This window comes from Nocardia aurantiaca (assembly GCF_009708175.1).
Classification (GTDB): domain Bacteria; phylum Actinomycetota; class Actinomycetes; order Mycobacteriales; family Mycobacteriaceae; genus Nocardia; species Nocardia aurantiaca.
In genome coordinates, this window is record NZ_WMBB01000012.1 from 171,642 (window position 1) to 229,312 (window position 57,671).

Sequence of the window (57,671 nt, forward strand, 5' to 3'; positions counted from 1 at the left end):
TGGCCCGGCCGGGGGTGGTCGAGCCGACCGAATGGGTAGCGATCAATGCCTGTCTGCTGCCCGCCGTGGCACTGGACGGGCAGGAAATCGTCACCGCCGAGGGTTTGGGCACGCCCTCGCGACTGCATCCCGTGCAGCGCGAGATGGCCGAGCGCGGGGGATCGCAATGCGGTTACTGCACACCGGGATTCGTGTGCAGCATGGCCGCGGAGTACTACCGGCCGGATCGGCGGGCGCCGGAGAAGATCGCAGGCGACCGCGCGCACGCCGAGACCGGGCCCAATGGTTTCGATCTGCACGCGCTGAGCGGAAATCTCTGCCGATGCACCGGTTACCGGCCCATCCGCGACGCCGCCTTCGCGGTGGGCGACCCGACGGCCGAGGACGAGCTGGCCCGGCGGCGAGCGTCCGACCCGCCGGAACCGGTAGCGACCGACTTCAGTTCCGATGGGAGACGTTTCGTGCGGCCCGCGACGCTCGCGCAGGCGCTGCGGCTGCTGCGCGAGCGCCCGGACGCCACGGTGGTGGCGGGCAGCACCGACGTGGGTGTCGAGGTGAATATCCATGGGCGGCGGGCGGATTACACACTGGTCATCGATCGGCTGCCCGAACTGCGTGGGCTGACCATCGATTCGGACCGGATCGACCTGGGCGCCGCACTCACCCTGACCGAGATCGAACGCCGCCTCGGCGGGCGGGTGCCGCTGCTGTCGGAGTTGTTCCCGCGGTTCGCCTCTCGGCTCATTCGCAATGTCGCCACCCTGGGCGGCAATCTGGGCACCGCCTCGCCGATCGGCGACGGTCCGCCGGTGCTGCTGGCGCTGGAAGCGTCGGTCGTGCTGGCCGATGCCGACGCCGAGCGCGAGGTCGCGCTGACCGACTACTTCACCGGCTACCGGCGCTCGGTGCGGCGGCCGGACGAACTCATCCGGGCCGTGCGCATCCCGCTGCCGTTGCCCCCGGTGACCGCCTTCCACAAGATCGCCAAACGGCGCTTCGACGACATCTCCAGTGTCGCCGTGGCTTTCGCCCTCGACATCGAGGACGGCGTCGTACGCAAGGCACGGATCGGGTTGGGTGGCGTGGCCGCCACTCCGGTGCGCGCATATCGAACCGAGGCGGCTCTCGCGGGCCGGTCCTGGAACGAATCGACCGTGGTCGAAGCCGCACAGGTGCTGCGCCATGAGGGCACGCCGCTCGACGATCATCGCGCCAGCGCGCGGTATCGCAGTGCCATGCTCGGCGAGAGCCTGCGCAAACTGTTCGCCGAGACCACCGAGCCCGCGGGGGTGCTGTCATGAGCGACCTGTCGCGACGACCCGAGCACCCCGTGGTGGGCGTGGCGCTGCCGCACGAGAGCGCCGCCCTGCACGTCACCGGGGCCGCGCTGTACACCGATGACCTGGTATACCGCACCAAGGATGTGCTGCACGCGTATCCGGTGCAGGTGTCGCACGCGCACGCGCGCATCACCGCCCTGCACACCGCGCCCGCGCTGCGGGTGCCCGGCGTGGTGCGGGTGCTCACCGCCGCGGACGTGCCCGGCGTCAATGACGCGGGCGTCAAGCACGACGAACCGCTGTTCCCGGACGAGGTGTGCTTCCACGGCCATGCTGTCTGCTGGGTGCTCGCCGAGACGCTGGAGGCCGCCCGGCTGGGCGCGGCCGCGGTGGCGGTGGAGCTGGAGCCGTTGCCGTCGCTCATCACCATCGAGGAAGCGATGGCGGCCGGCAGTTTCCAGGGTGCACGGCCCCAAGTGCGCTGTGGTGACCTGGAATCCGGCTTCGCCGCCTCCGCGCACATCTTCACCGGCGCAATCCACTTCTCCGACCAGGAGCACTTCTACCTCGAAACCCACGCCGCCCTGGCGCACATCGACGAGGGCGGGCAGGTGTTCGTGCAGTCCAGCACCCAGCACCCGTCGGAGACCCAGGAGATCGTCGCCCACGTGCTGGGACTGCGCGATCACGAGGTCACCGTGCAATGCCTGCGCATGGGCGGTGGTTTCGGCGGCAAGGAGATGCAGCCGCACGGCTTCGCGGCCGTCGCGGCGCTCGGCGCGACCCTCACCGGGCGGCCGGTCCGGGTGCGGCTCAACCGGACTCAGGATCTGACCATGTCCGGCAAGCGTCACGGATTCCACGCGCAGTGGCGGGTCGGATTCGACGCGGGCGGGCGCCTCCAGGCCCTGGACGTCACCCTGACCGCGGACGGCGGCTGGAGCCTGGACCTGTCGGAGCCGGTGCTGGCCCGCGCGCTCTGTCACATCGACAACATCTACTGGATTCCCAACGCGCGCTTCAACGGCCGCATCGCCAGGACCAATAAGCCGTCCAATACCGCGTTCCGCGGTTTCGGCGGGCCGCAGGGCATGCTGGTCATGGAGGACTTGCTGGGCCGCTGCGCGCCCCTGCTCGGCCTGGATCCGATGGAGCTGCGCCGCCGCAATGTCTATCGCCCCGGGCAGTCCACGCCCTACGGGCAGCAGGTGCGGCACCCCGAACGCATCACCGACACCTGGGACCAGGTTCTCGCGCTTGGCGAGATAGGCACGCGCACAGAGGAAATCGCGGCATTCAATGCCTCGCACCCGCACGTCAAGCGTGGGCTGGCGGTCACCGGGGTCAAGTTCGGAATCTCGTTCAACATGACGGCCTTCAACCAGGCCGGTGCGCTGGTGCTGATCTACAAGGACGGGTCGGTGCTCATCAACCACGGCGGCACCGAGATGGGCCAGGGCCTGCACACCAAGATGCTGCAGGTGGCGGCCACCACGCTGGGCATTCCGCTGCACCGGGTGCGGCTCGCGCCGACCCGAACGGACAAGGTGCCCAACACCTCCGCGACAGCGGCCAGTTCCGGCGCGGACCTCAATGGCGCCGCGGTGAAGAACGCCTGCGAGCAGCTGCGGGAACGCCTGTCGCGGGTGGCGGCGACCCGCCTGGGTGTGAACGCCTCCGATGTCCGCATCGCCGACGGCGTCGCGCGTGCACTCGGTCCCGGTGACGCGACCGTCGAATGGGACGACCTGGTGCGGACGGCCTACCTCCAGCGAGTTCAGTTGTCGGCGGCCGGTTTCTACCGTACCGAGGGTCTGCACTGGGACGCCGGGACCATGCACGGTGCCCCGTTCAAGTACTTCGCCTACGGCACCGCGGCCAGCGAGGTGGAGGTGGACGGCTTCACCGGCGCTTACCGTATCCGCCGCGTCGACATCGTCCACGATGTCGGCGACAGCCTGTCCCCGCTCATCGACATCGGCCAGATCGAGGGAGGTTTCGTGCAGGGCGCGGGCTGGCTGACGCTGGAGGACATCCGCTGGGACACCGGCGACGGCCCGGGCCGCGGGCGGCTGCTGACCCAGGCGGCCGGCACCTACAAGCTGCCCAGCTTCTCGGAGATGCCCGAGGCGTTCACTGTGACGCTGCTGCAGCACGCCCACGAGGAGGGCGTGGTGTACGGGTCGAAGGCTGTGGGGGAGCCACCGCTCATGCTGGCGTTCTCCGTCCGCGAGGCGCTGCGTCAGGCGGCCGCCGCCTTCGGTCCGGAGGGCGTGAGCGTCGAACTGGGCGCGCCCGCAACGCCGGAGGCGGTGTACTGGGCCCTCGTCTCGGCGCGGCACGCGGGCGAACTCGTCACCGAGGAAAGCGTTTCCGCCGGTGCCTGACATGACCTGGGTGACCGCGGTCGCGCGGCTGCGCGCCCGCCGGGAACCCGGCGTGCTGCTCACGGTGGCGAGCGTGCGCGGCCACGCGCCGCGCCGGGCCGGGGCGAAAATGGTGGTGGGACAGGCAGATACCTGGGGCTCGATCGGCGGCGGCAATGTCGAGGCCGTCGCCGTGGAGCGCGCCCGCGAGATGATCGCGCGCCCGCACGCCGAACCCGAGCTGAGGGAATTCGCCCTCAACGACAAGGTCGTCGATCAGCACGGCGTCCAATGCTGCGGCGGCACGGTCACCGTCCTGCTCGAACCACTGCCGGTGCGCCCGGCGGTGGCCATCTTCGGCATCGGGCATGTCGGCCTGGAACTGGCTCGCATCCTGGCCCGCCAGGATCTCGATCTGCACCTGATCGACTCCCGGCCCGAGATGCTCACCGACGAACGCCTCACGCCCCTCGCGGACGCCCTCGCGCAAGTCCACACCCACCACACGCCCCTGCTGCCGGAGCAGATGCTCGATCAGCTTCCACCCGGCACCCACATCGTGATCATGACCCACGATCACGCCGAGGACGCGGCCCTCTGCGACGCCGCCCTGCGCGCTGACAATCTGGGCACCATCGGCCTGATCGGGTCCCCGGCCAAGTGGGCGCGTTTCCAGAAGCGCCTCACCACCGAGGGCGGCCATGCGCCGGAAGCCTTGGGCCGCATCAAAACTCCCATCGGGCTGACCGATATCACCGGCAAGGAGCCCGCCGTCATCGCCGTCAGCGTCGCGGCGGATCTGCTGCGCACCTTCGAACTCGGGGTGCGCGCCACCGACTGAACTGCTCGCCGATCAGCGCGGGACTCGGATTTCGGGCATGTGGTCGGGACTGAAGAGCCGCGCCGGCCATGTCGGCCGGGTCCGGGCGGGCAGGGACACCGATTCGCCCATCGCCAATGCCTCTGCTCGCGCGTCCCGGCGGCGGCGATGGAAGTTCGCGGACCGCCTGTCGGTGGGGTTTATCAGTGCGCGGCCGCCAACTCCACGCTGTGGGTGCCCGCGCGGCGGCCGGAGAAGACGCAGTCGGCCAGGGACAGGCCGCTCACATACGAATTCGAGCAGACGCCCACGGCCGCCCGACCCGCCGCGAAAAGGCCGGGAATGGCCGCGCCGGAGTCGGTCCGGACCGCGCCGGTCTCCTCGTCCACCAGCAGGCCGCCCAGAGTCAGCATCGGCATCGGGTAGGTCAGCCGTGATTTGAACGAGATGTCCAGCAGGGTGAAGGGTCCCGTGTGCAGCGGGCGGCGGAGATCGTCCGGCTTGCCGAGGGGGTCGGGCAGGTTGTGCTCGATGGCGCGATTGTGCGCGTCCACGGTCGTGCGCAGGGCCGCCGGGTCGATGCCGGCCCGGGCCGCGACCTCCTCGACGGTCCGGCCGGTCACGCTGCCGAACCGCAGCAGCCGCTCGGCCTGCATGCGCTGGAACCACACCGACTGCCGGCCGATCTGACGGCGTGCCTCGGCGGCCAGCCGGGCATCGACCAGCAGCCAGGCCCGATTGCCGGGGCTGGTGGCAATGGCCGCGCCCAGCGCCGCGCCGTAGCGGGATTCGTCGATCATGCGCTGCCCGTTGGCATCCACGGCGATCGAGCCGAAATACGCGCTCGGCGGTGCGATGAACCGCCACGTCGACAGCATGTCCATCCGCCCGGTGGCCGCGCCGACCGCCTGCGCCATGGCGATTCCGCTGCCGTCGCATCCGGCGGTCCCCAGCGGCAGGCCCTCGGCCCACGGGTAGTCCGGGGCGTGCTCCGCGACCATCTCGCCATTGGCGATGAAACCCCCGGTGGTGAGAATGACGCCCGATCGCGCCCGAATCCGCACCGGCATGCCGTAGCGCTGCTCGATACGAGCCAGGAGTGCCTGCACGGCCTTGCGCAAGCCCTGGTGGTACACACCGGGTTTCGCCGAGATGCGGGCCAGCGCGGCGAACCGCCGCCTTACCGCGGCGGGCGCGTTGCCCAGGGTGGTCGCCTCGACGCCCACGACGCGGCCGTCCTCGATCACGAGGCGCGTTGCCCTGGTGCCGATTTGCACTCGCACACCGTGTTTCGCGGCGGACTCGGCGAGCGGCCCGAACAGCTTCTTGCCCGACACCCCGCGTCCGTGCGCCCGATGCCCGCGCTGCCGCGGCACCGCCAATTCCCGGAAGCCGCCGGAGTTTTCACTTCCCGAGTAGTACAGGTAGTAGTCGTCGGTGGGGTACGAGGTCTTGAACGGGCACAGCGAGGCCTGGAACGGAACCCCGTGCCGGGTCAGCCAATCGATCAGCGCGGGTGACTCCTCGCAGAACTTCCGCAGTGTCCGCTCGCTCACGGTGTCGCCGACCTCGGCCCGCAGATACGTGAGCATGTTCTCGACATCGTCCTCGACCCCGGCGGCCTTTTGCACCCACGTGCCGCCGCCCGCATAGACGATGCCGCCGGACAGTGCCGTCGCCCCGCCGCCCAGATACCGGTCCAGTGCGAGCACATCGGCTCCGGATTCTCGTGCGGCCAGCGCCGCCGCGACACCCGCGCCGCCGTATCCGACCACCACCACGTCGGCCGAAGAATCCCAGGTCCGCACTGTCGCGACCACCTTCCGAAGCGAAGAAATCCGAGCGGAGAGAACTATAACGCGTTCTAGTTCGATGTGCGGCTCGCGGCGAGTCGGTCGCGGCCGGTCGAAATGCCGGTTACCGTCGGACGGATGGCCGGCAAGTCAGCTGTGCCGGCGGTCGAGGTGCCGGTCGGCGAGTACAGGGTGCGCGTCTCGAATCCGGATCGGGTGTACTTTCCGGAGACCGGGGCGACCAAGCTCGACCTGGTGCAGTACTACCTGAGCGTGGGCGACGGGATCGTCAACGCACTGCGGGACCGGCCGTGCATGCTGCACCGCTTCCCGAAGGGCCTGCCCGGCGGCAAGGTGCATCAGAAGCGACTGCCCGGCGGTGCGCCGGACTGGATTCCGACCGTGCAGCTGTACTTCCCGCGCTACGGCCGCACCGCCGACGAACTCTGCGTCGAGAAGCTCGCCGACGTGATCTGGGCCGTGCAGATGTCGACCATAGAATTCCACCCCTGGAATTCACGACGCTTCGACACCGAGATGCCCGACGAATGGCGCATCGACCTGGACCCCATGCCGGACTGCCCGTGGTCGCGGGTGCAGCGGGTGGCCGGGGTCGTGCGGGAGGTACTCGACGAGCTGGGGGCGGTCGGATGGCCGAAAACCTCCGGCGGCAAGGGATTGCACGTGTACGTGCGGATCGCACCGCGCTTCGGGTTCCAGGAGGTGCGCCGGGCCGCCCTCGCCTTCGCCCGCGAGGTGGAGCGGCGCGCACCCGCGGACGTCACCACCGCGTGGCGGCGGAAGGATCGCGATCCGACGCAGCTGTTCGTGGACTACAACCAGAACGCGCGCGACCACACCATCGCGGCGGCGTACTCGGTGCGCGGGGTGCCCGAGGCGACGGTGTCGACTCCGGTGCGCTGGACCGAGATTCCCGAGGTGCACCCGGGCGAGTTCACCATGAAGACCGTGCCCGCGCGGTACGCCGAACTCGGCGACCTGCACGCGGGCATCGACGAGGCGGTGTTCGACATCGAACCGCTGCTCGAATGGGCCGACCGCGACAAGATCGAGGTCGACCTGGACGAGGACTCCGGAGACTAGAGATCGTCGGTGGTGATCAGGCCGTCGCGGATGGCCCGAGCCACCAGCGCGGCCTTGGTGGGCGCCGAGCGCCCGACCGCCGCGTACTTGGCGCGGATGCGCTCCAGATAGGTGTTGACCGTGCCGATGGTGATGTAGAGCTGCTGGGCGACAAGGGCTTTGGACTCGGTCTGGAACCAGGCCAGCAACACCTCCCGCTCCCGCCTGGACAGTCGCGGCCGGTCGTCGCCGTCGGTGCTCATGGCGCGGGCCATGGTCGGGCTCAGGTACGGCCGCACCTCGGCGGCGGCGTGCAGAGCGGTGATGAGGTGTTCGCGCCCTTCGGTTTTCGACAGGTAAGTGACCGCGCCCAGATCCAGGCAGTCCCGCACCAGGCGGGGTTCGGTGTACTGGGAATAGACCACGACGCGGTGGCCGCGCGTGCAGATCGTGCCCAGGGCGCTCAGATCCGGTGCGCGCTGGTCGAATTGGAGATCCAGGACGATGGCGTCCAGGTCGCCGCGGTCCGGTCCGGTGGCGGACAGGAAAGCGGCCGGATCGGGATGGTCGGCGATCACCTCGATGCGCGGCTCGGCGGCGGCGCACCAGCCGCGCACGCCGTCACGGATCAGCGGATGGTCATCGACGATGGCGATGCGGATCATCGGGCTCCCTCGGCCTCGAAGCGGTGATGCATTCGTGCCCAAAGTAATTCGCCCGCCGTGATGACCTCGGTGTGCACCGCGCCGCCGGTGTCGAGGGCGGCGCCCGACAACAGCGACAGGCGATCCAGCGTCTCGACCGGGCAGTCGCCGAGCGCGCTGACCGTACAACCGGAGGGGTCCGCGGTCACCACCACCCGGGCGCGGGAAAGGCTGGCGTCCAGCATGATCCGAGTCGCGGCCACCAGATGGCCGCGGACCGCGTCGGGCAGGTCGCGGTCGGTGGACGGGTCCGTAGGACGGAATTCGACATCTGCCTCGACGGTGACCGCCACCCCGCGCCGTTCGGCGGCGTCGATGCCGGTGCGCAGGTCGGCCAGCAGCGGGTGGCCGAGGCCGTCCTGCTGGGTGAACAGGCGGCGCAGGCGCGCGTACTCGGTGCGCGAGGCGGCCTGCACGGCAGGATCTCGCGGATTCAGCGTGCCGTCGGCCAAACCCCTGAGCAGCGGCGTGAATGCGGTGAGCAGTTCGCGATACCGGCGCAGGCATTCCTGTTCGGTCATGCGCCCGACCGCGTCGGCGGTGCGCAGCCGCAGGCGCTCCCGGTGCAGGGCAGCAGCCTGGCGGGCCGCGCGGTCGAGGGTGGCGGCGAACCAGGCGGTGAGCACCTGGAGGAAGTAGATCGCCGCCGTGTGATACCCGAGCACCATGAGGGTGTCCGTCCCCGGCACCCGGACCAGCACCAGCCCGCACACCAGCACCCACCAGGCAGTCAGTGCCGACAGCGACAGGCGTGGCGCCAGCGGGAACCCGAGCGCCACCACCGTCCAGCCGGACGCGCCGATGGACCAATTCGCACCCGCCAGTACGAAATCCGGCGGCAGCAGGGCAATGAGCAGGAGCGAGGCGGCGATCGCCGTGCCCATGAGCATGAGCGTGACGGACTCGCGGCGGCGCGGTATCAGCGCCGCCAGCGCACAGACCACGTTCACCGTGACCAGCAGCGCGTTGACCGCCGCCGGGGGTGTCGCCGCCGCCTCGGTGAGCGTCGACTGCAACAGGGTGTCGGCGACCGCGATGCCGACGATGCCGTATCCGAAACTGCGTCCGAGCAGGTCGATTCCGGCGGCCGCCGCCGGCGCGTCGAACGAATGATCCTCGGCGGTATCGGATTCGGCGACCGGCCAGCGCAGTCGGACCTCGGTGCCACGTCCGCGGGCGCTGATGACGTCGGCGTCGCCGCCCACGGCCCGCAGCCGCTCGATGATGGAGTGCCGGATGCCGTAGCGGCCCTCGCCCGGCGTTCCCTCGAATCCGACACCGTCATCGGTGATCATCAGCGTCCCCGGCCCGGCGCTGACCACGACCTCCGACGCGTGAGCGTGGCGGTCGACATTGGTGAGCGCCTCCCGCGCGGCGGCGGTCACCGTCCACGCCAGGGTCCGGCGGATCGGCAGCGGGCCGGGTGTCCGCAGGGAGACCGGGACCGAGCAGTCGGCGCTCAACTCCCGCAGCAATTCCGACAAATCGGCGTGCGAGTCGTCGCCCGGCAGCGGGATGCCCGATTCCAGCACCGTGAGGTCGCGCGCGGCCTGCCGGGCGATACGCTCCGGATCCCGGGCCGCGCCCTGGCCGACCATGAGCAGGGTGGCCGCGGCGGTATCGTGCATGACCGCCCACTGCTCATGCTCGTAGCGTCGCCGGGCGGCGGCGACATCGCTCGCGATGCGGGAGTCGGCGGCGGCGGTCACGGTCTGGTCGTGCACGGTGGCCGCGCGCAGCACCACGCGGCGCACACCGATCGCCAGCAGCCACTCCACCAGGAGATACGCGACGGCCAGATCGGAGAGGTAGCGCCACGGCGTGAGACCGGGGGTATGACGATTAGCGTAGTAGAGCAGCATGAGGACCAGCGCGGTCACCGCCGCGGAAACCCTCACCCGCTCCGCGATACCCACCGAGATCACTGTTGCCGCTACGACCTTCACATCGATGAGGTCCTGGGTGCCGATCCCCGACGCGGCCACGCTGACCGTGCCGAGCAGGTAGATCGCCACCACCGCGACATCGGCCGCCGTCCACCACGGTCCCCGTCGCCCACCCCACAACCGGCTTGCCGACCACACGGCCAGCAGCACGGTGATTGCACGTTCCAGGCCCGGATCGGCCGCCCCGTTCGCCAGGTGCACCACGGTGAGCACCAGGCACGCGGCGTGCCGGAATCGGATGGCCAGCCACGTCGCCTCCTGCGCGACCGCGGCGTGGGTCGGGTCGGCTTCGCGCAGCACCCGGCCACGGTACCGAACCGGATTCGGGCCAGCATGGCATCCCGGTATCCGTCGCGCTGTCGGTCGAACGTCTGACAGACAGACCCGTCCGACTGCGGAATCGTGGAAGGTGCAGAAGGGTGTACGGGTTCGGCCCGCGCCGCTGCTGCGCCCGCGGCCGTTGGCGGGCGGGGAGTCAACGGCCGCCCGGGTCAGCGTCCGGGAAGCGTGGTCGACACCGCCCTGCGAGCTCGTACCGCACCATCGAACCCGCCACGGCCACAGTAGGACTGGCGCCCGCGCCGACCAGGGGATCCCTACCGCCGGATCCAGCCGGCCGGGGCCCTCGGACGGAATGCCGGAGCCCGCGTTGCCACCTGGGCTCGCGCCAACCCGGTGAGTAGGCTCCGAAGTGGACGGTATGTGAGCTGAGCTGACACGGCCGGCGCAGGAGGCGCGGGATGGAGTGGTTCATCGCACCGGAATACTGGTTCGCGCGGCAGGTGCTCGAGCGCGGAATCGCGGCCGTTTATGTATTCGCGTTCGTGGGGGCGGCTCGGCAGTTCCGGGCGCTGATCGGGGAGCACGGCATGCTGCCGGTGCCGCGCTTCGTGGCGCGGCGGCCGTTCCGGGTGGCGCCGAGCCTGTTCCAGCTGCACTACTCCGACCGGTACTTCGCCGCGGTGGCGTGGAGCGGGGCGGCGGTGTCGGCGGCGCTGGTGGGCGGGGTGGCCGATCTGTTGCCGCTGTGGGCGGCCATGGCCATGTGGCTGCTGGTGTGGGTGCTGTACCTGTCGATCGTCAATGTGGGGCAGGTCTGGTACTCATTCGGCTGGGAATCGCTGCTGCTCGAGGCCGGGTTCCTGGTGATCTTCCTGGGCAACGACCGGGTCGCGCCGCCGGTGTTGGTGGTGTGGCTGGCCCGGTGGCTGGTGTACCGGGTGGAATTCGGGGCCGGACTGATCAAGCTTCGGGGCGACCGGTGCTGGCGCGACCTGACCTGCCTGTACTACCACCACCAGACCCAGCCCATGCCGGGGCCGCTGAGCTGGTTCTTCCACCGGTTGCCCAAGCCGCTGCACCGGATCGAGGCGGGAGCCAACCACGTCGCCCAATTGGTGGTGCCCTTCGGCCTTTTCGCGCCGCAACCGGTCGCGAGCGTGGCCGCCGCGGTCATCATCGTCACCCAGTTGTGGCTGGTGTTGTCCGGGAACTTCGCGTGGCTGAACTGGCTGACCATCATCCTGGCCTGGTCGGCGGTCTCGAATTCCGCTGCGACGACGGTTTTTCCGATTCCCGCGGCGCCGCATCCGGCGAACTCCCCGCTGTGGTTCACGGTGCCGGTGTTCGTCTTCGTGGCCTGCACCGTGGTGCTGAGCTATCTGCCGGTCCGCAATATGCTGTCGAGCAGGCAGCGAATGAACCAGTCTTACAATCCTTTTCACCTGGTCAACACCTTCGGGGCGTTCGGTGTCGTGGACCGTGTCCGCTACGAGGTGGTCATCGAGGGCGCCGACGACTCGCGGCTCACCTCCCGCACCCACTGGCGCGAATACGAGTTCAAGGGCAAACCCGGCGACCTCCACCGGCTCCCGCGCCAGTGGGCCCCGTATCACCTGCGCCTGGACTGGCTGCTGTGGTTCGCGGCCCACTCGACCGCGTATGCCAGGCCATGGTTCGGCGGGCTCCTGCAACGCCTGCTGCGCAATGACCCCGCCACGCTGCGCCTGCTGCGCAGCAACCCGTTCCCGGACGCTCCGCCACGTTTCGTCCGGGCCCGCCTCTACGAGTACCGCTTCACGACTCCCCGCGAGCTGCTCGCCACCCACGCCTGGTGGACCCGCACCCTGGTGAGCGAGTACGCGCCCCCGATGTTCCTCTCGAATCCCCCGGAACAGCGCCGCCGCGCATCCCGGGCCTGACCCGGACATAATGCGGCATGGGATTCTTCAGGCCGCGGTGTCCGGTGAGGGAGGTGGAACGGCTCTGGGTGGAGGAGATGCTGGGCTGGTGCGCGACGCAATTCGGCGCCAGGACCCTGCGTACGCCCGTGATCGTGCCGACCTCCGACTTCTTCCCGGATGCCTACCCGCGTACCGCCCAGCAGGTGCTCTCGGTGGTGGAGCGTGTCGGCGGATATATGGGCGTGGGCCTGGATCGCCTTGTGGTGGAGCTCGATTCGGCCTGGGCCGTCCCACCCGAGCAGGCCATGTTTCTCGAGGGCGCCGCGCGCGGGGAGGCGGGGCATTACCGCCTGGAGCACGGGCGGGCGGTGGTGTCGCTCGAATTGGCGCGCCTGCGCTCGCCGATCACCCTGGTGGCGACCGTCGCCCATGAGCTGGCGCACGAACGCCTGCTCGGTGAGCGTCGCATCGCACCGGATCGCCACGACGGCGAACAGCTCACCGACCTGACGACGGTCTACCTCGGCCTCGGCGTGTTCAATGCCAACGCCGCCTTCCAGTTCTCGCAGAACAGCCGCGGCTGGCGCTCCCAGCGCCTGGGCTATCTCTCCCAGCCCATGTACGGATACGCGCTGGCCTGCTGGACCGTCATGCGCGGCGACCCCGAACCCGCATGGGCTCACCACCTCGACACGAATCCCCGCGTCTACATGAAACAGTCCCTCAGATACCTACGCGCCAACCCCGACGCCCTGCCCGAGTGGCGTTTCGCGGCCTTCGAATCCTGAGTTCGGCCCTCTTACGCGGTACTGCTCGCGCCGCCGTTCTCCAGATGACCCGCGAAATGCCTGCGCCAGTCGGAGTTTCCGGACAGTGTGAGGGTCAGGTCGTACCAGCCTTCGTCGAGCGGTGCGGTGATCTGGTGATCGGCGCCGCCGTTGATGGTGGTGCGGGAGCCGCCCACCTCGATCGTCATGGCGGAGGTTCCGGAATTGGTCACGGTCACGACGAAGGCGGGCTTGTCGGCACTGCCGCCGATGGCCGCCGCGGCGGTGAGCGTCGCGGTGTCCGCCGTACCCGAGGCCTCGACGAGGAATCCGTTGGGCGCGTGGATCGCGAAATCGTAGGTGCCGCCGAGCTGGAATCGCTCCTGCGCGGCACCGCCGGGCGCCACGACCGTCTGGCGGATCGAATTGTCGTGGTAGGCAAAGGTTTGGAACGGCATGGCGACCGTGCCCTGATTGCCGAATCGGACCGTCGCGGCCGCCGCGGTCACCTCGAGCCAGGCCACCGGCTGATACGGCAGCGGGCGCGCCTTCGCACGGCCGGGATCCTGGGCGGGCAGCCGCTGTCCGGCCGGGGCGGGCGGGGCGGGCTTGGGCAGGTTCTTCTGACCGGCCGCCCGGGCGCGCTCGGCATTCGCGTCGGGCAGGGCGGGAATGCTGGTGTCACGCTTGCCGAAATCGAAGCAGCTGGTGAGGTCGCCGCAGACGGCGCGCCGCCAGGCCGAGATATTCGGTTCGGCGACGCCGGTCCACTGCTCCAGGAACCGCAGCACCGAAGTATGGTCGAACACTTGGGAATTCACCCAGCCGCCCCGGCTCCACGGCGAGACGACCAGCATCGGCACTCGCGGTCCCAGGCCGATAGGCGACTGGCCGCCCAGCAGCGCCCCGGCTCTGCCGATGAGCGTGTCCAGGCTCGCCGAGCCCGAGGCCAGCCCGAGGGTGGCCGAGCCGGAATTGAGGTCGGTGCCGGTGATCTCCAGCGAGGGCAGGATCTCGTCGGGGGTGCCGGGCGGCGCGGTCGGCGGTACCAGGTGGTCGAAGAAGCCGTCATTCTCGTCATAGTTGATCAGCAAGACCGTCGACTCCCACAGTTTCGGGTTGTCCCACAGGGCCTTCAGGACGCGCTGGATGTAGGCGGCGCCGTCGGCGGGACGGTAGGCCGGATGCTCGGAGTATCCGGCGGGCGCGACCACCCAGGAGACCTGCGGCAGCGTGCCCGCGGCGCAGTCGGAAATGAACTGCTGCAGAACGTAATCGACATTGGTGCCGTCGATCCCGGCCGGTGCGGGTGTCATTCCGGTGGCGGTCACCCGGGCCCGGTCGGCCAGCTGGCGCACGGCGGGATCGGCTGAGGCCGCCGCGTCGTGGTAGGCGTGGAACAGCCACAGCGGGTTGTCGCCGAAGTCCGCGAGGAAGTCGCCGCCGCTGTGATTGTCGGCGTACACCTGCCACGAGATTCCGGCCTGCTGCAAGCGTTCCGGATAGGTGGTCCAGCTGTACGCCGGCCGGTAGTCCGGGGGATTGGACACCGCCGGTCCGCCGGCGCGGCCGGCCGCGTCGATGGTGCCGGTCCAGTGGAACAGTCGATTCGGCGTGGTGGGGCCCTGAATCGAGCAGAAGTAGTGGTCGCAGATGGTGAACGCCGAGGCCAGCGCGCGATGGAACGGAATGTCAGCGTCGGTGAAGTACCCCATCGTCATCTTGGACTTGGCCGCGATCCACGAGTGATAGGCGCCGTCGGCCCACGCCAGATGCGTGGTGTTCCAGTCGTGGGCCAGATCGCCGAGATCCTGTCCGTCCACGCGTGTGGTGTCGATATGCCAGGGCAGCAGGAATCCGGTGCTGCTGAACGCATCCGGCTGATGGAACGCATCCCGGTCACCGTCCGCCGAACCGCTGCTGCTGCCGCCGGCCGATCCGCTGGCGCTGCCCGTACCCGCCGACCCGCTGGCCAGATCGACCCCGAGCCCACCGCCGACGGCGGCGTCCATGGCCGCCTGGAGCACCGGGTCGTATCCGCCGGCGGGCAGCCGCACGGCGCGCTTGTCACCGAAACCCCGCACGCCGCTCATGGTTCCGAAGTAGTGGTCGAACGAGCGGTTCTCCTGCATGAGGATGACCACGTGCTCGACCTGATCGAGGGTGCCCGCGCGGCGCGGTTCGGCCAGCGCCTCCGCCATGCCCTCCGGCAGGCCGGTCACTCCGGCCGCGCCCGCGGCCAGCATCGAGCCCAGCACCGTCCGCCGATTCGTCGTGGCGAATCCACGCCCCATCGAGAATCTCCGATCGTCAGTCTGTTCCCATGCCATCGCGGCCCGGGAGACGCTACCGGCACACCCGCCGCTTCGCAGTGTTGAAAACGTGTCCTGGCCAGCGTTTTTCGCTATAAGCGCGGATCCCGGATCCGGTGCGGCGGGAAAATTCGTGCCGCCGTGCGCGCCGTGGAGTTGGCCCGGTGATCACCTGGGGGTCATGTGGCGGTGCCACCGTGGTCGGGTGGCGATGGAGACGGTTGCGCGACCGGCACGGGCGGTTCGCTGGTTTCACCGGGTGTGCGACGGGGTGGTCGCGCGGCTGCCGTTCGGGTTCGGCCGGTTCGTGGCGCCGACGTTCGTCGGTTATCTGCTGGTGAGCGGATTCACGTTCTCGGTCGATCTGGTGGCGCTCACCGCACTGCACGGGGCGCTGAAGGTGGCGCTGCCGATCGCGGTGACCGTGGCCTACTGCACGGCGTTCGGATTGAGCTACCTGCTGAATCGGATACTCAACTTCGAATCCCACGCGGCCGTCGGCCCACAGGTCTCCATCTACGTCGTGGTGGTCGCGGTCAACTATCTCGTGTTCATCCTCGGCGTCACCAGTGCTGTCGCCACCGTGGGCCTCGACTACCGCATCGCCCGCATCCTCGGCGGTCTGGGCGAGGGCCTGTTCATGTACGCGTCCATGCGCCTGCTCGTCTTTCGCGCCTGGACGCTGCCCGGCCGGCGACCGCGCCGCTAGGACCCGAATCGTGCCGCCCGCCGCCTCGCCCCGGCCATGCGGTGTCCCCCGAAGACGAGCCCGACCGCGAGGGCGGCGCCGCAGCCGCCCGAGATGAGCAGCGGGACACGGCCGTCGCCCTGCCAGACCAGGCCGGCCCAGAGCCCGGCGACGAGGACCGCGGCACCGCCCAGACCCTGGTAGAGGCCCTGGGCCGTGGATTGCCGCGCGGTCGGGGCCAGGTCGGCGATCCACGCCTTGCCGACGCCGTCGGTCGCGGCGGCGAATCCGCCGTAGAGCGGCAGCACGACGAACACCCAGCCCGGTCCGGACGCCAGCCCGAGACCGAGGTAGCCGATGGCGAAACACGCCAGACCGGCGGCGAAGACCAGATGCCGGGGCAGCCGGTCCGATACGGCGCCCGCCGGATACGCGAGCAGGGCGTAGGCCAGGTTGTAGACGACGTACGCGGCGATCACCCCCGCCACCGACAGACCGAGCTGATGGGCGCGCAGCAGCAACAGCGAATCCGGGAAGTTCACCAGCGAGAAGGCCGTGAGCAGCGCGATGACGGCCTTCAAACGGGCCGGAAGCGGCTCGGCGCCGGTGTCCACCGGTGCGGGCCGGGGCGCGGAAGTGACCGGCGCGGAGGGCTTTTCGCGGACTGCCGCGATCAGCGCCACCGCCGCGAGCGCGGGTATCACCGCGATGAACAGCAACGGCCGGATGCGGTGGTCGAGCAGCTCGTACAGCACCAGACCCAGGGCGGGTCCGAGCACAGCGCCGGCGGTGTCCGCGGCGCGATGCACTCCGAAGATCCTGCCCCGGTGGGCGGGGTCGGCGTCGACCATGAGCAGGGCGTCGCGGGGCGCGCTGCGCACACCCTTGCCGAACCGGTCGACGCACCGGCCGGCGAGCACGATCGGCCAGGCGCCGGCCACCGCCACCAGGACTTTGCCGACGGCCGCGAGCCCATAGCCGAGCGCGATGAGCGGACGTTTGCGAGAACGGTCACCCAATCGCCCGGCGATGATCTTGGTGGCCGCCGCGGCGGCTTCGGCCAGTCCCTCCACCGCTCCGACCACCGCGGCCGGAGCACCCAGGACAGCGGTCAGGAAGATCGGCAGGATCGGGTAGACCAGCTCGCTCGCGGTGTCGGCGAGAAAGCTGACCCCGCACAGCACCCGCAGGTTCGGTGTCAGCCACGCGGGCCAAGGCGTGGCGGCGCGGGATTCGGTGGTCATGGCGGCACGGTACCGGTCCGCGCCGATCCGGTGGAGGGCATCGAGATGCGGTCGGGAACTTCGGCCACACCGTAGTGCCTTCGGACCCTGATGGCGACGCGCCGTCCCGTGTGATCGTCGAAACCGACACGGCCGGCGGTCGGCCGGTCCGCGTTCGAGGAGACGAGTTCGATGGACATGAATGGCATGGACATGCAATCGCCGCTGATGCAGATGTGCCACGCGATCATGATGTGGCTGCACCAGCAGGGCCTGATGCCCCCGATGGCCATGTGAGCGACCGCCGCTGACCGTACCCCGATGGACGCGGATGTAGGTATGGCTTACCTTTGGTAAGCGTGAGCGTTGCCGAGGCTGTGCCGAATCTGCTGATCTGCCTGCGGGAGGGCCTCGAGGCGGGGCTCGTGGTGACCATCCTGCTGGCCGCCGTTCGCAGGCTGTCCACCCCCGAACGGCCGGTGCCGACCACGCCGGTGTGGTTGGGCGTGCTCGGCGCGGTCTCGGTAGCGGGGAGTTTCGCGGCCGTACTGACCTATTCGACCGCCGTGTTGACCAGTTCGGCGCGGGCAGTGGTCGCAGGTGTGCTGAGCGTGCTGGCCGTGGCCCTGGTCACCGCGATGATCTTCTGGATGCGGCGCACCGGGGCCGCGCTGTCGGGGCAGCTGCGCGGCGAGGTCGCGCGAGCCGCCGGACTGGGCGCGGGCGTGCTCGCGGTGACGGCGTTCCTGGCGGTCGGGCGCGAGGGGCTCGAGACCACGCTGTTCGTGTGGACGGCCGTCAAGGCGGCCGGGTCGACCGTCGCGCCGCTGGTGGGCGCGGCGCTCGGGCTGGGCATCGCGATCGCATTGTGCTGGTTGCTGTTCCGGCGGGCGGTGCGGCTGAACCTCGGCGTGTTCTTCAACCGGACCGCCGTGCTGCTCATCGTGATCGCCGCGGGCGTGCTCGCCTACGGCCTCGGTGACCTGCAGGAGGCGGGCTGGCTGCCGGGTGCGCGGTGGATCGCGTTCGATCTGACCGCGCACGTCGATCCGAACTCGTGGTGGGTCTCGATCATCACCGGTGTCACCAACCTCTCGCCGAAGATGACGGTGCTCCAAGTGATGGCGTGGATCGCCTACCTGGCCACGGTGATTCCGCTGTTCGTCCGGGCGGGCCGAACCCCGGCGACGGAGCCCGCCGCGACCGAGCCGGAAACCGAACCCGCGCACGCGGATTGGTGGGAGCGGATCGCCGGTCCGCGCCCCGCGCTGGTCGGCGCGACCCTCGTGGTGGTGCCGGTGCTGGCGGCAGCCACCGCTATCGCCTTGCTCCCGTCCGGCGATGAGAACACCACCCGCACCGTCTCCGTGACCGCCGACGCCTGTGCACCGGAATGGACTTCCGCGCACACCGGCACCCAGACCATCGCGGTGCGCAATGCCTCCGGCAAGTCCGGTGAGATCGATCTGGTCGATGCGGACGGCGCGGTGGCCGGTGAGATCGAGAACATCGGTCCCGGCACCACCGCCGAGCTGACCGCGACCCTGAATCCGGGCAGCTATACCATCGTCTGCCTGATGTCGGGTCGTCCGTCGCTGTCCTCGCAGCGGGTCCAGGCGACCGGTCCGCAGACCGACGCGCCCCCGGCCTTCAAACCCGCCCGCGCCAGCGAACTCCGCGCGCCCAATGACGCCTACCAGGCGTATGTGCGACAGGTCCTGACCCGGGTCACCGGGGCGGTCGGCGCGGTCGGCCGGGATCTGCGGGCGCGCAATATTCCCGCCGCACAGGCCGATTGGCTGCTCGCGCTGCAGGAGTGGGAGCGGGTCGGCGCCTCCTACAACAGTTTCGGCGACGCGGGCACCGCCGTGGACGGCCTGCCCGGCGGCCTGCCGGACGGCGTCAACGACCCGCGCTTCACCGGATTGCGCCGCCTGGAATACGGCCTGTGGCACGGCCAGGGCCCGGATCAGCTGCTGCCCGTGGTGGACAAGCTCACCGCGGACATCGCCACGGTAAGCGACAACCTCACCAGCACCGCCATCGCCGGTGATCCGGCCACCCTGCCGGTGCGCGCCCACGAGATCCTGGAAGACGCGCTGCGCGACCATCTTTCGGGCCTGGACGATCAAGGCGCGGGCGCGGCCTACCCGGCGACGCTGGCCGATGTCGAGGTCACCCGTGTGGTCCTGGATCAGCTCGCCGTCCCGCTGGACGAGCGCGATCCGAAGCTGCGCCCCGACCTCGGGGCCAAGCTGGATCGCCTGCGCACCGCCCTGTTGGCCACCCAGGACAACGGCCGCTGGCGTGCGCTGGCGCAGACGCCGCAGGCGGCCCGGCAGGCGGTGCTGGCCGCGATCGGCGCGGCCCTGGAATCGCTCGATCGGGTGCCGCGGCTGCTGGAAACCAAAGCGAACTGACTCTCTACGAAGGACCGAGGCCATCACCATGACCGTCAGCCGCCGCCGCTTCCTCTCCGGCGCCGCCGTGGGCGCGGCCGGAACCGCCCTGACCGCGGGCGTGCTCGCCGAGGGCGCCCGTGTGGACGCCGCAGCCGGGGGCGGGCAGCCCTCCACCACACCGGTTTTCCCATTCCACGGCGAGCACCAGTCGGGCATCCTCACTCCCGCTCCGGCCGATCGGCAGGCCGCCTCCTGCTTCGCCGCGTTCGACGTGACCGCCGCCAACCGCGCGGAACTCGCGGATCTGATGAGGACGCTCACCGACCGCGCCCGTCGCCTCACCGCCGGTGGCCCGCCGGCGGATCCGGGCCCGAGCCATCCGCCCGCCGACAGCGCCGTCCTCGGCCCCGATATCCCCGCCGACGGCCTCACCGTCACCACCGGTGTCGGTGCGAGCCTGTTCGATCAGCGCTACGGGCTGGCCGCGCGCAAGCCCGCGCACCTGACCCCGATGCGGATCTTCCCCGACGATTCCCCCGACCCGGCCTGGATGCACGGCGACCTGTTGCTGCAGCTGTGCGCCCACAACCCCGACACCATTCACCACGCCATTCGCGACATCACTCGCCACACCCGCGGCGGGCTCCAATTGCGCTGGAGGATCCAGGGTTACAACTCCCCGGCTCGCCCGTCCGGAACCGGCCGCAACCTGCTCGGTTTCAAGGACGGCACCGCCAATCCGACCGGGTCCGATGCCGCCGGCCTGATCTGGGTCGACAGCCCCGAGGAACCGGCCTGGACCCGTGGCGGCACCTATCAGGTGGTCCGCCTCATCCGCATGCTGGTGGAGTTCTGGGACCGCGTCTCGATCGCCGAGCAGGAGAACATGTTCGGCCGCCGCCGCGAATCCGGCGCACCCCTGGACGGCACCAAGGAATTCGACACCCCCGACTACGCCGCCGACCCCGACGCCACCGTCACCCCCGCCACCGCACACATCCGCCTGGCCAATCCCCGCACCCCCGACACCGCCAACCAGCAGCTCCTCCGCCGCTCCTACAACTACGACCTCGGCATCGACCCCAACGGCAACCTCGCCGCCGGGCACATCTTCACCTGTTTCCAGCAGGACATTCAGCGCCAGTTCGAAACCATCCAAACCCGCTTGGCCGGCGAGCCTTTGACCGACTACGTCCAGCCCTTCGGCGGCGGCTACTTCTTCGTCCTGCCGGGCGTCACCGGCACCGAGGACTGGTACGCGCGCACGCTGTTGAGCTGATCCGCCACCGCCGGCCATGCCGGGGCGCGGGCGCGAGATGAGATGAACGGCGCGACGCAGTCGCACAGCTGCGCTTCGCGGAGTTCTGAGCGGGTCAGGCCGTCAGCACGGTACGGATTCGGTTGTCGGGGTCGATGGTCCGGCGGAGAGCGGCCAGGCGAGGGTAGTTCTGAGCGTAATAGCGGCTGAGGGGATCGCCGGGTTCGAGGTAGTTCACGTACGCGCCTGCCGAGACCGGCGCGAATCGCCGGTGGGCGGCGGTGATCCAGGCGAGGGCGGTGTCGTGCGGGATCGGTTGGTAGGCGCCCCATTCGACGAGGGCGGCGTGGGTGCGCCAGGGAAAGGCCGTGGCCGTGGGCGCGGTATCGCCGATCGCGCCGTCGAGGGTGTTGATCTGCACCCAACCGGTGCCGCCCGCGCTCGAGAAGGCGGTGAGGGCTTCGATGATGTACGCGATGGCATCGGGGGTGAGGTCGGTGACGACGTCGGAGCCGTTGGTGAAACTCGCCCGCGGTGTGGTGGGGCCGCCGCCCGCCAGATACGTGATCGTGTCCATGTGATCGAGGGTCTGCGTGTCGACGCTCAGCGGCTGCATGCCGATCGCATCGGTCAACGCGGCCGCGGCCCGCCTGCCGGAACCGGCCGGGCAGACCATTTGCATCCAGCAGTCCAGGTTGCCGTCGCCGTCGGCGTCGACACTGACGTCGGCCCACTCGGACCGGTCCGCGCAGCGCAGCCAGGTGGACCATCCGGCGATCACCCGGGCCGCCCTGTCTCCGGGGAAGGTCAGGCGCACCAGGTCTTTCGAGGTCGCGGGGCAGGTGTCGAAGGTGAGCGAGGTGACCACGCCGAACAGTGGACCGCCGCCGCGAAGCGCCCAGAACAGTTCCGGCCGGGAGGTTTCGGAGACCGCGGTTACGGTGCCGTCGGGCAGGACGAGCGTCGCACCGGCGAGCCGGTCGCAGGTGACGCCGTAGGCGCGGGATTCGAACCCGATGCCGCCGCCGAGGGCGAGTCCGGCAATGCCGACATCCGGGCACATGCCGGTCGGGATGGTCAGACCCGACCGGTCGAGTTCGCGGTAGACCTCATACAGGGTGTGGCCGGGTGCCACAACCGCCCGTCCCGCGTCGACACTCACCCCGGTGAGCTGCCGGACGTCGATGATCATCGCGCCGCTCGCCGTCGACACCCCCGCATAGGAGTGCCCGCCGGAGCGTGCGGCCACGGGAAGCCGGTGTTCGGCCGCGAAACTCATGGCGGCGACGACATCGTCGGTATCGGCCGCCTGCACCACGGCGATGGGTGTTTCGCCGTCGAATCGGGTATTGAAGACCTGCTTGGCCATTCCGTAGTCGGCGTCATCGGCGTCGACCACGCGGCCTCGAATCCGACGTTCCAGCATGCTCCAATTCGGTGTGGCCGCACCGGGACCGGAGGAATCCGCGACGGGGTCGGCATCGGACATGCCGGTGAATCCCCAACCGGCCATGGCGATTCCCAGTGCGCCACACAGGAATGTGCCGCGCGAGAAGCCGGCGCCCGCGGCAGTCGTCGGCGAAACGGATCTCACTCTGCGCATGTGCCCTCCAGGCTGGGTGCTAGCCGGAAAACGATGGCGGGCAACGGATGCACGCCTGCCTGGGCGTCGACGATGTGATCGGCCGCGATTATCCGCGGATTGTCGACAACCGCCACGTCATTGTGCCGACCACCTCGGTGGCCGGGCACGACTTCGGGCTACGCCTAAGGCAATTCACAGGCAACCGTGACCGAACCGCCCGCGTGTCGCCGTCGGTCGGTCGGCACTTCACTCGCAGGCTGATCGGCACGCGACGGCGCGTCCGGATCACCTCGCCCGCCAATACCGGTTCGGGGCACCGGGATTCGCCTCGACGGGCTACTTGCCGCGTGCGTTGAGCGCGACGGCTTCTCGAATGAGGTCCATGAACGCCGTGGCGTCGATCTTGTCGTTCTCGCCGATGTCGATGGCCCTGCGGGTCTTTCCCTCGAGGCTGGAGTTGAACAGCCCGGCCGGGTCCGAAAGCGACGCGCCCTTGAAGAAGGTGAGTTTGACCGCCTTCTTGTAGACCTCGCCGGTGCAGATGCCGCCGTCGTGGGACCACACGGCGGTGCCGGGACTGGTCGCCTTGACCCACTTCCACTCTTCGACGATGTCCGGATCGGCCTCGTGGATGAGAGCCCGCACGGCGGCGAGGGTTTCACCGCGCCAATCGCCGAACTCCTTGATGCGGTCGTCGATACGTTCGGATGCGGTGGATTCGTCGGCCATCGGCTTTCCTTTCGCGGTTCGACGTCTGTCGTGACGATGATCGCACCGCATCGGGCAACCATGAGGTAAACGTCGCCGCGCGGCAGTCGAATGCGACGGATATCAGTCCGATCGCGTCGGTGCGCGTGCCGCGGCGACGTCGGCAACGAGGTAGGAGGATGGACACGGCTGGGATGGATGCCGAACCAGCGGACGGGCGGCCGACTGTCGAGTTTCGGCCGGGGTGAGCGGATGGCCGCGCTTCGCGCGGTATCGGCGCGGCCGGTGCGGCTGACCGGGAACATGTGGCCGATCACGCTTCGGTCCCGGCGGCCCGATCACCCTCTCGCCGTTCCTGGACGTCGCGCGGCGGCATCCGCGCCGCGCGCCGCGAGATGTCCTGTTCCCGCCGCGGATTCGCCTTGCGGGCCGGTCGGGCATGAGACGGTCGGCTCTCCTTGCCGCAGGCGTGTCCCTGTGATCTGGATCTGCCGCGCATGCCGCCCGTGGTGGTGCGGGCCGGTTTCACCGAACGGCCCGCTGTCGCGACCTGGCCCTGATCTGCACCGCGGGCATCGTCACCGTGGCGCCGCGGGGCGGGGCATAGCCCCGGAACCGCCGGGCTGCGCGCGCGTGGAGTGGAGATCGCCCTCGCCGCCATCGCGCTGGGCTACTGGCAGCCGGGCAGCGATGTCCTCATCCCACGATGAAGGTGCGCCGCAAGCCGATCGGCGACCGATATGCCGACCTCATCGGGGGCGGGTACGGAGATTCTCAGAGGTAGGCGCCGCAGGTGGGCCACGCCCCAGGACCCTGGTGGGCGAGGAGCTGTTCCGCGATGCGGATCTGTTCCTCGCGGCTGGCATCGGCCGGGTTTCCGCTGCCGCCGTAGGCTTTCCACGTGCTCTGAGTGAATTGCAGGCCACCGTAATAACCGTTGCCGGTGTCGGCATTCCAGTCCCCGCCCGCCTCGCACTGGACGACCGCATCCCAGTCGTGCCATTGGGCGGCGAGTGCGGTGGCGGCCGGTCCGCAGGTCAGGACCGTAATTCCGATGGCGAGAGCAAGAACGTGAGCAGGTCTTCGAAACGAGCGCTGTCCGATCATGGCGTATCTCCGCCCTGGTAGCCGAACTCGCGGGAAAGACGATCTACAGATAGTAGCTGAAGATTTGCTGAGTATCCATAATTGTGCTCTGAACAGGTTATGAGATGGTTTGCAGGTGAAAGTCGCCCGGCTCGGGGTCGGCGAGCATGGATTCCATGGTGGCCCGGTCGAAGGGGAGCAGGTCGATGCTGCCGCCCTCGGTGAAGTACCAGGAGTTGCAGCCGGTGTTCCAGACCGTGGGGCCCATGGCCTCGGCGACCTCGGATTCGAACTGGGCGGTGGCCTCCTCGGTGACCTCGACGGTGTCGAATTCGCCTGCGCTCCAGCGCTCGATCCAGCGGGTGATGTAGCGGGCGGTCACCTCGGCGGCGTGGTGCAGCGGGATGGAGCCGGTGGGGGAGTGGGGGCCGAGGACGGTGAAGAAGTTGGGAAAGCCGGGGATCGCGGTCATGCGGTAGGCGCGCGGGCCCCCGGCCCAGGCGTCGTCGATCGAGATGCCCTCGCGACCAACCAGGTTCATGGGCCTCATGTAGTCATGGGCGCGGAAGCCGGTGGCGAGCACGATCATGTCGAGATCGTGGTGACGGCCGTCGGCGGTGCGAATGCCGGTCGGGGTGACCTCCTCGATGGCCGTGGTGACCAGCTCGGCATTGCGGGCACGCAGGGCGCGGTAGTAGGTGCCGGAGAGGACCTGGCGCTTGCACAGCGGCTCGTAGTCGGGGGTGAGCCGTTCGCGCAGCTCGGGTTGGAGGATCTGGGCGCGCAGGCTCAGGCGCGCGTACTCCTGGACCGCGCGCCGTCGCCAGCTGGGCCGGGTGACCACATCGGTGAACAGGGCGGCCCCGGCCAGGCCGGCTCGGTAGAGCGCGCGATTCACCTGTGGCAGTCGGTTCAGCACCGCGCCGACGAGCGCGGGCTGCGGGATCTGCATCGGGGCCCAGATCACCCACTGTGGGCTGCGTACGAAGTGAGTGATGCGCTCGGCCTCGGGTTGCAGGGCCGAAACCACCTGCACGCCGGTCGATCCCGTGCCGAGGACCGCGATCCGCCGCCCGGAGGTGGCGACGGTGTCGTCCCAGCGCGCGGTGTGCAGGATGTCGCCCGTGAACTCGCCCAGCCCGGGCAGGTCCGGCACGGCCGGGTGGTGCAGCACGCCGGTGGCCGCGATGACGAAGTCGGCCTCGTGCCGGCTCCCGTCGCCGGTCTCGATCTCCCATCCCGACCCGGTGAACGTCGCCGCCACCACCTCGGAATTCAGTCGAAGCTGCGCCCGCAGCCCGTACCGGTCGGCCACATCGGCCAGATATCGCTGGATCTCCGGTCCGGGCGCGAAGATGTGCGACCAGTCCGGCTTCGGCGCGAAGCCGAACTGATACAGCTGGGAGGGCACATCACAGGTCAGCCCCGGGTAATGGTTCCAATGCCACACCCCGCCCACGTCGGCGCCCTTCTCCAGGATCACGAAGTCGTGGAACCCATTGCGCTGCAGGGTGATAGCAGTCGCGATGCCGGACACCCCGGCCCCGATGATCACGATGCGAGGCTGCCGCGGCGCGCCCATCGCCACCTCCTCGTTGGATACCCTTGGAACTCGAATACTGAAGGTATTTGTAACCGGTGGTTATGTCAATCGGTCGAGGGTCTCGTCGCGCAGCCTCGATCGGGATCGATGCTTGGACGAACCGGCGGACGGCAGCTCCTTCGGCTCCGCGAGGACGGTGTCCGTCAGGACTGCTTGATCGAGTAGGAGCCGACGGTGTTCCCGGTCAGCTGCCAGCCGCCCTCCACCTGGGTGAGGGTGAGCTCGGAAACATTGGTGGACTGGAGATTCGGGCGCGCGGCGCCGGGGTACCAGGCTTCCACGCGTCCGGTCCCGGTGCCGGCGAAGCCGTTCGCGGTGACCGTTGCCAGGGTGCCGGGGACGGCGCGCGGGTAGGCGCGGGCCAGCGGCCGGGCGAATCCGGCGACCTGACCGAGCGCGGCGCCCGAGGGGCAGGCGATGCGGTTGAGATTGCCCTGCGGCTTGTTCGTATTGCCGTCGCGCACGGTGTGCGGGTCACCGCACGCCTGCTTCCACGACCACCACGCGCCGCCCATGCGATCGGCGTTCAGCTGGTCGACGAACCGATCCACCTTGGCCGCATCGGAATTCGGATCCCCGAACCAGCCCCACTCGCCGCTCCACACCGGCACCTTGTACTTGGCGGCGGCGTCGAGGGCGACGGTGAAGCCCAGCTCTATGGACGGGAAGGCGTTCACGATATTGATCGACTCGCTGTACAGATGCGGCGAGAACACCGCCAGCGGATCGGTGATGTAGTGCGCCGGCGGCGTGGCGTCGATGCCGATGGCCGACCAGATCGCACTCGGCTCGAAGATGGCCAGGTGCGGCAGACTCCCGCGCTCGGCCCGCCGGATGGCGGCGATGACCCGCTGGTAGTACTCGCCGAGCTGGTCGGACGCCGAAAACGGGTCGCGCAGACCGGGATTGGGCTCATTGAGCAGGTCGTAGCCGGCGATGGCGGGCTCGTCCTTGAACTCGGCGGCCAACCTCGCCCAGGTGTCGACCAAGTGGCCCTGAATGCCCTGGGTGTCGTCGTAGAAGTTCTGGAAGGAGCGGGCCACGGCGGGCGCGGTCTCGCGGACGCCGCCGACATTGCAGGTGGTCCAGCCATCGGTGAGCGTCGCCCACGCGGGCGCGCCATCCCAGCCGATACCCGGCTTCATGAAGATCGGGCAGCCCTGACCCTTGGGCGTGCCGACGGCCTTGCCCCACGCGTCCTGATGCATGTCCAGCACGGTGTAGATGCCGTTCGCCTTGGCGTCGTCGACGGCGGTGTGGATGCGGGCCAGATAGGTCCGGTCGAACGCGCCAGGCGTGGGTTCGAGCGCGGACCAGGCCAGATTGAGCCGCACCACGTTGAAGCCGAGCGCCGCCATCTGGGCGAAATCCGTGCGGTCGAGCGGTGCGACGGTCGGCAGCGCCGGATCGTTCTGCGCATAGTCGTTGAGCTGGTTGACATTCGCGCCCCGCAGCAGCACCGTGCGTCCGGTGACATCGGTGATGGCGCCGTTGGCGACGGTGAGCTGAGGCAGGGTCCAGCCGCCCGGTTCCGCCGTCGCCTCCGGCCCCTGCTGGACGGCGATACCGGTGAACACGAGCGCCGCCGCGGCGACAGGGGCCAGGAGTCGGCCTCGAAATGGCATATCAAACCTCTTTATGGGGCGAAATCGCGGAGATCTCTTCGGGTGGCGCCCGGGTGCGTGCATGGAGAACCTAGTGGCCCAACGAGTCCGAGGGGAAACAGTAGTTCCGAACCGATTGACAAGACGAGGTTGTCAATGGATCCCAAATATCGGATTCAAGTCTCTTCCGTTATGCTCCAGCATCTCTCGTCCTGGGCGGAACACTCGAATTCCCGCTCCGCACTCGGATTCGGTTCATGTATTCCGCAACCGCTGGAAGCACCATGAGAAAGTGGCCGCCGAACCGGCGGCGATCGCATCGGGCATGCCCGGGACGGGTGTTGCCGTGAGTGCGGGTGTCGCGACCACCGATACTCGCGCGGCCGCCTCCGCGCACTGCGGTCACGACACCGAGAAACCAGCCGGCATTCACCGTGTCCGCTTCAAAGCTCCTCCGCGTAGGGCTCTTTCGTCGCTGAGCGCCCTCACGATGGGTGTTCCGCGGTCGGCGGAAACAGCTTTACAGCCCGTCATCCGAATGCCATTCGCGCGTCACCGTGGTGGCACGGTCGATGGCAACACTGTCTTTCGCACTCGGTGCCGGTCGACGAGCCTCCAATCGCCCGGTGTCCGCACTCGACGCGAATCCTCCGTTCATGCCTCGCGTCGGCCACGGGAACCCGCGGACACCCTGGCATCGAGTGCGCTTATCGTCGCGCGCCCGGAGGTTCCGATGTTCGAATCGTGCTGCTCCCCTCACGAATCGGCCCACGTGCTCAGAGCACGCTACGGACTTCCGGTCGAGATGTACGCCGAGCGGCCGTTGCTCACCGTCGGTGCCGCGGTGGAGGCGCTGAACCTACCGGCTCCGCTGGCCCGCCGGGTCTCGGTCCGGCTCTCGTGGCTGCCGTCGCTGCCCGCGGTCGCCGAACCACGCGGCCGCCGCTGGACCTTTCCGGTGGCGCCACCGTTGCCGTATCACCCGGTACCCCAACGCCTTCGGCGCTTCCTGTTCGACCACGGCGTGACCATGCCCGACCACGGCAGCAAGATCCTGCTACCCACGTCCGACGAGACGTTCGGCCGGCACTGGGCCATCGAGCCCGAACCCGGACGCTTGTGCCTGCCGCATCGAGTTGTCGTGCTGGCCGCCATCCGGCTGTCGATCCTCGAGGGGCCCGATCGCGTCCCAGCCTGAGTCGCTCACCGGTGGCACGAAAATGAAAAGTGCTGGAGCAAGACGTGTTTCACTCGGCGGCGACGCTGCCATAATTCGTATCGGGTGTTGGAGCCCGCAAGGCGGGGTAGTCGCCGCGCTTGACTGCTCTCCCGATCAGAACGGTCTCGACGTCGGTGACGGGATATCGAGCGAGTTCGACCGTGAGAAATCGATAGAGCTCACCGAGATCTCGTAGCCACAGCGCGATCTGGAGGTTGGTGGGTCCGGTGGTGGCCGCCGCGCCGTGAACCGCGGGATGCCGCGCGAGGGCTTCACCGGTGGTGTGCAGGTCGGCGGGCGCCACGCGCAGGTACAGATTGGCGTCGACATGCAGACCGAGCAGGTGCGGGTCGACGATCACGCGCGTGCGCAGGAGGCCGTGAGCGATCAGGCGATGGATGCGGCGGCGGGCGGTCGATTCCGGAATGCCGATCATATGCGCCAGACGCGCCGCGGGTGTTCGCGCATCGTGGCGGAGGCTGTCGAGCAGGCGGTGGTCGGTGTCGTCGAGGCGGTAACCGTCAGCGGGCTGGACCGCGACACGGAGGGCCGTGGCTTCGGTCTCGGTCAGGGCATGCAGACGCCAGTCCCAGGCGTCGGCGAACCCGTGCAACACGGTTTGCGCGGTCGCCGCCGTCACCGCGGAGGTGGCGGGCAACTGTTCGAGCACGAACCGGTCGCGATGATCGGGCTCGGCGACGACCACCGCGCAGATCTCGTCACCGGCACGGGAGACATCGATGAAATGCACCTGCGGTTGTCTGGCGAGCGCCGCGGTCAGCGGCTCGAGCTTGCCGCGCAGCACCCGGATTCGTAGCACGGTCACCTCCGCGCCCGCCGTCGACGGCGGGGCAGCGACGACCCGTAACCCTCCGCCGGCCGACAGCGCCGACAGCAGACGCCGCACCCGCGTACTACTCAACCTCAGCGCCGCGGCCAATTCCTCCGCGGTAGCCCGCCCGTTCACCTGAAGCGCCGCGATCAGCCGGGACACCTCGGCATCTTGATCGGAAGCGATCGAATTCACCGTCACAATCATCAGTATCGATCAAAGTCGGGCACTTTCCTTCGGGATTCCGCCAGTCCGACGGCACAGTGAAGTGGTCCTCGCCCACGACATCGACATCACAGGAGATCTGTCCATGGACTACGACGCCCTCTCCCAGGCCATAGCGGCCATCGCGGAGCAGACCGGCGCGGAACTCGACGCCTTGGCCCGCCCCACCCCTCCCGCAACCCTTGCCGAGCTCGAATCGACTTTCGACGCGGTCGACAGCCCTGCCGCGGAACGGATCCGGCAGCGACTGCGCCCTCTGATGCCCGAGGCCGCCTGGTTCGCGGGACTTTTCACCGACCTGCCCGAGCAGGGCGCGGTCTGGGTTGTCGACGCCATCGACGGCGCGGTGCAATACCTGCAAGGGCTTCCCCAGTGGTGCGTGAGCATCACCCTGGTCCAGGATCGCCGACCGATCGCGGCTGCCCTGCACAGTCCCGCCCTGGCCGAAACCTACCGCGCGGCAACGGAAATCGGCGCTTTCCGCGACAACCGGCCCATCGCCCCATCGACGAAGACCGTCCTCGACGCCGCACTGGTCGCGACCAGCCAGCCACCCTTCCCGGGCCGGCAGGCCGGTGTCACCGCCGCCGCCGGGCGCACCCTGACCGCCCTGCTCGAACACGCCGCCGCGGTCCGGAACTTCGGACCCACCTCCTGGCAGATCGCCGACACCGCCGCCGGCCGCGTGGACGCGTTCTGGCTCAACGGTATCGACGACACCAACCTGCTCGCGGGCGCCCTGATCGCCGAACAAGCCGGATCCATCGTCACCGACATCACAGGACAACCCTGGATCCCCGGCGCGTCCGGGTTCCTCACCGCGCCGAGCGGACTGCACAGCACCCTCGTCGGCCTGCTGAACCACCGTCCCGGTTGATGGTTCCGTGGACTGGTCAGCGGCCGACCCGGTCGGTGTGATGGTCGGCCGGTGGTGTCCGGGCGACGATGATGGGGCATTCGACCGACTGCACCAGCGCGGAGCTGGTGGAACCGAGCAGCATGCCGGCGAAGCCGCCGCGGCCGTGGCTGCCGACGACCACCAGTTGCGCATTCTCCGATTCCGCCAACAGCGAGTGCGCGGGCTGGTCGCGGACCAGGACGCGGCGTACCGGCACGTCCGGATACTGTTCGCTGTGGTCGGCCAGGCTTTCCGCCAGGAGTGCGTCCTCGCTGTCACGGATTGATTCCCAATCGGCCGGCTCCCGTTCGGCGCTGGTGGCATCGCTCCACGAGTGCAGGGCGATCAGCCCGACCTTGCGCAGGGACGCCTCCTCGAACGCGAGCTCGATGGCGGGCACGCTGTCGGGACTGCCGTCGACGCCGACGAGCACGGGCTTGCGCGACGAGACCGCGTCCGTCCCGGACATCGCGTGTATCACCGCGACCGGACAGTGCGCGTGGTGGACCACCGCCGAACTCACCGAACCGAGCACAGCGCGCCGGAACCCGCCGCGACCGCGGCTGCCGACCACCAGGGTGCGCGCACGCTGTGAACGTGCGATCAGACTGGGAATGATCGGATCGAAGATCACCTCGGTGCTGATCGCCAGGTCGTCACCCGGCACGGTGTCGTGCGCGATTCGCGCCGCCTCGGCCACGATCTGCTCGCCGGCGTCCTGCAACTGATCGACCGCTTCGGCGGTCACGAAAGGCGCAGGCCCGTAAGCGAACTGGAAGGCCTGGGAGATGATCAGATGCAGTCGGCACCCGTGCAGCGCGGCATCGGCCGCCGCCCAGGCCACCGCCAGATGGGACGTCGCGGAGCCGTCGACGGCGGCCACGATCGGCGCGTCCGGCGCCGGCGCGGGAATGTGGTCGGTCATCGTCTCTCCTTCTCCTGATGCCGGTCGCCGGCGGAATACCCGGCCACCGCTACGACACCCAGCATCGACGAACACGATGCTCGGCGGCGTGGTCGAAAGTCATCGAATGTCAGGTACTCGGCCTGTTTTCGAGCAGCTCAGCGGGATGCCGGTGACTATCGGGACTTCGGTACGGGCCGTTGGTCTCTGGGACCGAAGTCGGACACACCGCATGCTGTCGTCATGGCCGATCGCACATTCCCGGTAGCCGCGCCCGCGGTGGAATTGAGTGCGTTGACCCGTCGATTCGGTGACTTCATGGCCGTCGACCACGTGGATCTGTCGATACCGGCGGGCACCGTCTTCGGTCTGCTGGGCCGCAATGGGGCCGGCAAATCGACGACGATCAAAATGCTGATCACCCTGCTGAAACCGAGTTCCGGCACCGCTCGCGTGGTCGGCTTCGACATTTGCGCTCAGCCGAGGAAGGTGCGGCAGGTCGTAGGGTACGTGCCGCAGTTGCTGTCCGCGGATGGGTCGCTCACCGCCGCGGAGAACCTCACCGTCTTCGCCCGCCTGTACCACGTGCCGCGGGCCGAGCGCCGCGCCCGAAGACACCATCGCCATTGCCGACATCGAGGTCCGCAAGCTCCGGCACGACCCGCTCGAGCTGCTCACCCGAGCCGTGCAGCCGGTGTTGTGGCTGCTGGTGTTCGGCACCGTGATGGCCCACAGCCACGCCATCCCCACCGGAAGCCTGCCCTACATCGACTACCTCGCACCCGGAATCCTTGCTCAGAGCGTGCTATTCGTATCGATCTTCTACGGCATCGCGGTCATCTGGGAACGCGACCTCGGGATCGTGCACAAATTCCTGGCCAGCCCGGCTTCCCGCGCGGCTCTGGTTTCCGGGAAGGCACTGGCCGCCGGTGTCCGAGCGTTCGCCCAGGCGGTCATCGTCTACGCGGTCGCCGCTGCGATGGGCGTGAACCTGCGGTTGACCCCGGTACCGCTGCTGGGTGTCACGTTCACCGTGATTCTCGGCTCTGCGGTGTTCGCCAGCTTCTCGCTCATCATCGCCTGCCTGGTCAAGACCCGGGAACGATTCATGGGCATCGGGCAGATCCTCACCATGCCCCTGTTCTTCGCCTCCAACGCGATCTACCCGGTCGCGATGATGCCTACCGCGCTGCGCTGGCTGGCTCGCGCCAACCCGCTCACCTATCAGGTCGACATTCTCCGCACCCTCATGCTGCACCACAGCCCCAGCGCCTATGGCCTCACCCTGGACTTCGGTGTCCTCGGCGCATCGGTGATCGCGATGATCGCCATCGCCGCCCGCATGTATCCGCACGTGGTGACCTGAGCGTTCCAGGACCCGAACACCCCGGTGCGAAACCGCCGGAACCTCCTCAGGCGCGAGGGTTGAGAAACCGTCTTCCGCGAGGTTCCGCTGACAAGGAACGTGCCGAGGCCGGTCGACTGTTCGCGGAGTGGCCGATAACGCCGTTCCGATGACCTTCGCTTCTGGGTGGGGGCAGGGCGGAAGCGCAGAATCGATGTATCGCACGGATTGATTCGCCCAGCCAGAGATTCGGACGACAGTGTGGTCTACCGACAGGGTGAGCTTCCCCCAATGGCGCGGGAACGACTCCACCGAAGCCCACCACGGGCCGGGTGTCCATCGCGAACCGGCGCGGAAGGCTCGACCGTCACGAGCATCCCTGTTCGGCCCTCGTGAAGGAATGCCGGCCGGCGCACCGGGTATCGATCGAAGGGACCAATGACGATGCGGTCGAACGAGGTCGCGGCTCAGGCATTGGACGAGATGGCCGATCTGATCGCCATCTCGGGAGGTGATCCGTACCGGGTGCGTGCCTATGAGAAGGCGGCACGCTCGGTTGGCGGGTATCAGCTCGACATCGACACCCTGGATCGCAAGGGGCTGATGGCGATTCCCGCCGTCGGCGCACACACCGCCGACCGGCTGCTGGAACTTCGCCGTACCGGGCATATAGCAATGCTCGACGAGCTGCATGCACAGCTACCCGCTGGGCTGCGTGCCCTGCTCGGCATTCCCGGGTTCGGTCCGCGCCGGGCGCATCAGGTCTACGAGGAATTAGGTATCTCCTCACTTCCAGAGCTGATGACGGCTCTGGACGAGCAGCGGCTGCGCACCCTCGCGGGATGGGGCGAAACCAGCGAACACAATCTCGCGCAGTCGATTCGGCGCATGCAGCAGGCATCCGAACGCATTCCGCTGGCGGTCGCGCGCAACATCGCTGAGGACCTGCTCGCCCGGCTGCGGCAATTGCCGCAGGTGAGCCGGGCCGACTACGCCGGGTCACTGCGCCGCATGCGTGACACCGTGGGCGATATCGACCTGCTCGCCGCGGCCGATGACGACCCGGATTCGGTGATGGCGAGCTTCTGCGCGCTGCCGCTGGTGGATCGCGTGCTCGCGCACGGCCCCACCAAATCGTCGATTCTCACGGCCCACGGAGTTCAGGTTGATCTGCGGGTTGTGCCCACCGCGGCGTGGGGTGCGGCGCTGCTCTATTTCACCGGATCCAAGTCCCACAACGTTCACATCCGGGAGCTCGCGGTGCGCGCCGGACTGAAACTGAGCGAATACGGACTGTTCACACCGGAGAGCGATCGGCCGCGGGCGGCGGCCACCGAGCACCAGATCTATCGAGCCCTGGGACTGGACTGGATTCCGCCTACTCTGCGCGAGGACCGCGGCGAGATCGAGGCCGCCGCGGCGGGGCGACTGCCGCATCTGGTCGAGATCGCCGACCTGGCAGGCGATCTGCACATCCACACCGACCTTACCGACGGTCTCGCCAGCGCCGCGGACATGATCGCCGCGGCCGCCCGGCGCGGCTACCGCTACTGCGCTATCACTGATCACGCACCGCTGCTGGCCATGCAGCGCATGACACGCGACAAGGCTCTCGCGCAGCGTCGCGAACTGCGCGAACTCGCCCCGCATTATGACATCGAGGTGCTGCACGGCTCCGAGCTGAATATCGCCGCTGACGGCAGCTTGGATTGGGACGACGAGTTCCTCTCCGGCTTCGACATTCTCATAGCCTCTGTGCACTCGCACTTCGATCAATCCGCCTCAGCGATGACCAGCCGCCTCATCACTGCGATCGAACACCCATTGGTCAACATCATCGGCCATCCCAGCACCCGAATCATCGGCCGCCGCCCGCCCATCGAATTCGACGCGGACGCCGTTTTCGCCGCCGCCGCCAGAACCGGAACGGCTCTGGAGATCAACGCCTTTCCCGATCGCCTCGACCTCGGCGAGGATCTGATCGCCAGGGCCCGCGGGCACGGTGTCGTCTTCGCCATCGACACCGATGCCCACGCCGTCCCCCACCTCGACCACATGCGTTACGGCATAGCCACCGCGCAGCGCGGCTGGGTGGAACCGAGCGAGGTGATCAATACGTGGCCGGTGTCGCGGCTGCGCCGATTCCTGGCCAAGGGAAGACCGAGCGCCGTGCGCGTCATGCCGCGCGGTGCTCGAGACGGCACGCGATCGGCCCGCGGCAAACCCGACGGCCGGACCGGCGAGCGACGGCAGCCGCGGTGACCTTGGGCACTATGCCGTACCGGTTCGTCTGCGGATGATCGAGGTATTCCGGACGACTCTGTCACCGGAGCACATGGTGGTCGGCGCGTCGCGCCACGGCTCACACCGGCGGTGGCGCGACGCGCTGGACCGTCACCGGATGCGAAGCGACCTCACCCCCGGACTCGACCGCCAACCCGCTCGGACGGGGTACCTCAGGTGGGCGACTCGAGCCGATTCGGCTGTAGAGCGCAGTGCGGACGGCACCGCCGTTCAGAAAGTCAGGTGGCAGAAGTAATGGGCGACTACTGGTGGAATCTCATGCTCGTGGTCGCGCTGGTCGGACTCAGCGGATTGTTCTCGGGCAGCGAGACCGCGTTGATCTCTCTGCGCGAGGGCCAGATTCGGCAGTTGGAGCAGCGCCACGACCATGCTGCGGCCACACTGGCGCGGCTGGCGCGGGAGCCGAACCGTTTCCTGGCCACCACGCAGATCGGGATCACCCTCGCCGGGTTCCTCGCATCGGCGACAGCGGCGGTTTCCTTGGCGCATCGTGTCGAACCTGCCCTCTCACCGCTGGGGCGGGCAGCCGAGCCGGGGGCGGTCGGACTGGTCACCGTCGTGCTTTCGTATTTCACTCTCGTCCTCGGCGAACTCGCTCCGAAGCGGTTGGCGATGCAGCATGCGCAGCAATGGGCCTTGTTCGCCTCCCGGCCGCTGGACCTGCTGTCACGATGGTCGCGCCCAGCGGTGTGGCTGCTCAGCGCGAGCACCGACCTGACCGTGCGGGCCTTGGGCGGCGACCCGCACGCGACCAGAGAGCAGCTCACTGCCGCGGAATTGCGGCACTTGGTGGCTGAACACGGCGGTCTGGAGCCTCAGCAGCGGACGATCATTCTGGGCGCCTTCGACATCCACGAACGGATATTGCGAGAGGTATTGGTGCCGCGGCGGGCGGTGTTCACTCTGGATGCGGATCTTCCGGTCGCACGGGCGCGTTCGGCCTTGGCCGCGTCCGGGCATTCCCGCGCCCCGGTGCTGCGGGGCACGGGCCTCGACGACACCGTCGGCGTGGTCAACCTGCGTGACCTCATCGACCACGACGGCGCTTTGGTCGATGCCGCGCGTGTGGCTGTGGTCTTCCCCGACACCATCCAGGTCGCGGATGCGTTGCGCCGGCTCATGGCCGAGCATGAGCATTTCGCCCTGGTAGCCAACGAGAACGGCGATATCGACGGCATCGTGACGCTGGAAGACCTGCTCGAGGAGGTTGTCGGCGAGATCTATGACGAGGCCGACCGGGAACTCGCCGCGGTCCGCCGCGAAGCCGACGGCGCGCTGCTGCTGCCCGGTACCTTCCCGGTGCACGACCTGCCCGACCTCGGCGTGCGGATCGACGGCGCCCCCGCCGGTGATTACACGACGGTCGCCGGGCTGGTGCTCACCGCGCTCGGCCGCATTCCTCGCCGATCGGGTGATCGCATCCCATTGCACGAGTGGGTCATCGAGGTCGCCGGTATCGACGGCAACACCGTCACGGCGGTCCGCCTCCGCCCCATCGCGACCGGTGGGTAGGGCCGCCGCTCATCGACGTGGCGACGTCCTACCACGGATCACAGGACCTCCGGCCCTACGCACCGATCGGAGGTCCCGGTGACGATGAAGTCGACCAGCAAACAACACGGAAGGTCCGGATCATGTATGCGAAACCAGGAGACTGGCTGATCGTCGAACACAACACCATCGGCGGCACGGCGCGGCACGGCCTCATCGAGGAGGTGCACGGAGACGGCGGGGAGCCGCCCTATCTGGTGCATTGGACCGACACCGGGCGCCGAGCACTGATCTATCCCGGACCCGACGCCTACGTGCTCAGCTCCGAGGACCTGCGGACACGGGAAGAGATCGAGTCCGCGCATCTGTCCTCCATGCAACACCGCCCTGGGCGGGCCGCGGATTCCAGCGTGAGCTGATAGCCAACCTTGCCGCCGCACACCATGATCGCGGTTTCGCGATGACCGCACGTGCGAACCGCGGAGCCATGACGATCGGTGCGAGGCTGATCGAACTCCAAGTGGCGGGGACGCCATTTGGCCTGCGCGAGGCGCTCGGGGCGATCGATGTCCATGACTCCCATCGGGCCCACCGTATGCGCCGTACCGGCCAGCGGATCGGCGCCGAGGTGATCGGGCGGATTGTGGCCGAACGGCTCGGGCGCAGTGACATTGGCCTCTCATCGGCGCAAGCGATGCGGTGGCACAGTCAACGAGGAGAGGAGGTCGCGATGCCGTCGCAGCCAACGAGAACAGATCCCATTCTTCAGATATCGGTAGGCCGTCATGTCTCCGCCGGCGGGGCGGACTACGCCCGCGAGAAGATAGGCCACGTACTCACCCTGGCTCCGGAACCGGTGCTGTCGGCACGCGTGCGCCTGACCGGGCATCGCGATCCCGCCGCCGTGAATCCGATCATCGCTCAGGGGAATGTGAACCTCAACGGTCGGGGAGTACGGGTGCAGGTGGCCGCCGCGACCACCCGGGAGGCCGTCGACCTGCTCGAAGCCCGGTTGAAGGAGCGCTTCGAGCGGATCGCCCGGCATTGGGAAGGTATCCGCGGTCGTCAGCCGGCGCCGGGGCCGCACGAGTGGCGGCACGACGCTCCACCACGCAGCCCGCTGCCGTACTTCCCACGGGCTGCCGAGCAGCGGGAAGTGCTGCGGCACAAGTCGTTCGCGCTGGCCGACGAAACCTGCGAGGAGGCCGCGTTCGACATGGAGATGATGGATTACGACTTCCATCTGTTCACCGAGTCCGGCAGCCGCGTCGACAGTGTGCTCTACCGCAGCGACGGCAATTACCGGCTCGCCCAGCTCGACCCACGGCCCGAGGCCGTCGCTCAGGGCAGCGTGCCGGTCACGATCAGCCCGGCACCAGCGCCGACGGCGACCGTCGAGGGAGCGATCGAGCGGCTGGAGCTGACCGGGTGGCCTTTCGTGTTCTTCCGTGACGCGAACCGCAACCGTGGTTGCGTGCTCTACCACCGCTACGACGGCCATTACGGGCTGATCACGCCCGCCGACTGAGCCGAGCGGAACCGCAACGACCGTCGAAGACCGACGCAGAATGATCCCAGCAACGAGTTCTGCCGATTTCACCCTCATCGCTACCCCGGATAGCTGACGCTATCGGACCGTGTGAGCGGAAGGCATCGTTATGAAGGTCCGAAGTGATTCATTCGACGACAATGCCCGCATCCCGGGCGAGTTCGCCTACGGCGTACCGGATGCCGTGCACCATGTCCGGGCCGGTGCCAATCACAACCCGCATCTGGCGTGGGACGACGTGCCGGCGGAAACACGATCGTTCGCGGTCGTGTGCTGCGACATCGACGTACCTCGGACCGGCTCGGAGGCGAACATCGAGGGGCTGACGATCCCGCAGGAATCGCCGCGCGCCGACTTCTACCATTTGGTGCTGTTCGACATCCCGGTCGGCGTGCGGCAGATCGCCGCGGGCAGCCTCCGGCGCGGCGTGACCACACACGGCAAGCCGGGTCCGACCGCACCCCATAACGCGCGGTACGGCCTCAACGATTTCAGCAGCGAGGGAATCGATCACTACGGCTACGATGGCCCCTGCCCGCCCTGGAACGACCAGCGCATCCACCGCTACGTGTTCACCGTCTACGCCCTCGATGCCGAACGGCTGCCGCTGCGACAAGGGGTGACCGGAAAACAGCTGCGCCAAGCGATGATCGGCCACATCCTGGGGCAAGCCGAGCTCGTCGGCACCTACACTCTCAACCCCGGCCTGAACCCGAGCTGAGCCACCCGAGCGAATGGCACGTGGAGGCGACCGCCGTCCGGTCGTCCATTCCGTCCTGACGATATTTCGTGTCAGACGCTGTTGCAGACAAGAAGGTTACGAATACGATCCTCCATCTGTTGCCTCGCGCGCGTCGCCGACCAGCGGTCCTTCGCGTAGACGCCAGGGAAGCGATTGCAGTATGCGATGAACATGGATCGTTCGTCGACCCAGACAACTTCCAGATCGTTGAACACAGCCCTTCCGGTTGTCACAGCAGCGCATCCTCGCGATGGAAAGTCGAATGGCCCTGTACCGCCGACGGTCGGCACTGTCTCGGCGGTCGTGCTGTTTGCTGTGACTCGAGAACTCCCCGCGACCATGTTTGCGCGACCATTCTTGCTATCGCCACAACCTTCACTTTCTAGTCTTGCCGGTGTACGGCTCCACGGATTCCATCGTCTCCGGGTGGTGAGGCCGACCGAGCTCGACACCACCCCGCGTCCCACGCACTCCCGACGATTGCGTCGTGACTTGTCGCCCTCCCTGGGAATAGCGAGGCATTCGCCAGTCTATCGATGGCAAAGCGGGATTTTCTAGGATTAACCGCAATGTGGTCGCAATTGTCGGATTCATCCGCAAGATGCTGGACTCTACCGTTGTGGATTGTGGTAGGTTCAACCTATTTGTCCGAATAATGCCGCCCCGTAGTCCCTGCTGAGTGTCGCAGGTATTCTGGTTGAATTTTGCCGCAAATTAGCTATCAGGTCAACTGGTCCTGCTGCGAAAAGCGCCGATCCAGTCGACCGCGGAGGGTCCGCTGGGCCGCATGGGCTGTTCCGATCGCGGCCAGCTCGCTGAGATGGCAACCCGTGATCGGCATAGTGGTCCCTGGTGACGGTGACGAGTGCGGATGGCAGGAAATCCTGGTCGCCGGCTTCGAGGCGGCCAGCTTTGTGACCAAAAGTTTGCGGGCGCGGCGCGAGAGTCGACTGTGATAATAATGTGATAATAGTGGATTGCATGTCCGCTTACGGGCATCTATGGTCGAGATCTGGATGGCGGACCAGGCTGCGCGAGCCTCGGTTCGTGATCGATACGCTCGGGTGAAAGTATCCTCGACTCGATCCGGATCGATCGATCCGATTGCGGCTCGGCCGCGGGCATATCCCGACGTGCTCGCGCGAGCCATTTTTCTGTGTCAATTTGTCACTTCATCACCGCTGGCCGGTGCATCCTGCGAGTGTCGAATTCATGGAGGGTCGAACAAAGCGCTGGATTTGAGAATGGTTGCGAGCCCCAGCTGCGGGACGCGGTCGCTCCGTCGTCGGTCAGCGACGTTTTCCAGAACTGATCTCAGTGTGAGGTACGGGTGCAGTCGCGTCGCCCGGCATGCCCGGAATCGAGTCTTGGAGGTTGTTCGGTGGCTTCGAAGTCGGATGAGGTGAGTCGCCCACACTATGGTCGCCGATCAATTCGCATCCGGAAGGGGATCGGAACCATGAGCGTGCGCCGTGCCGGTGGGCTGGCCGCTGTTCTCCTCATTGGTCTGATACTTGTGCTGAGGGCGCTGGACTGGACCGACAATACCTTCTCGGGTCCGGCGCGCACCATGGACAAAATGTCGGCAATTCCCTCATCGGCCATCACCCGTACCACGACGAAGGTGTCCGCGTCTGCGGAGTCGGTCACCGAGACCTGCACTCAGTTCGCCAGGGAAACCGGAGCCAGTGTTTCGAAATATAACGAGTTCGTCTTGACGCGCGACACCGCCGGCCTGTCCGGGTTTCTCAACCGTCGCGATTCGGCGGCTGCCGCGTTGGAGGATGCCGCGACCACAGTTGAGGTCGGCGTATCGGTGGCTGAAGAAGCTGTCCCAGAACCGCTGGCGAGTACCTTGACCAACTACGTTGCGGCCGCCCGTGCCCTCGCCACGGAGACTCGAAAAATGAATGATGCGAGCTCGCTGGCGAATCTCAACATTGCAGGTGCACGGGCCGAAGGCGCGCGGATCGCGGTGTTGAAACTTTGTCGCTGAGACGGATTCCTTCCGGTCATAGCGCGTGGATGTCGGCTCGGCTCCGGCATCTCGCTTCGCATCACGATCAGTAGGAGACCTGTGAATCTCGGCGTATTGCGCAACCGAGAGTCGCTGCAGCGCCGAACCTTTTGTGGGGGTACTATCCTTTCAAAGAAAGAGTTCTCCTCAGTAGGCGACTGCTCCGCATGAGGTTGTCTTCGAGGCGGCATGGCGGCTCGGGGGGATCCCCGACTTTCTGCCCAGTCCACGCGCAGGCCATGCAAGCTTGACTTTAAAGGAGGATTACGCGCCATGGCCCAGCGACCCGCCTCTACGGTCACCAATGAGCGCTCCGGCTCGACCGAAGAGATGGAAACTGTCAGATTCTCACTCGACGGAATCGCTTATCAGATCGAATTGTCAAGCGACGAGGCCTGCCAGTTGCGCGAAGTATTCTCGCATTGGGCGAAGCGTGCCTCCCGCGTTCGCCTCGAGACGCCGCCGCGCGGTCCTCAACTTCGGGGGGCAAGTCGAGCTCAGCAAATCCGTGGCTGGGCCAAGGTCAACGGGTATTCGATTCCATCACGGGGGAGAATTCCAGACTGGTTGGTCATGGCATACGAGAATTCTATGCAATCTTCTAGTGAGTGAGCGGTCAAATTCAGCGCGCAGCCCAGGCGTCGGCTGAGTAAGACGGCTTTGATAGTGCTGGGTACTTCCGGATCAACGCCCGGGTTCAACATGCCGAAAGCCTGATGCCTACCACACATGTTTTCTGTTCAGGGGCCCGTCGGGCGCGCAAGCAGTCGATGCGCGCATCGTTGCACGGGCTTTCGGCCGGATCACCCACAGGGCCGGATGGCATCGCAGGGTCGTGGAGCCGGGACAGAAATTCGTCGACACTGCCGTAACGGAGCAGGATCTCGACCGAAAGTCGTCGTACGCCGCCGCGGACCCTCGCTGGTGTGTTTCCCGCCAGTATCGCGAGCGCCGTGTTCAGCCACATCGCGGACGTGAATCCGGTTCAGCCACCTCGAGCGTCGGCGCCTCCGATTCGATATTATCCCCGCAACCATACGGTCCAGCGTGGTGTATGTCGGCATTGCTATATCGAGCCGTATTCGACACCGGCTAATCCTTGGTGATTCTTATGAACACGGCGTTCTAAAACGCCACCAGCAGGCGTGGCAACGCTATAGTTACTGACTATGGAATCGCATCTGTATCCCCTGGTGGACGAGGTCTACTGCCGTGCGCCGACAGCCCTCGAAAGGGTCGATCTTTCGAAGGCGGTGCAGGACCTCGCAATTGGCCTGGCAACGAAGCTGGTCGGCATGCCATCGGGTGATTGGGAATCCTGGCGCGCAGAAAGTCTGGACTGGCGTCAGGCCCGTGAACTCCAGCTCGCCTTGCTGCAGGTACAGACTCTTATTGTGAAAGAAATCGAGGCATGGATGCCGGAGGCGGTTTCCGATGCGCTCGACCTGACGGCCACATTCGGCGATATAGCGGCTGTGATCGGATTGGACCGCCAGTTGGTTCATCAACGTTGGGGAAACATCAAGGGGGCTGACAGTCAGGTTGCGCTCGTAATCTCGCGTCGTTCGTCCGACGAGCCGGCGACCGTTGGTGCTGTCTACGACGAGGATCGGCGGTGCCGGAAGGTGAGCCTGGCCGTGCGCCGCAGAGCACGGCACGCCATCGTTGCCGTGGACGGAATAGTATGCCGGGTATACGAATTGGAGCCGGATAGCTGGATAGAAGAAATAGATTCTCGGACATGGATGTTCAACGCGATTGGACGCCGATCTCTGGTCGCGGCAGAGGTCAACGCGGCCTACTACGCGGGACTGTTGCCATTGCGTCTAGGTGATGTTTGCCCGGCTCGTTCACATGGAGCTTGTGCGACCTATTACTTCCCGTCGGCAGTTGATCTCTGTGCAGCCGCCGATCTCAGCGGTAAGGCATGAAGGCTGCGCCGTGACCGGCGTCGGTGGGTCGATGGCCGGGGCTCATGCCGGAAAAGCGCGCCACCCTCTCTGGAGCTTCTCTGGAGCAGGCTTAGCTGGTGTTCACTACGTGCGTCTTCGATCCTGGTCGGCCGTCACCTTATTGTCGCCGAGTTTCGGATCGCTAGTCGTCATCCAGTTTACGCAGAATTGTCTGGTACACACTTTCCTTCCGTGAAGGCGCGGTATGAACGACCTGGCGGTGAATGTGTCGAACCCTGTCATGCTTCTCGGTGCGGCACTCCGGATGACTATGAAATGCGGATCGGCCCAACGTGATTGCGCATCGGTGCGCAGTCGGCACCGCTGAGGCGATCGGATGTGGGTCAACCTGCTTCAGCGGTGTCTGTCAAAACTCCCACGTTCTTTGTCGTCCGCCGATTCTGCCGGGAGGTTTCGCCAGTCGTATCGGCGATATTCCTTGAACTGAAGATCCGTTACCTTCGAAACACCATCCTCGGAATGCACCTATTACTCTGCCTGTGAACGTAGGGTTCGGCTTGTAATATGACATCACACGCGTTTCGGTCCGAGCGGGCCGCGCTGCTCAGATGTCCAGCATACGGCGCGGCTCCGCTATCGGGTGTGTATCGAATTCTTATCGTGCCTCGTTTGCGACTTCTTGTCAGTGCGGGTCATTCAATCATTCGCTTTATCGCGATCGGCGCATCTGTGGCCCATGGATCGGGTCACGATATATCTGCGGTGTGTCTGTCCGACGGCAGGCCTTCCATGACTCGCAGTCGATCGGCGAGATATTCGAGCGACTCGATAGAGCCCTTCGACAGACCCGCGGCGTTTCGGATGAGCCGGCGGAGCGGAGCGTTGCCGAACTTCTCCGCGATGAACCTGTCTGTCGGGCTTCCACCTGCGCTGACACCGGTTCTGACGTACTCGACCTCGGCGTCGAAGAAGGCGGCGAGTGCGACTACCACCCCGTCGGACGGGTTGCTGCGTTGACCGCTTCGCAACAACGACAGATACGATCGGGAAACGGTATGACCAGCTGACGCCAAGTCTTCAACGACCTTGTTGTAGGTCAGCCGGTGGCCGTGTTCGCTCTCCCATGCTTGGAAGAGCATATTGAGTCGAGCCGAGAAATCCTGGCTGAGGGGTGGCTGATCGAGGTCGGCTGTGTGGATCCACTGACTCTTGGCGGGCGCCGTGCCGAACAGTGTGTGCAGCCGCTTGCGAGGAGCCGGATCGGGCGTCGCCGGTCGGCTCGGGTCGTTTCCGCGGCGAGCGGTCATCGGCTGGAGGGGAGCGGGGGGCGCCGCCAAGAAGGTGGGCCGACCGGACCGGCCGGCTGGGGCGGCGGCCGCAGGGCCGCTGCCGACCCTGTTGTGAGCACTCGCGTTCATGGCGCGCGGGAGTTGGCTCTGGTGACTCGCGAGGTGTTCGCCAGCAAAGTTCGAAGACCTGAGCTGGGCGGCAAAATCTGTCATAGGTCGTGACTATATGTGCTGTAAGTGGGCTTATGAAATATTTTCGAGGATTTTTTCTAGGTAATTGCCAAGCGATTGCTAAATGATTGCCGCATAGCGGACGGCCGTGGCCGGCAAACACCTGCGCATCCAACCTGGCCAGGCCCGTGGCATCGGCCCGCCGATGATCGCGCCGCGAGCCACGGAGGGAAGTGCCTGGATCTCGCGGCTTTGACCGTACACGTCATGATGGCCGAATTGCCCTGCTCCGTTTTATGCGAGACCGTCGTGCGCCGAGTAGCGGCATTGGTCCCCTTGGTGCGGGGTCTTTCGTCCCTTGGATTCTGTCAATCATTTGATCGACTGATCGGTCGGATTGTCGAGGGCCGATAATAGCTTGCTTACGGAATGTAAGTATGGCTTGCAGTTTCCGCCTGGGCCGTGTGGTTGCGTCCATCAGGCAACCTGAAGGACGGTCCGGGCCTCGAGGGCCGGGACCATCGGACAGTTGAAGCGCAAGCTGATCCGCTGGTCGCCGGGCTGTCAGGAGTCGGCGCTGAGGGGATGGAGTCGACCCCGGGACCGCACGATCGGCAGATCGTGTTGCATCTGCCAGTTCTCCATGGTCAGTGTGTACAGCCCGCCCCGGACCCGCAGGCGCGACTGCATATCGAGCGGCAGGGTGTAGGTCACCGCCCTGGCTTCCCACATCTGTCGGAAATCGGGGAACCGCGACAGTCGTTCGTGGTACTCCTGCGCCCATGCGGTGTGGCCGTAGCGCCCCATGAAGCCGCGATGGGCCGCGACGCCGATTCCCACCTGGTCGATCCAGTTGATCATGATCTCCCGCGCCTCGTCGGTGAACGACCACTCGAGCATGTACATGCCCGGCCGATGGGTGGGGAAGGTGTCGTAGTAGGCGCGGTTCGCCGTGATCAGCCGGCGCTGGGGCGCGTAGAAGGACACGAGATCGGCTGTTGCCTCGGTCATTTCGGTGTTCATGATCGGCGTCACCGCCGACTCGAACACCTCGAATCGCGCGATCTCCAGGGCCGGGCCGATCCCGGTGATGGACGGATAGGGCGAGGCGTAGCCGGCCAGATCGCAGATATAGCGCCACTCGTCGTCGCTGGCCTGATAGGTCGTCGCCAACACCCGCAAGATCCCGACGTCGACCTGCCCGACCTCGTCGCGCTCGACCTTGGTCAGGTAGCTGGCGGTGATATGCGCTTCGGCCGCTGCCCTTTCCCTACTGAATTTGCGCGCCGCGGGCAGGTCGCCGGTCTCGTGCCGACGTGCCTCCTCGCGCTTGCGCAAGAACGTAAGATGCTGCCCCAGCGACGGTTTCGTGGGCTCGTTCACCACTCTCGGGGGATCCTCTCTGGTGCTACATGCAACGGGATTGTATACACGCGCAGGGGTGAATTCGGACGGGTGGCGGGAGCGCACGCACTGCTAGGTTCCGTGTCATGGGGTACGAGATCGACTCTCCGGCAGATCATTCGGCGACAGCGGTGTTCGAACTGACGGATGACTTCTTCGATGACCCGCACACGGTGTACGACCAGCTGCGGAGCAGGGGAGCGGTGCATCGGGTCCGCCTTCCGGATTCCGGACTCGGATGGTTGATCACCGATTACGAGGTCGCCAAGGCCGCGTTCACCGATCCCGCCATCAGTAAGGTCCTCAAGTCTCCCGGCGCCAAGGCAACGGTCGCGGCGGAGGGCGGAGACCGGCATCTCGGCGGCAGCATGTTCGCGGACATGATGGTCTTCTACGACCCGCCGCAGCACACCCGGCTGCGGGGACTGGTCAATCGGGCGTTCAGCGGACGGGCCATGGCGGAGCTGGCGCCGCGGATCAGCGAGCTCGCCGATGAGCTGCTCGGCGACTTGGCCTCCGACCGTGGTGAAGTCGTCGATCTGCTCGAACGGTTCGCCGTTCCGCTCGGGATGTCGGTGATCTGCGAGCTGCTGGGCGTCCCCGGCACGGACCGCGACGCGTTCCAGCGATGGTCGACGTCGCTGTTGTCGAGTGAGGACAGCAACGAGGCCCGGGCGAGCGCGGTCATGGAATTCGTCGGCTACATCGACCGGTTGATCCATACCAAGGCCGCGACTCCCGGCCAGGATCTGCTCTCCGAACTCATCGCCGCCCGCGAGGACGACGACCGGCTCAGTCACCGCGAACTGATCAGTATGGTCTTCCTGCTGCTGGTCGCGGGCTTCGAGACGACGGTCAACCTGATCGGCAACGGCGTCGCGATCTTCTTGGCGGACAGGGGCCTTCACGAAGGACTGCGCGACGACCCGGACCGCATCCCCGCCTTCATCGAAGAGGTCCTCCGCTTCGAGGCCCCCGCGACCGAGGCGACCTTCCGCTATACCACCGCCCCAACCGTCCTGGGCGGCATCGAAATTCCCCAGGACCAACTGATCCTGGTCTCCATGGCCGCCGCCGACCGTGACCCCGCCCAATTCCCCGACCCCCACCGCTTCGACCCCGACCGCTCACCCAACCACATCGCCTTCGGCCACGGCATCCACCGCTGCGTCGGCGCCCCCTTGGCCCGCACCGAGAGCGCCATCGCCATCACCCGTCTCCTCGCCGCCTACCCCGACCTGGAACTCGCCCCGGACGCCGACCTGCGTTGGCGCAAGAGCCTCATCGTGCGAGGCCTGACCGCCCTCCCGGTCCGGTTGCGCTGACCCGGCAGCCATCTTTCGAGGAGGATCGCGGTCGAGTTGCTTGTCGGAGAATTATGTTCCTGTGTCACAACAGTTTTCGAGGGAGCTCCGACTGGAGGCACTCGACCTGGGTCAGGGCTTTCCCGACTACGAGGGCCCGGCGGGTCCCAGTCGCGGATGCTCGAACTCGACCTGATCCGGGCGCATTTCGACGTCGGCGAACCCGTTGGGCGGGTCGGTGTAGATCCGGATGCACAATCCGTCCGGGGTCCGGAATTCGACGAGATGACCGATGAATCCGGTGATGATCGATGAATGCTCGATGCCGACCGAGTCCAGGTGGTCCACCCACCGCTGCAGACCGTCGAGCCCGTCGACACCGAAGGTGACCGGGTCGAAGCCCGCGTTCGCGGTGGCTGCCGCTGGGGCCCGGCGTAATTCCACGGGGATCGGGACACCGGGCAGCATCAGGATGACGCCGAACAGGGTGCCGTCGGGATGGCGGTGGTCGTATTTCTCGACCCGCGTCGCCGCGAGTGCGGCCTCGAACCAAGCGATGCTCGCCGGCAGGTCGGAAACCGGGAACTTCAGGTGATGCACACCCGTCAGACAGACATGATGGTCGAACCTTCCCGGGGGACCGGACGGCAACTGGTGTGACGTGATCGGAGCTACTTTGACGACGAAGTAGTTAGGTGCCATATTAAATCCATGACAACGGATCCGGAAGCCCCGGAAGTTCCCACTCTGGCGCAGGCGCGGTCGCAGATCCGGCGCTATGGCCTGGAATCCGAAGTCGATCCCCAGGCGATGCTCGTCGCGGTGCGACTGCTGGCCGCCGGAGCGAAGCTCGGTCAGGCGACAGAGACGCACTTCGCGCGGTTCGGGCTGTCCACCGGACGTTATCGACTGCTGGCGGACCTCGAGGACGCGGGCGGGGAGAAGTCGCCCTCGCAACTGGCGGTCGGCCTCGGGGTAACGCGCGCAACGGTAACCGGCCTGATCGACGGCCTGGAACGGCAGGGGCTGGTGTGCCGGCGCGCTTCGGCCGAGGACGGTCGCGCCGTGATGGTGGTACTCACCGCGCGCGGCGCGCAGAAGCTGCGCGATATGGCGCCCGAGCATTTCGGCCGTTTGCAGGCGATGGTCAGCGCATTGACCCACAAGGAACGCGCGGTCTTCCTGGACTTGCTCGAACGCATCAGCGGGGGCATGGGCGCGCTCACTGCGGACTGACTGGACGATCGTCATCCGGCGCTTCGCTATGGCCATATAGTTAGGAACCTAATGATATGAATCCGACGACCGTGCCTGCCCGATTCGTAGTGTGGCGAGAGGTCGTGTCCGCCTATGTGGCTCCGGCGGTGTGCGCGGGCGCGGGCGGATTGATCACCGGGCAGGAGGATCTGCTGCGAGCCGCGGTGACCTCGATCGCCGGCACGTCCGCGCTCGTCGCCTTCCTGCTCGGGATGTGGCTGCGGCAGAGCGGAGTTCGGGTTTCACGGCTACGTCGTGCACGGCCCGTATCGCTCGCGGCGGGATTCGGGCTCGGCGCGGCCGCGCTAGCCGCGTTGACCGCCCAACTCCTCACCGCCACAGCGTTGTTTCCCGATCGCATTCGCATCGACTTCCCGATCGCCGCCGCACTGGCCGCCACGATCATTACCTGGCGCTGGTGCTCGGTCCAACGAAAAGCACACGGATGATTGTCGTCATGGGAGCTACCGGCGCGATCGGCAACGCGCTCCTGACCCGCCTGCTCGAGCTCGGGGTGCCGTGCCGGGCATTGAGCCGACATCCAGATCGGTTGCGCGCCATGGTGTATCCGCCTACGGATGTCGAGATCCGGTACGCCGACGCGGCGGATCCGGCCTCGCTGCGGGCCGCGTTCGAAGGTGCCACACAACTCTTCCTCGCCATAACCAACAGCCCGTTCCAGGTCGAATTCGAAACTCGCGCAATCGATACCGCCGCTGTGTGCGGCATCGAGCACGTGGTCAAACTCTCGGTGCCGACGGCCGCTCCGGACTCACCCGTGGCCGTCGCGCGGTGGCATTACGCGATCGAGGAGGCGCTGCGAGCTTCCGGCATCACACACACGGTGTTGCGCCCTTACGCGTTCATGCAGAAGTTGCTCCTGCTCGGTCCTCAGGTGGCGACACAGGGCGCCATCGTCGGAACCATGGGCGTGGCCGCGTGCAACTACATCGACTGCCGCGACATCGCCGACGTCGCGGCCGCGGCCCACACGCGAACCGAAATAGCCGGGGGCACATACACTCTCACCGGCGCGGAAACCTACAGCTACCCGGAGTTGACGGCCCTGTTGAGCGCCATGCTCGACACTCCGATCCGCTATGTCGACCTACCACCCGCCGACTTCCGCGAACACCTCATCGAACAGTCCGGCCTGCCGGGCTGGCTGGCCGGCCACATCGTGGAAATCCAGCGGCTGGCCATCACTTATCCGGAACGTCCGACCGATACCGTCGCCCGCATCCTCGGCAAGCCCCCTCGCGCCCTGGAATCCTTCCTGACGGAGAACCTGGACGCGTTCCGGCGCCGGGTGTAGTAGGTGGTGGGCTGCCTGGTCGTCGGCCTCGGCAGTGCGGCCTTCTTCATCGCGAAATGACTACCCGGCTTCAGAGCCGGCCGAACCCGACTCCCCGCCGATCTTCGGCCGACCGGCCGTAAAGTCTTGTCTCCGAACGGATATGGTCACCGGCCAGACCCTGTTGTCCGCGGGTTCCGCTCAGTCTCACGCGGTGGTGATGCGTCGACTGGCGATCTGATAGACGTTGCCGAAAGGGTCTCGCACCATGGCTCGGTGGTCACCGTACGGCGTGTCGAACGGCGCCTCCATGGTGACGGCACCCGCGGCCAGTGCTCGTTGATAGGTGGCCGCGACGTCATCGACATAGATGTAGAGGAACGCCGGAAACATGTCGCGTTCGCCGGATTCCGACACCAGGATCAGCGAGTCGCCGATACGGACCTCGGCGGGCCGATTCTGCTCGACCTCGCCGATCGCCTCGAACACGGTCCGCAGGAACGCGATCGCGGCTTGTTGATCATCGACCACCATCCGCGGCGTCACCGAATGAAACCCTGGCGGTGGAGCCGGTGTCGTGGCCATGGGGAGAGTCTCGCACGCGACCGAGTCCCGCAGCGTCTTTTCGGGGGGCGGAGGTGGCTTCGACATCGGCGCGGAAGAAAGCATCGGATATCCGGACGCACTCCTGTTCCTCGCGCGTGAACATGTCCGGTCTGCCCACGACGATCCGACTTGAGCCTTTTGAACAACTCGTTGATCAGACAGGCTGTGACGCGCTCCGCGTTGTAGCGGAGCGCGTCACATACGGGGTCTACCGGGATTCCGGTTCCTGTTGTCCGGTGGACGCCCGGTAATGCGCGGCGATCTCGTCGCTGGTGGTGAGCCAGACGCCAGGGTGGTCAGCCACGTACTCCAACGCTTGGTCCAGGTACTTGGTTCGGAATGGCTGACCGATGACGAACGGGTGCAGCGCGAGGGCCATCACCCGCCCGCTGTCGGCCGAGTCCTCGTACAGCTGCTCGAGCTGATCTTTGACGATCTGAACGAAATCGGCGCCTGACAGCCCGGTCCCGAGGAACAGGCTGTTGTCGTTGAGCTCGACCGAGTACGGCACGCTGAGCATTCCGGGAACGTTGAGCTGGTAGGGCTGATCGTCGTTGGTCCAGTCCAGCACATAGTCGAGTCCGAGTTCGGACAACAGTTCCGGTGTGTGCAAGGTTTCGGTGAGTGCCGGCCCCATCCAGCCGCGTGGTCTGCGACCGGTGGCTCGTTCGATGGTGTGGACGACCTCGGTCAGGTAGGCGCGCTCCTCGTCGACGGTCATATCCGCTTGGAAGATCGAGTTGTTCTTGCCGTGCGCCAGCCAGGTCCAGTCCCGGTCTCGGCCGGCGGCGATGATCTGCGGGTTGTGTTGGGCGACATCGGAGTTGAGCAGCACGCTGGCTCGAATGCGATGCCGGTCGAGGGTGTCTATCACGCGCCAGATCCCCACCCGCGGCCCGTAGTCACGCCAGCCGTAGTTCAGCGGGTCGGGGGTCAGTGCGGCGGTGCCGGGGAAGATGCTGGTCGAGGGCTTGTCTACTTGGTAGTGCTCGATATTGAGTCCGACGTAGAAGGCGACGCGGGCACCGCCCGGCCAATGGATCGGTGCGCGGTTGACGATCGGGTGGTAGTCGAAGAGTTCGTTGTCCATGTCTCGTATGCTCGAACCCTCACATAGGTGTGAAGGTCAAGCGAAGTGGGATCGGGCACATGCGGATCGGGGAGTTGTCGGAGCGCACCGGGACACCGCGTCGGCTGCTGCGCTACTACGAGGAGCGGGGGCTGATCGTCGCGGACCGCTGTGCGAACGGATACCGCAGTTACGACGAGCGCTTCGTTGATCGGGTCATGCAGATCCGAGGGCTGCTCGATGCCGGGCTACCGACTCGGATCATCAAGCAGATCCTCCCATGTCTCGACAAGCCGCGCGCCATCCACTTCCCTGACGCGACACCGGAAATGATCGCCATCCTCGAACACGAACGCGATCGGATGAGCGCCCGAATCGACTGTCTTGCTCGTAACCGTGATGCCATCGCTGCGTACCTCGATGCTGTGCGCGGCCACGCAACCACCTGACCTCCTCCGCGCAGAGCCGAGCGGGTTCGAGCTTCGAGGGATGGGTGAACGGGTCCGCGACAAGCCCTTCCGCGTCCATCTGCCGCACGCCGTTGCGCCCCCCACGTGTGAACACGCCTCGGGACCGAACACCTCACCGATCGCCGCGGGCGTGCAGATAGCCAGCCGGTTGCGAGATGCGTTGGCGAGCAACAGGACCCGGTCACCGGGAAACTGATTCGGCCGCCGCCGCCAGCGATACGGCGGCCGGACGAAACCGGTCCGGACGACGACGGAACCGTCGAGCGTCGCGGCGGTCGCGAGCTCGGCGACGCGGATGCCGCCGTCCACGCGCGGGCTCGGACGGTCACCCTCGGACCGGGCGAGCGCCGCGACAACGTGCCGATCCGCGATCCGGCCACCGTCACCCGCCGTCGCCAGTCCATAGGTCAGGTCCGAGGGACGAAGAGGGGGAGACGGCGGCGCGGTCATCGGGCCGTGCAACGGCTCCCGCAGCGGGGTCCGCGGCGGCACCAGCATCGGCATCGTGCCGCACCGCCACGGACATCGACGGCGATCGACGGATCGGCGGGTCCGGGAGAATCCAGCGCGCCGATCGGAAATCGTTGCAGGTCAGGGCACATCACCACTGGTCGTCCTCCGCGTGTGCGAGTGCACTCGAACACGCACTTCTCGGATACGACACCCGTGACGGGATTGTGTGCGCGAGGCGGGACTTGAACCCGCACGTCCGAGGACACCAGAACCTAAATCTGGCGCGTATGCCAATTTCGCCACTCGCGCTAACGGTACGACCGTCCAAACTTTACCGGGTCCAACGGGGATCGCGAAGCACCGGGAGGGTGTGGCGTACTGGTCGGTAACCCCACCAGGGATTATAACGATTTTATAAACACCAATGTGAGGAAGCCTCACATTTCCTACACGGATGTAACCGGGCTCACCAGCGGCTTCAAACATGAGGGAGGGTCATGTTTCGCGCCATTCTGGTACGAGTGTACGGAAAAACTCGTCGGTAATGACCTGGTCGACGGCCAAACATGAGGAGATCCTCATGATTTTGTGCCATCCTCGGCTTCTACCAGGGCCTGCGGGCCGGAGGGATACCTGCGCACCGTGAGCGCGGCCCAGTTCTGTGGAGGCGGGCCGCCAGGAGAAGGAAGTCGAACGTCTTGACGATCAACGAGAGCACCGGGACCGGATCGAAGGCCAGGGCGGCGGGGAAGTCACGGGAGAGTGGGGTCAGGTCGTCACTGCTGGACCGGTTGCTGGGAGGCGTGCCGTACGCCCTCGCATTCGGTGGGCAGGGCGCGCAGTGGCTCAGTGAGCTCGAGGAGATCGGGCGGGATTCCGCCCTGGAGCCGGAGCTGACGGCGCTGGTCAACGAGGCCGCCGCCACGCTGGAACCGATTGCGGCACAACTGCTCGTGGTCCGGCCGGTCGGTTTCGACCCCATCGCGTGGATGCTGGAAGAGGAGATTGCCGACCCGGACCAGGGGGAGGTGTCGGGAGCGCCGTCAGCGCAGGTGTTGCGCTCCGCCGCCGTCTCGATGCCGGGTGTGTTCCTCACCCAGATCGCCGCGCTGCGCGCGCTGCGCCTGCAGGGCCTGGACATCGTCGCTCACGCGCCCACCGCCGTCATCGGCCACTCGCAGGGCCGCCTCGCCGCCACCGCCGCCGAGGCGCACGGGCAGCGCGACGCCGAACTGCTGGCCATCACCCAATTGATCGGCGCCGCAGCCGGTCTGGTCGCCCGCCGCCGCGGCCTGCTGCCGGTGGGGGAGAAGTCCCCGATGGTCGCCGTCTCCAATGTCGACCCCGAGCTCCTGAAAGCCGTTGTCGCCGAGGTCATGACCGGTGTCGAGCCGGAGAAGGCCGCCGTGCTGTCCATCCGCAACGGTCGGCGCCGCGCCGTGCTGAGCGGCCCGGTCGCCCAATTGGATCGCGTTCGTCAGCGCGCCGCCGAGATCAATGCCGAGCAGGCGCGCGAGCGCGACGGCAAGAAGCGCGGCGGTGCGATCTTCGCCCCCGTCTTCGAGGACATTCCGGTCGAGGTGGCCTTCCACCACCCGGCGCTCGCCGAGACCGTCGACCTGGTCAAGAGCTGGGCTCAGCAGTGCGGCCTGGACGCCGAGCTGGCCGCGACCCTCACCCAGGAAGTGCTGGTCGATCCGATCGACTGGGTCGGCATTGTCGACGACACCGTCTCCCTGGGGGCCCAGTGGATCCTGGACCTCGGTCCCGGCGATCTGCTGAGCCGCCTCACCGCGGGTTCCCTCAAGGGCACCGGCGTCGGCGTGCTCGCCGCCTCCACCCGCCCGGGCCAGCGCAGCCTGTTCACCCCCGGCGCGGCCCCCGAGGTCGCCCCGGCCTGGAGCGAATTCGCGCCCAAGCCGATCCGCCTGCCCAACGGGCGCATCGTCGTCGAGACCGCGTTCACCCGCCTCACCGGCCGCTCGCCCATCCTGCTGGCGGGCATGACCCCCACCACGGTCGACGCGAAAATCGTTGCGGCCGCGGCCAATGCGGGCCACTGGGCCGAGCTGGCCGGTGGCGGCCAGGTCACCGAGCAGATCTTCGCCGACCGCGTCGAGGAGCTGAAGCAGCTGCTGCAGCCGGGCCGCGCGGTGCAGTTCAACTCGCTGTTCCTGGACCCGTACCTGTGGAAGCTGCAGCTGGGCGGCAAGCGCATCGTGCAGCGCGCTCGCACCGCCGGCGCGCCCCTCGACGGCGTCATCGTCACCGCCGGCATCCCGGAACTCGAAGAGGCCGTTGCCCTCATCGAGGAGCTGACCGAGGTCGGCATCACCCACGTGGCCTTCAAGCCCGGCACCGTGGCCCAGATCCGCGCCGTGCTGCGCATCGCCGACGCCGTGCCGTCGTACCCGGTGATCATGCACATCGAGGGCGGCAAGGCCGGCGGCCACCACTCCTGGGAAGACCTCGACGACCTGCTGCTCGAGACCTACGCCGAACTGCGTGGCCGCGAGAACGTGGTGGTCTGCGTCGGCGGCGGCATCGGCACCCCGGAGCGCGCCACCGAATACCTGACCGGTGAATGGTCGCAGCAGCACGGCTACCCGGCCATGCCGCTGGACGGTGTCCTGGTCGGCACCGCCGCCATGGCCACCCTGGAGGCCACCACCGCCCCCGAGGTCAAGCAACTGCTGGTCGACACCCCCGGCACCCCCGACTGGGTCGGCGCGGGCACCGCCGTCGGCGGGATGGCTTCCGGCCGTAGCCAATTGGGCGCGGACATCCACGAAATCGACAATGCCGCCTCCCGCACCGGCCGCCTGCTGGACGAGGTCGCCGGTGACGCCGAGGCCGTGGCCGCCCGCCGCGCCGAGATCATCGAGGCCCTCGACCGCACCGCCAAGCCGTACTTCGGCGATGTCGCCACCATGACCTACCTGGAGTGGCTGGAGCGCTACCTCGAGCTGGCGGCCTATCTGCCCCAGACCCACCCTGACCTGGACCGCCGCAAGAACTTCGACTGCGGCGCCGACTTCTCCGACGCCATCGCCGACGCCACCCGTTCGGTATGGCTGGACATCACCTGGCGCGACCGGTTCGCGGAAATGGTGCGCCGCACCGAATCCCGCCTCAACCCGGCCGACCGCGGCGCGATCGCGACGCTGTTCGCCGACGACACCGCGTTCGAGGCTCCCGTGCAGGCGCTCTGCGCCCTGAAGGAGCAGTACCCGGCCGCCGCCGACACCATCCTGCACCCGGCCGACGTGCCGTTCTTCATCGCGCTGTGCAAGACGCCGGGCAAGCCGGTCAACTTCGTGCCGGTCGTCGACCAGGACGTGCGCCGCTGGTGGCGCTCGGATTCCCTGTGGCAGGCCCACGATCCGCGCTACACCGCCGACCAGGTCTGCATCATCCCGGGCACCGTCTCCGTCGCGGGCATCACCCGCGTGGACGAGCCGGTCGGTGAACTCCTCGACCGTTTCGAGCAGAACACCGCCTATTCTCTGGTGCGTGCGGGGGTCGTCCCGGCCGCCGTGGACGGCCGCCGCCGCGCCGAGGTCGCGGGCGGCCTGCTCGACATCGTGCTCGCCGCCCCCGACGTGCAGTGGGCGGGCCGTACCACCGTCAACCCGATCCACCGCCTGGGCGGCCTGGACGAGTGGGAGATGAACGGCAAGGGCGCCAAGCACCCGCGCACCGGCGCCACCCTGTCCGCCACCGAGGGCCCCGAAAGCGATTCCGCCTACGTGGAATTGGTCGTCCCGCTGCTGGGCGAGGACGCCGTACGCATCCGCATCACCGTGCCGGTCTCCGCGTACAACGGTGGCGCGCCGATCATCACCGAAAGTGACGCCGAGGCCGCCATGTCGGCGCTGCTGGCCGTCGCCGCGGGCCAGTCGTTGCCCGAGGTCAAGACCATCGACGGTACACAGGTCGCGCACGTCAACCTGGCCTGGAGCCCGGACCTCATCGCCGACCACGCCGGTGTCACCGGCACAGGCCTGCCCGACAGCCTGAGCACGATCGGCCGCACCGCCCCCGACGTGCTCGTGGGCGCCTGCTGGCCCGCCGTTTTCGCGGTCTTGGGCGTCACCCGCACCGCCGACGGGCGGAGCGTCATCGAGGGCATGCTGGACCTGGTCCACCTGGACCACCAGATCGAGCTGCTCGGCGCGCTGCCGTCCGAGCACGCCGTGCTCGCCGTTCGCGCCGAGTCCGCCGAGGTGCTCGACACCGACCTGGGCCGCGTGGTCGAGGTCAAGGTCACCGTCGGCGTCATGCGCGACCACGGCCTGGACACCCCGCCCGTCGCGAAACTGGTGGAGCGCTTCGCCATTCGCGGCCGCACCGGTCAGGCCGAACTGACCGATCCGCCCCGCGCCGCCGGCTCGCTGTCGGCCGACGCCACCGACACCCCGCGCCGTCGCCGTCGCGACGTGGCCCTGGTCGCCCCGCGAGCCATGGGCGCCTTCGCCCAGGTCTCGGGCGACTTCAACCCGATCCACACCTCCGACAACGCCGCCAGGCTCGCCGGTCTGGGCAACCCGATCGTGCACGGCATGTGGCTCTCGGCCGCCGCGCAGCACGCCGTCTCGGCCATCGATCTGAACGACAAGGTGCCGCCGCGCACCATCACCGCCTGGACCACACGCTTCCTGGGCATGGTCCGCCTCGGCGCCAAGATCGATGTCCGCGTGGAACGCGTTGCGGTGGACCGGGGTTCGGAGATCGTCGAGGTCTCCTGCCGCATCGACGGCAATCTGGTGATGACCGCCACCGGCCGCATCGCGCCGCCGAAGACGGTCTACGCCTTCCCCGGACAGGGCATTCAGGCCAAGGGGATGGGCCTGGAAGCCCGGACTCGATCCAAGGCCGCCAAGGAGGTCTGGGACCGCGCTGACAAGCACACCCGGGAGACCCTCGGCTTCTCGATTCTGGCTGTGGTGCGCGACAACCCGACCTATCTCAAGGCGCGCGGCATCGAGTACCGCCACCCGCAGGGCGTGCTGCACCTGACCCAGTTCACCCAGGTGGCCATGGCCACCCTCGGTGTCGCCCAGGTCGCGGAACTGCGCGAGGCCGGCGCCTTCATCGAGGGCGCCATGCTCGCGGGCCACTCCGTCGGTGAGTACAACGCGCTCGCCGCGGCCGCGGGTGTGCTGCCTTTGCCGGCCGTCCTGGAGGTCGTCTTCCAGCGCGGTTCGGCCATGCACGAGCTGGTGCCCCGGGATGCCCAGGGCCGCAGTGACTACCGCATGGCGGCCATCCGGCCCTCGCAGATCGGCATCGCCGACGATCAGGTCATCGACTGGGTGAAGGGCGTCGGCGAGCAGGCCGGGGAATTCCTCGAGGTCGTGAACCTGAACCTGCGCGGCTCGCAGTACGCCATCGCGGGCACGGTCAAGGGCATAGCGGCGCTCGAGGCCGAAATCGAGCGGCTGCGCGCCGAAACCGGTGGCAAGCGGGCCTTCGTGCTCATCCCGGGCATCGACGTGCCGTTC

Annotated in this window: 44 protein-coding genes, 1 tRNA gene and 2 pseudogenes (2 of these 47 cut by a window edge); 27 read left to right on the forward strand and 20 right to left on the reverse strand. The window is 67.5% G+C overall.

Annotated elements, in window-relative coordinates:
* The 3 genes in view from GLP40_RS25085 to xdhC are tightly spaced (at most 1 nt apart) and all read left to right on the forward strand, a layout consistent with a single transcriptional unit that may run on beyond the window.
* On the forward strand, positions 1 to 1,301 hold the 3' portion of the coding sequence (locus tag GLP40_RS25085; protein ID WP_154790449.1) for a xanthine dehydrogenase small subunit. Its footprint begins 151 nt before the window's first position; 1,301 of the gene's 1,452 nt are visible here — the last part of the coding sequence; its start codon lies off the left edge, out of view; it ends in the stop codon at positions 1,299 to 1,301.
* Complete coding sequence (xdhB, locus tag GLP40_RS25090) at positions 1,298 to 3,667, forward strand: xanthine dehydrogenase molybdopterin binding subunit (RefSeq protein WP_154790450.1); 2,370 nt, start codon at positions 1,298 to 1,300, stop codon at positions 3,665 to 3,667. The genes GLP40_RS25085 and xdhB overlap by 4 nt, the downstream gene beginning before the upstream one ends.
* 1 nt (position 3,668) lies before the next feature.
* The gene (gene xdhC / locus GLP40_RS25095; protein WP_154790451.1) at positions 3,669 to 4,487 is read left to right on the forward strand and encodes a xanthine dehydrogenase accessory protein XdhC; all 819 of its coding nucleotides are present in this window, start codon (positions 3,669 to 3,671) and stop codon (positions 4,485 to 4,487) included.
* A 182-nt stretch (positions 4,488 to 4,669) separates the two neighbouring features.
* Here xdhC and GLP40_RS25100 read toward each other — a convergent pair whose 3' ends face one another.
* On the reverse strand, positions 4,670 to 6,286 hold the full coding sequence (locus GLP40_RS25100) for an FAD-binding protein (protein WP_328290629.1): 1,617 nt from the start codon (positions 6,284 to 6,286) through the stop codon (positions 4,670 to 4,672).
* Positions 6,287 to 6,397: 111 nt separating this feature from the next.
* Here GLP40_RS25100 and ligD point away from each other — a divergent pair, with 111 nt between their 5' ends.
* Complete coding sequence (gene ligD, locus GLP40_RS25105) at positions 6,398 to 7,363, forward strand: non-homologous end-joining DNA ligase (RefSeq protein ID WP_154790452.1); 966 nt, start codon at positions 6,398 to 6,400, stop codon at positions 7,361 to 7,363.
* Here the strand turns inward: ligD and GLP40_RS25110 are convergent.
* Positions 7,360 to 8,007, reverse strand: a complete 648-nt coding sequence (locus tag GLP40_RS25110) for a response regulator (RefSeq protein ID WP_154790453.1) — start codon at positions 8,005 to 8,007, stop codon at positions 7,360 to 7,362. The genes ligD and GLP40_RS25110 overlap by 4 nt on opposite strands.
* Positions 8,004 to 10,292 carry a sensor histidine kinase gene (locus GLP40_RS25115; RefSeq protein ID WP_154790454.1) on the reverse strand — a complete coding sequence of 763 codons (2,289 nt, stop codon included), beginning with the start codon at positions 10,290 to 10,292 and terminating at the stop codon, positions 8,004 to 8,006. The genes GLP40_RS25110 and GLP40_RS25115 overlap by 4 nt, the downstream gene beginning before the upstream one ends.
* A gap of 440 nt (positions 10,293 to 10,732) precedes the next feature.
* On the opposite strand from GLP40_RS25115, the gene GLP40_RS25120 reads away from it, so the two are divergent.
* Both GLP40_RS25120 and GLP40_RS25125 read left to right on the forward strand, forming a co-directional pair.
* On the forward strand, positions 10,733 to 12,193 hold the full coding sequence (locus GLP40_RS25120; protein ID WP_154790455.1) for a lipase maturation factor family protein: 1,461 nt from the start codon (positions 10,733 to 10,735) through the stop codon (positions 12,191 to 12,193).
* A 53-nt stretch (positions 12,194 to 12,246) separates the two neighbouring features.
* On the forward strand, positions 12,247 to 12,963 hold the full coding sequence (locus GLP40_RS25125) for a hypothetical protein (protein WP_154790456.1): 717 nt from the start codon (positions 12,247 to 12,249) through the stop codon (positions 12,961 to 12,963).
* An 11-nt stretch (positions 12,964 to 12,974) separates the two neighbouring features.
* Here GLP40_RS25125 and GLP40_RS25130 read toward each other — a convergent pair whose 3' ends face one another.
* Positions 12,975 to 15,143, reverse strand: a complete 2,169-nt coding sequence (locus tag GLP40_RS25130; RefSeq protein WP_456094007.1) for a phosphocholine-specific phospholipase C — start codon at positions 15,141 to 15,143, stop codon at positions 12,975 to 12,977.
* A 322-nt stretch (positions 15,144 to 15,465) separates the two neighbouring features.
* Between GLP40_RS25130 and GLP40_RS25135 the strand changes: the two genes are divergently transcribed.
* On the forward strand, positions 15,466 to 15,963 hold the full coding sequence (locus GLP40_RS25135; RefSeq protein WP_154790541.1) for a GtrA family protein: 498 nt from the start codon (positions 15,466 to 15,468) through the stop codon (positions 15,961 to 15,963).
* On the opposite strand, the gene GLP40_RS25140 is transcribed toward GLP40_RS25135, so the two are convergent.
* Positions 15,960 to 17,186: an MFS transporter gene (locus GLP40_RS25140; protein WP_154790458.1), complete on the reverse strand. Its 1,227-nt coding sequence runs from the start codon at positions 17,184 to 17,186 to the stop codon at positions 15,960 to 15,962. The two genes, GLP40_RS25135 and GLP40_RS25140, sit on opposite strands and share 4 nt — an antisense overlap.
* 338 nt (positions 17,187 to 17,524) lie before the next feature.
* On the opposite strand from GLP40_RS25140, the gene efeU reads away from it, so the two are divergent.
* Positions 17,525 to 19,585 (forward strand): iron uptake transporter permease EfeU, encoded by a 2,061-nt coding sequence (gene efeU / locus GLP40_RS25145; protein WP_328290630.1) that lies wholly within the window; start codon positions 17,525 to 17,527, stop codon positions 19,583 to 19,585.
* Positions 19,586 to 19,613: 28 nt separating this feature from the next.
* Positions 19,614 to 20,846 carry an iron uptake transporter deferrochelatase/peroxidase subunit gene (efeB, locus tag GLP40_RS25150; protein WP_154790459.1) on the forward strand — a complete coding sequence of 411 codons (1,233 nt, stop codon included), beginning with the start codon at positions 19,614 to 19,616 and terminating at the stop codon, positions 20,844 to 20,846.
* A gap of 94 nt (positions 20,847 to 20,940) precedes the next feature.
* On the opposite strand, the gene GLP40_RS25155 is transcribed toward efeB, so the two are convergent.
* From GLP40_RS25155 to GLP40_RS25175, 5 genes are all read right to left on the reverse strand, one after another.
* Positions 20,941 to 22,428 carry an FAD-dependent oxidoreductase gene (locus tag GLP40_RS25155; protein ID WP_154790460.1) on the reverse strand — a complete coding sequence of 496 codons (1,488 nt, stop codon included), beginning with the start codon at positions 22,426 to 22,428 and terminating at the stop codon, positions 20,941 to 20,943.
* Positions 22,429 to 22,746: 318 nt separating this feature from the next.
* On the reverse strand, positions 22,747 to 23,139 hold the full coding sequence (locus GLP40_RS25160; protein ID WP_154790461.1) for a DUF1801 domain-containing protein: 393 nt from the start codon (positions 23,137 to 23,139) through the stop codon (positions 22,747 to 22,749).
* A gap of 753 nt (positions 23,140 to 23,892) precedes the next feature.
* Positions 23,893 to 24,225 carry a transglycosylase family protein gene (locus GLP40_RS34575; RefSeq protein ID WP_154790462.1) on the reverse strand — a complete coding sequence of 111 codons (333 nt, stop codon included), beginning with the start codon at positions 24,223 to 24,225 and terminating at the stop codon, positions 23,893 to 23,895.
* 97 nt (positions 24,226 to 24,322) lie between these two features.
* A complete protein-coding gene (locus GLP40_RS25170; protein ID WP_154790463.1) occupies positions 24,323 to 25,786 on the reverse strand; it encodes a flavin-containing monooxygenase in 1,464 nt (487 codons plus the stop codon).
* 164 nt (positions 25,787 to 25,950) lie between these two features.
* Positions 25,951 to 27,432, reverse strand: coding sequence for a glycoside hydrolase family 5 protein (locus tag GLP40_RS25175; RefSeq protein WP_154790464.1), 1,482 nt, complete (start codon positions 27,430 to 27,432; stop codon positions 25,951 to 25,953).
* A 751-nt stretch (positions 27,433 to 28,183) separates the two neighbouring features.
* On the opposite strand from GLP40_RS25175, the gene GLP40_RS25180 reads away from it, so the two are divergent.
* Positions 28,184 to 28,609 (forward strand): hypothetical protein, encoded by a 426-nt coding sequence (locus tag GLP40_RS25180; protein ID WP_154790465.1) that lies wholly within the window; start codon positions 28,184 to 28,186, stop codon positions 28,607 to 28,609.
* A gap of 49 nt (positions 28,610 to 28,658) precedes the next feature.
* On the opposite strand, the gene GLP40_RS25185 is transcribed toward GLP40_RS25180, so the two are convergent.
* The gene (locus GLP40_RS25185; RefSeq protein ID WP_328290631.1) at positions 28,659 to 29,657 is read right to left on the reverse strand and encodes an Lrp/AsnC family transcriptional regulator; all 999 of its coding nucleotides are present in this window, start codon (positions 29,655 to 29,657) and stop codon (positions 28,659 to 28,661) included.
* A 115-nt stretch (positions 29,658 to 29,772) separates the two neighbouring features.
* Here GLP40_RS25185 and GLP40_RS25190 point away from each other — a divergent pair, with 115 nt between their 5' ends.
* Complete coding sequence (locus tag GLP40_RS25190) at positions 29,773 to 30,564, forward strand: inositol monophosphatase family protein (RefSeq protein ID WP_154790467.1); 792 nt, start codon at positions 29,773 to 29,775, stop codon at positions 30,562 to 30,564.
* A gap of 16 nt (positions 30,565 to 30,580) precedes the next feature.
* Here GLP40_RS25190 and GLP40_RS25195 read toward each other — a convergent pair whose 3' ends face one another.
* Complete coding sequence (locus GLP40_RS25195) at positions 30,581 to 31,510, reverse strand: universal stress protein (protein WP_154790468.1); 930 nt, start codon at positions 31,508 to 31,510, stop codon at positions 30,581 to 30,583.
* 297 nt (positions 31,511 to 31,807) lie between these two features.
* On the opposite strand from GLP40_RS25195, the pseudogene GLP40_RS25200 reads away from it, so the two are divergent.
* The 7 genes and pseudogenes from GLP40_RS25200 to GLP40_RS25230 all read left to right on the forward strand — a co-directional run.
* Positions 31,808 to 32,044 (forward strand): annotated as a pseudogene (locus GLP40_RS25200) (ATP-binding cassette domain-containing protein); the annotation flags it as partial.
* Complete coding sequence (locus tag GLP40_RS25205) at positions 32,022 to 32,855, forward strand: ABC transporter permease (RefSeq protein WP_154790469.1); 834 nt, start codon at positions 32,022 to 32,024, stop codon at positions 32,853 to 32,855. The pseudogene GLP40_RS25200 and the gene GLP40_RS25205, both read left to right, overlap by 23 nt.
* A 423-nt stretch (positions 32,856 to 33,278) precedes the next feature.
* The gene (gene polX, locus GLP40_RS25210) at positions 33,279 to 35,096 is read left to right on the forward strand and encodes a DNA polymerase/3'-5' exonuclease PolX (RefSeq protein ID WP_154790470.1); all 1,818 of its coding nucleotides are present in this window, start codon (positions 33,279 to 33,281) and stop codon (positions 35,094 to 35,096) included.
* A gap of 264 nt (positions 35,097 to 35,360) precedes the next feature.
* Entirely contained in the window at positions 35,361 to 36,650 is a 1,290-nt protein-coding gene (locus GLP40_RS25215) for a hemolysin family protein (RefSeq protein ID WP_328290632.1), read from the forward strand.
* A 122-nt stretch (positions 36,651 to 36,772) separates the two neighbouring features.
* Entirely contained in the window at positions 36,773 to 37,048 is a 276-nt protein-coding gene (locus tag GLP40_RS25220) for a DUF1918 domain-containing protein (protein ID WP_154790471.1), read from the forward strand.
* Between the two features lie 41 nt (positions 37,049 to 37,089).
* Positions 37,090 to 38,157 carry a ribosome hibernation promotion factor gene (locus tag GLP40_RS25225; protein ID WP_230329901.1) on the forward strand — a complete coding sequence of 356 codons (1,068 nt, stop codon included), beginning with the start codon at positions 37,090 to 37,092 and terminating at the stop codon, positions 38,155 to 38,157.
* Between the two features lie 130 nt (positions 38,158 to 38,287).
* Entirely contained in the window at positions 38,288 to 38,899 is a 612-nt protein-coding gene (locus tag GLP40_RS25230; RefSeq protein ID WP_154790472.1) for a YbhB/YbcL family Raf kinase inhibitor-like protein, read from the forward strand.
* A 71-nt stretch (positions 38,900 to 38,970) separates the two neighbouring features.
* On the opposite strand, the gene GLP40_RS25235 is transcribed toward GLP40_RS25230, so the two are convergent.
* Complete coding sequence (locus tag GLP40_RS25235) at positions 38,971 to 39,135, reverse strand: hypothetical protein (protein ID WP_154790473.1); 165 nt, start codon at positions 39,133 to 39,135, stop codon at positions 38,971 to 38,973.
* Positions 39,136 to 40,379: 1,244 nt separating this feature from the next.
* Here GLP40_RS25235 and GLP40_RS25240 point away from each other — a divergent pair.
* The 3 genes from GLP40_RS25240 to GLP40_RS25250 all read left to right on the forward strand — a co-directional run bounded on the left by GLP40_RS25240 (position 40,380) and on the right by GLP40_RS25250 (position 42,868).
* Entirely contained in the window at positions 40,380 to 40,916 is a 537-nt protein-coding gene (locus tag GLP40_RS25240; RefSeq protein ID WP_154790474.1) for a hypothetical protein, read from the forward strand.
* Between the two features lie 294 nt (positions 40,917 to 41,210).
* Positions 41,211 to 41,549, forward strand: a complete 339-nt coding sequence (locus tag GLP40_RS35125) for a histone-like nucleoid-structuring protein Lsr2 (RefSeq protein ID WP_196054778.1) — start codon at positions 41,211 to 41,213, stop codon at positions 41,547 to 41,549.
* Between the two features lie 557 nt (positions 41,550 to 42,106).
* Positions 42,107 to 42,868, forward strand: a complete 762-nt coding sequence (locus GLP40_RS25250) for a hypothetical protein (protein ID WP_154790476.1) — start codon at positions 42,107 to 42,109, stop codon at positions 42,866 to 42,868.
* Between the two features lie 728 nt (positions 42,869 to 43,596).
* On the opposite strand, the gene GLP40_RS25255 is transcribed toward GLP40_RS25250, so the two are convergent.
* Both GLP40_RS25255 and GLP40_RS25260 read right to left on the reverse strand, forming a co-directional pair.
* Positions 43,597 to 44,157 (reverse strand): hypothetical protein, encoded by a 561-nt coding sequence (locus GLP40_RS25255; RefSeq protein WP_154790477.1) that lies wholly within the window; start codon positions 44,155 to 44,157, stop codon positions 43,597 to 43,599.
* Positions 44,158 to 44,874: 717 nt separating this feature from the next.
* Complete coding sequence (locus tag GLP40_RS25260) at positions 44,875 to 45,648, reverse strand: MmyB family transcriptional regulator (RefSeq protein WP_196054779.1); 774 nt, start codon at positions 45,646 to 45,648, stop codon at positions 44,875 to 44,877.
* Between the two features lie 152 nt (positions 45,649 to 45,800).
* On the opposite strand from GLP40_RS25260, the gene GLP40_RS25265 reads away from it, so the two are divergent.
* Entirely contained in the window at positions 45,801 to 47,039 is a 1,239-nt protein-coding gene (locus tag GLP40_RS25265; protein WP_154790479.1) for a cytochrome P450 family protein, read from the forward strand.
* A gap of 126 nt (positions 47,040 to 47,165) precedes the next feature.
* On the opposite strand, the gene GLP40_RS25270 is transcribed toward GLP40_RS25265, so the two are convergent.
* Complete coding sequence (locus GLP40_RS25270) at positions 47,166 to 47,618, reverse strand: VOC family protein (RefSeq protein ID WP_196054780.1); 453 nt, start codon at positions 47,616 to 47,618, stop codon at positions 47,166 to 47,168.
* 111 nt (positions 47,619 to 47,729) lie between these two features.
* On the opposite strand from GLP40_RS25270, the gene GLP40_RS25275 reads away from it, so the two are divergent.
* Genes GLP40_RS25275 through GLP40_RS25285 form a run of 3 tightly spaced genes read left to right on the forward strand, consistent with a single transcriptional unit; the run spans position 47,730 to position 49,590 of the window.
* The gene (locus tag GLP40_RS25275) at positions 47,730 to 48,254 is read left to right on the forward strand and encodes a MarR family winged helix-turn-helix transcriptional regulator (RefSeq protein ID WP_154790481.1); all 525 of its coding nucleotides are present in this window, start codon (positions 47,730 to 47,732) and stop codon (positions 48,252 to 48,254) included.
* 56 nt (positions 48,255 to 48,310) lie between these two features.
* Complete coding sequence (locus GLP40_RS25280) at positions 48,311 to 48,724, forward strand: hypothetical protein (RefSeq protein WP_154790482.1); 414 nt, start codon at positions 48,311 to 48,313, stop codon at positions 48,722 to 48,724.
* Between the two features lie 8 nt (positions 48,725 to 48,732).
* Positions 48,733 to 49,590, forward strand: a complete 858-nt coding sequence (locus GLP40_RS25285; protein ID WP_230329902.1) for an NmrA family NAD(P)-binding protein — start codon at positions 48,733 to 48,735, stop codon at positions 49,588 to 49,590.
* 186 nt (positions 49,591 to 49,776) lie between these two features.
* Here the strand turns inward: GLP40_RS25285 and GLP40_RS25290 are convergent, their stop codons facing one another.
* Together GLP40_RS25290 and GLP40_RS25295 are read right to left on the reverse strand one after the other, a co-directional pair.
* Positions 49,777 to 50,115: a VOC family protein gene (locus tag GLP40_RS25290; RefSeq protein ID WP_328290633.1), complete on the reverse strand. Its 339-nt coding sequence runs from the start codon at positions 50,113 to 50,115 to the stop codon at positions 49,777 to 49,779.
* A gap of 268 nt (positions 50,116 to 50,383) precedes the next feature.
* Entirely contained in the window at positions 50,384 to 51,265 is an 882-nt protein-coding gene (locus GLP40_RS25295; RefSeq protein ID WP_154790484.1) for a polysaccharide deacetylase family protein, read from the reverse strand.
* Between the two features lie 59 nt (positions 51,266 to 51,324).
* Here GLP40_RS25295 and GLP40_RS34095 point away from each other — a divergent pair.
* Positions 51,325 to 51,462 (forward strand): annotated as a pseudogene (locus GLP40_RS34095) (MerR family DNA-binding transcriptional regulator); the annotation flags it as partial.
* Positions 51,463 to 51,492: 30 nt separating this feature from the next.
* Here the strand turns inward: GLP40_RS34095 and GLP40_RS34100 are convergent.
* A complete protein-coding gene (locus GLP40_RS34100; protein WP_230329930.1) occupies positions 51,493 to 52,218 on the reverse strand; it encodes a hypothetical protein in 726 nt (241 codons plus the stop codon).
* A gap of 176 nt (positions 52,219 to 52,394) precedes the next feature.
* Positions 52,395 to 52,476: transfer RNA gene (locus GLP40_RS25305), tRNA-Leu, on the reverse strand.
* Positions 52,477 to 52,865: 389 nt separating this feature from the next.
* Between GLP40_RS25305 and GLP40_RS25310 the strand changes: the two genes are divergently transcribed.
* Positions 52,866 to 57,671, forward strand: partial view of a type I polyketide synthase gene (locus GLP40_RS25310; protein WP_154790486.1) — the 5' portion only. It continues 4,542 nt past the right edge of the window; only the first 4,806 of its 9,348 coding nucleotides appear in the window; its start codon is at positions 52,866 to 52,868; its stop codon lies beyond the right edge, outside the window.

Excerpts from the sequence above, each read along its gene's own strand:
- GLP40_RS25280 (WP_154790482.1), top strand. The coding sequence starts at position 48,311 with ATGAATCCGACGACCGTGCCTGCCCGATTCGTAGTGTGGCGAGAGGTC.
- GLP40_RS25285 (WP_230329902.1), top strand. The coding sequence starts at position 48,733 with ATGGGAGCTACCGGCGCGATCGGCAACGCGCTCCTGACCCGCCTGCTC.
- GLP40_RS25205 (WP_154790469.1), top strand. The coding sequence starts at position 32,022 with ATGGGTCGCTCACCGCCGCGGAGAACCTCACCGTCTTCGCCCGCCTGT.
- GLP40_RS34575 (WP_154790462.1), bottom strand. The coding sequence starts at position 24,225 with ATGATCGGACAGCGCTCGTTTCGAAGACCTGCTCACGTTCTTGCTCTC.
- GLP40_RS25225 (WP_230329901.1), top strand. The coding sequence starts at position 37,090 with ATGACCGCACGTGCGAACCGCGGAGCCATGACGATCGGTGCGAGGCTG.
- GLP40_RS25135 (WP_154790541.1), top strand. The coding sequence starts at position 15,466 with ATGGAGACGGTTGCGCGACCGGCACGGGCGGTTCGCTGGTTTCACCGG.
- GLP40_RS25175 (WP_154790464.1), bottom strand. The coding sequence starts at position 27,432 with ATGCCATTTCGAGGCCGACTCCTGGCCCCTGTCGCCGCGGCGGCGCTC.
- xdhC (WP_154790451.1), top strand. The coding sequence starts at position 3,669 with ATGACCTGGGTGACCGCGGTCGCGCGGCTGCGCGCCCGCCGGGAACCC.
- GLP40_RS35125 (WP_196054778.1), top strand. The coding sequence starts at position 41,211 with ATGGCCCAGCGACCCGCCTCTACGGTCACCAATGAGCGCTCCGGCTCG.
- GLP40_RS25255 (WP_154790477.1), bottom strand. The coding sequence starts at position 44,157 with ATGACCGCTCGCCGCGGAAACGACCCGAGCCGACCGGCGACGCCCGAT.
- GLP40_RS25110 (WP_154790453.1), bottom strand. The coding sequence starts at position 8,007 with ATGATCCGCATCGCCATCGTCGATGACCATCCGCTGATCCGTGACGGC.
- GLP40_RS25220 (WP_154790471.1), top strand. The coding sequence starts at position 36,773 with ATGTATGCGAAACCAGGAGACTGGCTGATCGTCGAACACAACACCATC.
- GLP40_RS25155 (WP_154790460.1), bottom strand. The coding sequence starts at position 22,428 with ATGCGCAGAGTGAGATCCGTTTCGCCGACGACTGCCGCGGGCGCCGGC.
- GLP40_RS25130 (WP_456094007.1), bottom strand. The coding sequence starts at position 15,143 with ATGGCGGAGGCGCTGGCCGAACCGCGCCGCGCGGGCACCCTCGATCAG.
- GLP40_RS25250 (WP_154790476.1), top strand. The coding sequence starts at position 42,107 with ATGGAATCGCATCTGTATCCCCTGGTGGACGAGGTCTACTGCCGTGCG.
- GLP40_RS25160 (WP_154790461.1), bottom strand. The coding sequence starts at position 23,139 with ATGGCCGACGAATCCACCGCATCCGAACGTATCGACGACCGCATCAAG.
- GLP40_RS25265 (WP_154790479.1), top strand. The coding sequence starts at position 45,801 with ATGGGGTACGAGATCGACTCTCCGGCAGATCATTCGGCGACAGCGGTG.
- GLP40_RS25240 (WP_154790474.1), top strand. The coding sequence starts at position 40,380 with ATGAGCGTGCGCCGTGCCGGTGGGCTGGCCGCTGTTCTCCTCATTGGT.
- GLP40_RS34100 (WP_230329930.1), bottom strand. The coding sequence starts at position 52,218 with ATGCCGATGCTGGTGCCGCCGCGGACCCCGCTGCGGGAGCCGTTGCAC.
- GLP40_RS25170 (WP_154790463.1), bottom strand. The coding sequence starts at position 25,786 with ATGGGCGCGCCGCGGCAGCCTCGCATCGTGATCATCGGGGCCGGGGTG.
- GLP40_RS25230 (WP_154790472.1), top strand. The coding sequence starts at position 38,288 with ATGAAGGTCCGAAGTGATTCATTCGACGACAATGCCCGCATCCCGGGC.
- efeB (WP_154790459.1), top strand. The coding sequence starts at position 19,614 with ATGACCGTCAGCCGCCGCCGCTTCCTCTCCGGCGCCGCCGTGGGCGCG.
- GLP40_RS25195 (WP_154790468.1), bottom strand. The coding sequence starts at position 31,510 with ATGACCGACCACATTCCCGCGCCGGCGCCGGACGCGCCGATCGTGGCC.
- GLP40_RS25120 (WP_154790455.1), top strand. The coding sequence starts at position 10,733 with ATGGAGTGGTTCATCGCACCGGAATACTGGTTCGCGCGGCAGGTGCTC.
- polX (WP_154790470.1), top strand. The coding sequence starts at position 33,279 with ATGCGGTCGAACGAGGTCGCGGCTCAGGCATTGGACGAGATGGCCGAT.
- GLP40_RS25190 (WP_154790467.1), top strand. The coding sequence starts at position 29,773 with ATGGACTACGACGCCCTCTCCCAGGCCATAGCGGCCATCGCGGAGCAG.
- GLP40_RS25140 (WP_154790458.1), bottom strand. The coding sequence starts at position 17,186 with ATGACCACCGAATCCCGCGCCGCCACGCCTTGGCCCGCGTGGCTGACA.
- GLP40_RS25295 (WP_154790484.1), bottom strand. The coding sequence starts at position 51,265 with ATGGACAACGAACTCTTCGACTACCACCCGATCGTCAACCGCGCACCG.
- ligD (WP_154790452.1), top strand. The coding sequence starts at position 6,398 with ATGGCCGGCAAGTCAGCTGTGCCGGCGGTCGAGGTGCCGGTCGGCGAG.
- xdhB (WP_154790450.1), top strand. The coding sequence starts at position 1,298 with ATGAGCGACCTGTCGCGACGACCCGAGCACCCCGTGGTGGGCGTGGCG.
- GLP40_RS25275 (WP_154790481.1), top strand. The coding sequence starts at position 47,730 with ATGACAACGGATCCGGAAGCCCCGGAAGTTCCCACTCTGGCGCAGGCG.